This window comes from Neorhizobium sp. T7_12, from assembly GCF_002968535.1.
Taxonomy (GTDB): domain Bacteria; phylum Pseudomonadota; class Alphaproteobacteria; order Rhizobiales; family Rhizobiaceae; genus Neorhizobium; species Neorhizobium tomejilense.
The window spans coordinates 115344-171405 of the sequence record NZ_PVBK01000011.1; the positions used below are offsets into that span (position 1 = coordinate 115344).

Genomic DNA, 56062 nt, shown 5'->3' on the forward strand with positions numbered 1-56062 from the left:
GTTTCGCACCTCGCCCGTGTCATCTTCGACGACTACAGCCTTTATCCGAACCTGTTGTCCCACTGCCGCTCGTTGAAATCCCTCCACAACAACACGATCACCCTCGGCCACACCATCAGTGACAAGCCAGTTGTTCCCGACAGTGCGATCAACGCTCAGAATACGCTCCTCAATCTTCATCCCGTCGGTTACGAATCTGGCGGTTGCTTGTCCGCGGGGATTACGGGAGACAGCGCGTTGTGGCACGAGGAAACCGTTTTCGACAAAGCCCTCTTCAACCAGTGCACGCACATACATACCCGGCATCAGGATTCCTTCCGGATTGGGAAAGACGGCGCGCAGCGAAACCATGCCGGTTGATTGCGACACTGCTGATCCAGAAAACTGCAATTTGCCAGGATGCGGATATCGCGCGCCGTCCTCGAGCTTGAGCTCGACCGGTACAAATTCACCGTTTGATCTGATGTCATTTGATGATCGCGCTCTATTCAACGCGAGAAGGCTAGCACTCGACCTCACAAGATCGACGTTGATGATATCGTGTCGGCGAATAACAGTTAAAGGGGTCGCTTGGTCCTGTGTGACAAGCGCGCCTTGAGTAACGGTCGAAGCGTCCACGCGCCCATCAATCGGCGCTACGATCGTGGTATAGCCAAGCTCGATGCGGGCCGTTTCCAGCGCTGCTGTTGCCGCTGCAACGTCCGCCTCGGATTGGAGCAATTGAGTGCGCGCCTCGTCAAGCTCCTGCTGGCTGACCGCATCATTTACGCTCAGCCTCTGGTAGCGATCAAACCTGGCCCGAGCGCTCGGCACGGCGCTCTCAGCCCGTTGCAGGGCAGCCTGCGCGTTTCGATAGGCGGCCTCAAAGGGAGTTGGATCGAGTTGGTACAGGACATCTCCGGCATTGACGAAACCGCCTTCCTCGAAAACTCGCTCGCGGATCGTGCCTGTCACTCGAGGTCTGACCTCAGAGATCAGATGGGCATTTGTTCTTCCCGGTAATTCACGCTTGAGCGTGACCGCCCTCTGCTGCAGTTTCTGAACGCTTACTTCCGGAGCTTGACCCTTGGCCTGCTGCTGGGCCGCGACTTCGGCGTTGCAACCTTGAAGGCCGAAGGCCCCCCATAGAACAAGTATCAAAAGTGGGATTGTTCGGTAACGTCGGATCATTCGAGACACCATGTATTAGGGGCGGGAAGCCCGACGCGAGCGTTGCTCTCATGGGCAGTCAGGGAAGGGTAACGGGGAGATGTCGCGCTGATGTGCCGGAAATCCCCGTAAATGTATCAATGTGTGATCGAGCCATCACGAAGGAAGCCCGAACCGCATCGATAATGTTGCGATGCGGCAGTTTCCGACAATTTCCCTGTTTTGCGGCACACGCGTGCGACAAACGCCTTCTATGTTTGGGATGCGTCCAGGAGACGCTATCGAAACTGAAGGAGAAACTCATGACCAAGATCTTCCTATCCACCGCTATCGCTGCTCTGCTGGCTTCGGCCACGTTCGCCGTCCCGGCACTTGCCGAGGGTGACTATTATGAAGGCGCCTCCAAGAGCGGCGGCGCGTCGCCGCGTTCTGCCAATCCTCTGCGGGCCGACAGCACCAGGACCTTCGGCTATCCGAACCAGACCGGCCAGTCGGTGTTTGGCGAGACCACCCGCGATGATCGTCGCCCGTTCGACAGCGGCGACTATTATGAGGGCGCCAACCGTCCGAACTAACAGCTCGCAGTTCATTCAAGGCACCGTCCGCGGCAAGGTCGCAAATATTGCCGCGGCGGCCCCTCTCCGGCCTGAACAGAATTCAGGCGGATGAGCGGGAACCCAAGTTATCAGTTCCGCTGAATTACCGTCTCGGAAGTTCATGGGTAGGGCCGATCCCCGTCGCAGCCTGGGGCGGTTGAACAACTTCCTCAGCGCGATATGCCGGCCCTCGCCTAAATATGCGCTCGAAGGCCCGTCAAAGGGCATTGGCGTTGCACGACAGACACCGGAACAGCGATCATGCCCTGAGACTGAAGGCATCGAAGCCAGCAGATTACGTTGCTTCTGGAGGGAGGCGATTGCTGAAGTTGGATGGCGGCTTTCCGCATAGGTGGCTGACCCGGCCCCTTTCGACACGACCTAAAAGAAATATGACAGCTCCTGCCCGCTTCACGTTTGGTGCCGAGGCCACACTTTATCACAACCGCTATCGAATCGGAAACTGGGTCACAGAAGATGCTCGATCCGAACCGGCAATTCCCGCAGCCGCTTGCCGGTTGCATGAAAGATTGCATTCACGATAGCTGCCGATGCGCCGACCATTGCCACCTCGCCCAGTCCCTTAACACCTACGCTATTTGCTACGGGGTCGGGTTCATCGATGAAGTCGACGTCGATCTCCCCAATATCGGCGTTCACCGGCACCACGTAGTCGGCGAGATCATTGTTAAGGAAGCCGCCGAAGCGCGGATCGACTTCGGTTGCCTCACGAAGTGCTGCCCCGAAGGCCCACACGACGCCCCCACGCACCTGACTGACCGCCGTGCGCGGGCTGACCACACGTCCGCAATCGGCGACACTTACCACGCGCGGCATCCTGATGCGCCGGGTGATTGGCTCGACCTGGACCTCAACAAAATGGGCAATGTAGCTCATTGCGGTAAAATCGGGAAAAGTCGGGCCGGCAATGGCATATTGCCCCCTGCGCAACCGTTCCAATGCTGCGGCATCCTGACCGGGTCCGAGCAGCGAAACCTCGACAGTTAAAAACGGGCGGCGTATGGCGGCGAGCTGCTGATGAATGGTTCCGGAAACCTGCCTGCCTGCGAGCAGTTCGGATATCGCTGCGCGCATCCGCTCGACAGCGAGTGCTGCAGTCGGCACCACGCTGAATGTTCCCCAGGACCCGGCGGTGATCTGTTGGGGAGCCGCGGTTGTGTCGCCAAGGACAATGTCGAGCTTTGCCGCGTCAATCTCCAGACCGTCGAGCAGTACGCCGCCAATCGCCGTTTTGATACCCTGGCCAAATTCGTGGTGCGTTGTCGTGAAACGCGTCGTGCCGTCCGCACTGATGCGGAGCGTCGCCACGGTCGCGGTGACCAGGGCGGGATAGATGCCGCTCGCAACACCCCACCCGACCAGCGAGCCATCCGCGGCCCGCATGGATCCGGGCTTGGGCGTGCGTTTCGACCAGCCAAAGCGCTGGGCGCCGCGGCTGAGGCATTCATTGAGATGACGGGACGACAATGGCCGGCCGTTCTGGGGATCGACGCGGGTATCGTTGGCGATGCGGAAATCGACCGGGTCCGCGCCAAGGCTATACGCCAATTCGTCAACCGCGCATTCAAAGGCGAAGCAAGCCGGATGCTCGTGTGGTGCGCGCATATGCCCAGGAGGTTGGGTGTCGATCCTGTAGTCCAAGCCGCCACCATAATAGTTTCGAATGCCGTACAAGCGTGTGGGGCCAGCATGATAATCGGGCGGAAAGGTGCCTCGGCGGGACTGCTGCTGATCGGCTACATAATGTACGCCCGTCATTTTTCCCGCAGCATCGGCTCCAAGCTTGATGTGGTGCGTGCTGTTCGGCCGGAACTTGGCAAGGTGAAATATCTGGCCCCGCGGGGTGACTAGCTTGACCGGCCGTCCGAGCAACATAGCGGCCCGGGCGATGATGGCCGTTTGCTGCTGTACCCAGCCCTTTTGACCGAATGCACCGCCGACCGACGGGCTCTTGACGTCGACAATGCCCGGGTCGATCCGTAGGATCCGCGCAACAACCTCCTTGATCCCACTGGCGAACTGGGTCCCTTCATAGATGGTCAGCCGGCCATCCGCCCAGACAGCGGTCGTGGAAATCAGCTCGATCGGATTGTGATGCTGGGCTGGCGATTCATATTCGACATCCACCGTCATGGTAGCTTGCGCCAGAGCGGCTCCAGCATCGCCGAAAGCAGTTGGTCGCGCCTCCTCCCGGACTGCGAGCGCGCTGCGCTTGGTGGCCGCGAACGGCTGTGTCTCGAATGTCGCCGCGACGTGCTCAGCTCCCTCGGTCGCCGCCTCCAACGTCTCGGCGACGACCAGCGCGATCGGCTGGCCACGGAACGCGATGTCTCGATGAAGGGTCGGCGGGGCGTCGGCGTTGGGGAAGCGCACCGCCTCGGGTGGCGGCGGAAAATCGTCTGGCGTCAGTATACGCACCACGCCCGGCACGTTGATGGCATCTTCGACCTGGAGGGTCGCGATACGGCCCTTGGCCACCACCGATGGTACGAGCATTGCGTACAGCATTCCCGGCACGGGAATGTCGGCGGCATAGGCCGTTACGCCCCGAACCTTGTCAAAAGCGTCAATTCTCGGCCGGTCCTTGAATGGTGTGGTGGTCATGAGGTCCTCCTTAAAGCAGATGTTCGATGCGGATGGGCAACTCGCGTATCCGTCTGCCCGTCGCATGGAAGACGGCGTTGGCGACGGCCGCTGAAATGCCCACCATTGAGACCTGGCCCAGTCCCTTGACCCCGGCAGGATTTGCGAGGGGGTCCGGCTGATCGATCAGGCCGATCTCGATCTCGCCGATGTCGGCATTCACGGGCACCACATAATCGGCCAGGTCTTCATTGAGGTAGCCGCCGTAGCGCGGGTCGATCTCAGTCGCTTCGCGCAGGGCATGGCTCAGGCCCCAGATTACCCCACCGTACACCTGGCTATGAGCAGTACGCGGGCTTATCACGCAGCCGCAGTCGGCGATGCTCACCACCCGCGGCACCCGAATGCGCCGGGTGCGCGGCTCGATGCGCACCTCCAGAAAATGGGCGCTGTAGCTGAAGGTCGAGAATTCCGGATACACGGCCTCGGCAACGGCGAAGCCGCCTTGACGCAAAGTCTCCAGCGCGGCCTGATCCTGTCCCGGCCCCACGGTCGTCACCTCAACCTGCAGAAAGGGACGGCGGATGCTTGCGAGCTTCCGGTGAAGGTTTCCCGAGAGCTGCCGGCCGTCCAGCAGGTCCGCAACGGCAGCCCGCATCCGCTGCGCCGCCTGCATGGCCGCCGGCACGACGCTATTGGTGCCCCAGGATCCGGCGGTCATGTGCTGCGGTGCTGCCCTTGTGTCACCGAGAGCGATTTCCAGCCTTTCGGGGTCAATATCCAGGTCCTGAAGCAGCACCGACGCGATGGCCGTCCGCATGCCCTGGCCCATTTCGTGACCGGAGATGGCAAAGCGGGTATGGCCGCGCGCGTCGATCCTGAGCGTCGCGATCGCCGGTGTCGTCGCCGACTGGTAGATACCGCAGGCCATGCCCCATCCGACCAGGCTGCCGTCAGGGGCGGTCATCGACCCCGGCACCGGCGAGCGCCGCGACCACCCGAAGCGCCGCGCACCTTCCCTCAGGCATTCGTTTAAGAACCTCGAGGACAGGGGATGGCCATTCTGCGGATCAGTGCTTGTGTCATTCGCCAACCGAAATTCGACCGGATCGCGGTTCGTCTTATGGGCAAGTTCGTCGATTGCACTTTCGAACGCGAAGAATGCAGGCTGGGGATGCGTGCCGCGCATGTAGCCTGAATCCTGGCGATCAAGCCGGATATCGGCGCCGGTCCCAAGATAATTTCGAATGCCATACATCCGGATTACGTCCCGGTGATATTCGGTGACAGCGAAATATCCTTTTGGCGACTGCTCCTGTTCGACGTGATGCTGCACACCGACGATCGTTCCGTCCGCGTCCGCCCCTATGCGGATCTGATGCCGTGTACGAGCCCGGTAGGTGGCGGTATGAAAAATCTGGGCTCGCGGCTGCACGAGTTTGACCGGCCGGCCGGTCAGAATCGCGGCACGGGCAACAAGCGCTGTCTGGCGCTGCACGGCCTTTTGCCCAAAACTACCGCCCATCGTTGCCCCGCGTACATGAACGCGGGCTGGATCCAGCCGCAATGCCCCGGCGACGGCGCCTTTGACGAGTGAACTGGCCTGGGTCGATTCATGGATCAACAACGCGCCATCTTCCCAGACTGCGACCGTGGCGATGAGCTCAAGAGGGTTGTGATGCTGCGTGGGAGAATCGTAGGTCGACTCTACCGTCGCCGCCGCACCGGAAAGGGCTGCTGGAGCGTCTCCGAATGCGACTTCGTCGGCTGGCTGGCGCTGCGCGCCGGCGCTTTCCATCACGCAGGCAAACACCTCCGCGACGTAGGTCGGACGGATTGCCTCGGCGCCTTCAATCGCAGCTTCCAGCGTTTCAGCGATGACCAATGCGACCGGCTGGCCGCGGTAGGCGATGGTTGCTTCCAGAGTCGGCGGCGGCGGCGGGGGGCCATCTTCGCTGTACGGCGGAGGTGCGGGAAAATCTCCAGGGGTTAGGACACGGACGACGCCCGGCACGCGGAGCGCCGCTTCAACGGGCAGCGAGGATAAGCTGCCTTTGGCGATGGTGGCCGGGACAGTCATCGCGTAAAGCGTTCGGGGAAGCACCAAATCGGCCGCAAATCTTGCCTCTCCCCGCACTTTGGCAAGAGCATCGACGCGGGCACGATTGGGAAAAGCGGTGGTATTCACGTGCGACCTCTTCCGGCGGCTATGATAAGGGCATCAGCGATGGTGCGGGCGCCGAGATCTGTCTTGAAGCTGTTATGCCGCCCGGGTCGCGCATCGCGGAAGGCGGCTTGGCCGGCAGCGAGCGCGAGTTCCGGTGTGAGGAGATTGCCGACCAGAACCTCTTCGGCCTCGGATGCGCGCCACGGCCGCGTGGCCACGCCGCCAAGCGCGATCCGCGCCCCCTCCACCCGATCACCGCTCATCTCCAGCGCTACCGCAGCAGAAGTGAGCGCGAAGGCGTAGGATTCCCGATCCCTGATCTTATGGTAGGTCGACAGGCGGCCTGCCGCCGTCTTCGGCACCGTGATTGCAGTGATCATCTCGCCGGGTCCGAGGCTAAATTCAAGATGCGGCGTGTCGCCCGGCAATCGATAGAGATCGCCGACAGGCAGGGAACGTGAACCAGTCGGTCCGAAAACCTCGATGGAGGCGTTCATCGCGACAAGCGCCACCGGCCAGTCCCCCGGCGATACGGCGGTGCAGGCCTCGCTGGTTCCGAGAACCGCCTGACCGCGATCGAGCCCGCCGATAGCTGCACAGCCACTGCCCGGTTCGCGCTTGTTGCAGGGATAAATCCCACCCCCACCGTTTCGGAAGTACATGCAGCGCGTCCGCTGGAGGAGATTGCCGCCGATGGTCGCCATGTTGCGAAGCTGCTGGGAGGCCGCCTTCCACAGAGCCTCCGACAGCACCGGATAGTCGCGCCCGACTGTTGGGTCGCCTGCGACGGCACTCATCGCCGCGTTCGCCCCAAAGCGAAGCCTATCGCCGTCCGTTTCGATCCGATCCAAGCCCCGGACAGCGGTCACGTCAATCAGATGGGCCGGCCGCTCGATCGTAAGCTTCATGAGATCATAAAGCGTGGTGCCGCCAGCAATGAAGCGTGCGCCTTCGCCGGCTTCCGCGAAAGCACCGACTGCTTCTTGAGGTGTGGCCGGACGGATGTAAGTGAATGGGCGCATTTTCAACCCCTCCCCATCTTGGCAGCAGCATCTTCAATGGCCGCGACGATGCCGACATAGGCTCCGCAGCGACAAATGTTGCCGCTCATATATTCTCGGATTCGTTCGCGTGACGTAGCGTTGCCCTCGGCGACGCACGCCACTGCAGCCATGATCTGACCAGGCGTGCAGTAGCCGCATTGAAGCGCATCGTGATCGATGAACGCCTGCTGCATCGGGTGTAGCGTGTCGCCTTCGGCAAGGCCCTCGATTGTGAGCACTTCCCGGCCATCGACTTTGGCTGCCAGCGTCAAGCAGGAGGCGACACGGCGGCCGTTTATGTGAACAGTGCACGCGCCGCACTGCCCGTGGTCGCAGCCCTTCTTTGCCCCCGTCAGGGCAAGCCGTTCGCGCAGCAAGTCGAGAAGCGAGGTCCTCGCATCAACCGTAAGCTCCACCGCTTGACCGTTGATCGACGTGCGAATTATGAGCGCCTGATCCGCGGAGACCGGCAAAGCAGCTTGGCGAAGCCCGCTTTGAGCGCGGGCGGAGTCTGCGAAATGGCTGGCGGCGACAACCGCGACGCCTGCGATCATTGCATCCCGCCGTGATACGAGGAGTTGGTTGTCCGGGATCTCCGGGGCGACGTCAGGATCATTGCACATTGTTGCTCCTCTCGATTGGTAGTGTTGCGGCAGAACCTGCATTGCAGGGAGGGTTCTTTCCTCCGAGCAGGTGGCGTTGGGATAGGAAGCCTGTAGGACAACCGCCTGAATCCACCCGATGGCGCTATCTGATTTGCCACCACCGATCGGAGCGGGTTAACTTCCGCCAAAATAAATTCCTCCAGCGAGATCTTCCAAAAGCGTGGAGCCGCTTGGCGACCAGCCCAGATTGCGGCGCGTCTCGGCACCGGATGCACGGATGTCCATCGCGGCGAAGTGATTGAACCAGCCGAAATGGTTAAGCGCGGCATCTGCGTCGATCGGTGCGACCGGAAGGTCCAGACCGATGCCGATTGCAGTCGCGATGTTCCGCATGGGGATGCCTTCCTCGGCAACTGCGTGGTAGCGTGCATGGGTCGACGCCCTCTCGGCCGCCAATCGATAGAGCCGGGCCGCGTCGCGGCGATGGACGGCGGGCCACCGGTTCTCGCCGTTGCCGACATAGGCCGAAAAGCCCTTTGCCCGTGCGATATCGATCAGAGTTGGCACGAACGCACGATCCCCTTCGCCATGAACACTCGGTGGCAGACGGACAATCGAGACGCGCACCCCCAAAGCCGCCACGGCATCGGCGGCAATTTCCGAAGCAGCGCGCGGATTGGCGGCTGTGTCGGACAGAGGAACAGCGTCCGTGGCTTCGGTAACGAGCCCGTGCTTAGGTAAAACGCCGATTGCCGAAGTGACGACGAGTGGCCGATCCGAGCCGGCAAGTTCTCCGCCGAGGAATTCGATGACATCGCGATCGGCTTCGCAGTTCGCGCCGAACTGCGAAAAGTCGTGATTGAAGGCGGTATGTATCACGCCGTCAGCCCGAGCCAGCGCCGCCCGCAGGCTGTCTCGCTCGCGCAGATCGGCCGCATAGGCTTCCGCCCCGAGTGTCGCCAGCATTCCGGCCGCGGCGGCGGAGCGCACCAGCCCGATCACCCGATATCCGGCATCGACAAGATCCTTCACCACGGCCGAGCCGACAAAACCTGCTGCACCGGTCACCAACATACGCATAGCAATCTTCCTTTAACTGAAGGCAATCCAGCGGCCGGCGAAGACGGCGCTGACCCAAAGACACAGTGATACGGCACCAGAAAAGCGCGCCGCTGGCCTTGCAACCAGGATCGCAAAATTAACGCCCAGCCCCACCTGCCGCAGAAGCAGCGCGTTGCCGCCGGCTGCCGCAACGATCACCATTTTGATGAGAAAAAAGGGGTTTTCAGCGTAGTTCGCAATCCGCACCGATAGCAGCAACAGCCCGGTCGTCGCTGCCAAAGCGAAGCCACAGAGCGCCATCCTCACCAGCGCCGACAAGGCCTCATCGAACTGCGGTCCCAGAATCCGCAACAGCCGCAGGTCGACCGCGATGATCGAGCCGAGCAGGGTCCCGATGCCGATGATGTGCAAGGCCGAAACGACAGGATAGACCCACGGCACCGCAACGATCAGCCGAACAACGCCAAGATCCTCGATCTCTTGAAACATCAAGGCTAGCATCCGTCCACTCCCGGCGCCCAGTCTCTGGAGTAGGATAGCGTCTCCCCGTCCCTCAGCCGTATCCAGGTGCTGCGCAACTGATGCGGGGGCAGACAGTTGCGAAGCGCAACCAGTGTGACGCGATCACCGGGCTTTACCTTAGCTTCGAGGTCGTAGAACATGCGGACCGGAGAAAGTTCGACCTCACGGACCTCTCCGAGGTCCTCGGGACGAGCTGATACCGGTCCGAAATACTCGTCCGGACGGCCGAGCTGCCCGCCAGCAACGTTTGCTCGCTCGACACGGACGGAAAGAACGGGGTGGGGCGGCGAGAAGGTCGTTGCCGTGACGATGCCGGAAATGAGTATAGGCCTGGAGGCATCGTAGCGGCCGGTAACGCCGTGATGCGCAAGCGCACTGCCTGCCAGTCCGCAGGCAAGGATGACCGCTGCAGAATGCCGGAAATGAGTTATAGGAAACATGTTATGCTCCATCGGCAACAGATGTTTCTGTACCAGTCGATGCAAACGTAGAGGCTTGATGCAGCACGATCCATGCCCTACAGTCCGCAACATCGTCGCGATCGTCCGGAAATCCTATGGATCCACTTTCTGAAGTCTTGTCGCTGCTCAGAACCCGCAGCTATGTGTCGTCCGGTTTCAGGGCCGGCGGCGAGTGGTCGCTTCATTTTGCGCTCAAGGACGACGTCATCAAATGCTACGCCGTCGAGACGGGCGGATGTTGGCTGGCGTTAGATGGAATCGGTGAACCGGTCAGGCTCGAAGCTGGCGATTGCTTTGTCCTTCCAAGTGGACGTCCGTTCCGCCTTACCAGCGATTTGACGCTCTCGCCGATGGATTCGAAGGCCGTATTCCCTCCCGCCCTGCCGGGCGGCACAGTCACGCTGAATGATGGCGGTGACCTGCTCCTCGTGGGGAGCCGCTTTACGGTGGCGGGACGGCATGCAGGCATGCTTCTGAAGATGATGCCACCGATTGTGCATATTCGAAAGGATGTGGATCAGGCGACATTGCGCTGGTCAGTGGCGAGGATGCGTGAGGAACTTCGCGATGGTCAGCCTGGCGGCGCGTTGATTGCGCAGCAGCTGGCCCACATGATGCTGGTTCAAGCGCTGCGCCTGCATCTGCTGGAAGGTGTTCATGAGCCCGGCTGGTTTGCAGCACTGACTGACGCCCGTCTATGCGCGGCGATATCGGCAATGCATGCCAATCCTGCGATGCGCTGGACCTTGCAGGGACTTGCTGCAGAGGCCGGAATGTCGCGATCGGTCTTCGCGCAGCGGTTCAGGGAAGCGGCCGGTGAAACACCTTTGGAGTACCTGACCCGCTGGAGGATGCTTCTAGCCGGCGAGGAACTGGAGGTTGGACGATCGGTTTCAGTGATCGCCCCCGCGCTCGGCTATTCATCCGAGAGCGCCTTCACCAGCGCGTTCAAGCGCGTGATGGGCTGCACGCCAAGGGACTATCTGAACAAACGTAAGACGAGGCTTCCGCTTGAGGCTCCCCAGACCGGCCGCGATACCCACAGAAGGCTTCGCGGCTGAATCGAATTGTACTCCCGGGCCGGTCTCTCGTACTATGGCTGTTATCCCTGCTGCCGTTAGAAGCCATAACGCGTTCCGGGAGCCGTCGTAGCTTTCCTATTGCCTCTGGCTTCCCCGATCTGGCGGATACGGCTCCAATTCCGAGGTCTTCCGCTTCGTCGGCTGAGCTTCGGGGATGGGACTGGCGGGCTCGTAATTGGCGCCGGGATACCGGGTAATTGCTTCCTGCCATTTAGCACTGGCGCCCTCGTCCCAGCTCATCGTTGCCCAAACCGCGCTCGGCCAAGTCTCGTCGAGGAAGCCCTCCTTTGGTGGTTGGGGAGCGGACCACGTCACTGAAAGGGAGGGGGCAGAGCTAAGGCTTCTCCCTGTAAAAGATCATCCCGCCGTGATGCAACGTATCGCGGTCGACGAACTTGCCGTCGGCGGTGAAGCCGGTGTCATCCCAGTAGTCGATGTGATTGCCGGTCACGACGTAGCGGCCCTGGTAGGCGCTGCGGCGATTGCCGCGGGCCTCGTCGTAACGGCCGGTGTCGAGCAGTTCCTGGCGGATGCGGCCGTCGCCGGTGACCCACATGCCGAGATAGCGATGGTTCCGTGGCTGTGCCCGGTCGCTGGGTTGAGTGGGCATGGTGTCCTCTGCCTTGGCAATATGAGCCACCACGCCGGGGGACGCGGCGATGGCGATGATGATGGCAAGAATGATCCGGAGGGGATTGCTCATGGTTTCGCTTCCTTGCTTTCCGTGTTGCGCCGCTCCTCGAGGAGCTGCGACAGGACCTGGGAGGCAGCGATTGCCTTGGGAAAGCCTGCCGGCACGGTCACCATGTAGATGACCTCCTTAAGCTCTTCCTCCGACACGCCGATGTTGAGCGCATAGCCGGCATGAACCCTCATAACGGCCGTCTCGCCGATTGCGGCGAAGACGGCGACTGCAGCGAGCTGGCGCGTTCGATTGTCGAGACCAGAGCGCGACCACACCTCGCCCAGCGCATAGGCTTCGGTCGCTTCGGCAAGAAACCGAAATTCTCGCCGCATGCCTTCAAGTGTCGGCTGCGTCATGCCATTGTTCAGGCTGCGGATTACCGCCGCCCCGCGCTCCCGCCGCTCGTCGGCAGTCTGCGCGAAAGCTGCTTCCGGTGCGAAGCTAAGGGCGGCTGCGGCGCCCGCCGCTGCGACATGGGATCGGATCTGCTGGAGCATGGAAGCCTCCCTTTACTGGTTGTTTGCTGGCGTTGCGATCAAAACGCGGCCCTGGTCGGGCGCACGACAATCTCGTTGACGTCGACATCCTCCGGCTGCTCGATCGCGAAGCGGACGGCGCGACCGATAGCATCGGGCGTGAGCGCGATGGCGCGGTATGTCTTCATGCCCTCGATCGCGGCTGGATCGGTGATCGTGCTGGCAAGCTCGCTTTCGACAACCCCCGGATGGATGCAGGTGACGCGCAACTTGTCGTTTTCCTGGCGCAGGCCATCGGAAATCGCCCGGACGGCGTATTTGGTGGCGCAATAGACGGCTGCTGTCGGGGAGACGGTGAGCGCGCCGACGGAGGCGATGTTGATAATCTGGCCCGAACCTCGTTCGTTCATCTCGGGCAGGACGGCCGCGATGCCGTAGAGCACGCCCTTGATGTTGACGTCGACCATCGTGTCCCATTCGTCGATCTTTAGCGAGGCCATCGGCGAGAGCGGCATGACCCCGGCATTGTTGACGATGACGTCGACGCGGCCGAATTCTTTTCGCGCAGCCTGGGCGAAGGCGGCGATATCGGCGCGATCGGTGACGTCAAGCTTGCGGGTCATGACCTTGCCGCCGGCAGCGCGGATTTCCTCGGCGACGGCTTCCAACCGGTCGGTGCGGCGGGCACCGAGCACAACGGTCGCGCCGGCCTTTGCCAGTTCGTGGGCAATGCCGACACCGATGCCACTGGAAGCGCCCGTAATGAGAACAACCTTGTCCATAACTTATTCCTCTCGACTCCGCTTCATTGCGGTTGCCAGGAAGATAAGCCTCAGGCATTGTCGCGATAAGCCTCCCATTTATTCATGCGGCGGTAAGGACAGCTAACCAATGTTGACAGACTTCAACGCGCTTGCCGTCTTCGCTCTCGTTGCCGAGGAAAAGAGCTTTCGCGCCGCCGCCGACCGGATGGGCGTCACCCGCTCGGCGGTGAGCCAGACGATCCGCAGGCTGGAGGAGACGCTCGGTATCGCACTCGTGAGCCGCACCACCCGCAGCGTGGCGCTGACGGAAGCCGGGGAACGCCTTTATACCGACGCGGCGCCAGCGCTTGTCGAGATGCAGGGCGCTATCGAAGCGGCCTCGAACCTTCGCGGACGTCCGCGCGGAAGGCTGATGCTCGCGGTCTCGTCGATTGCCGACAGCTTCCTGTCCGGCCCGCTTCTGGCGTCCTTTCTGGAAGAAAACCCGGACGTGAAACTGCACGTCACCGTGACCGACGACGAATTCGATATTGTCGCGGAAGGATATGATGCGGGTGTCAGGCTGGGGGAAGTAATCGCCCAGGACATGATCGCCGTGGCGGTCTCCGGCGAGCAGCGCCAGCTGGCCGTGGCCTCGCCGGGCTATCTCGAACGGTTCGGCAGGCCGCTCAATCCGAGCGAACTTGCAGGCCGCCGCTGCATCGGCTGGCGTCGGGCGGCGAGCGTTGCGCCCTATCGCTGGGAATTCGCGGAGGATGGCCGAGAGTTCTCGGTGGCGGTGGCGGACACGACTACGACCACCGATATGGCGCTGATGATCAACCTTGCAATCGCGGGCGCCGGGATCAGCTTTGGCATGGAGGACAGTTTTCGGCCGGCGTTTGCGCGCGGGGAGTTGGTGCCGATCCTGGAAGAATTTTGCCCGCGTTTTCCGGGCTTCTATCTCTACTATCCGAGCCGCCGCAACATGGCGCCGAAACTGAGGGCGCTGGTGGCGCATGTGCGCGGTTTTCGCCCAGTGGCGGCTGAACGTGGTTTATAGCCATCAGGGGGCTTTCAACAGACAGATACCGCGAATTTTTCGGAAGCACCCCAGGTGCAGCCTCGACATCTCCCACCCATCATCAGCGAAACCCCCGACACTTAACGCTCTGTTTCAAGAGCGTTCACCTTGGCACGCTTCAACGCTCATCGCCGTTCGGACACGTACTCCGAAGGACGGCTCATATTCTTCCGCCTATGATAGCTCCGTGCGCGCCATTTGATTGGAGACATCATTCGGCGTCAACGTCCGGTCCTTGAAATGGCCGCCAAAAGTGACGTGACCCAACCGCTGAGCTAGCAGCAACCGGTATCGTTCCCACGCCATCCGCGTTACGATGCGTAGCTAAGAACGGACGCGGTCGCTGCGTCGTACCACCTACGTCAGGAGGGCAGTATGAAATCTCCAACAGTGAGAGTTATGGCCGCGGCCGAGGAAGATCTGGCGGTCGAAACGGTCATGCTGGCGTTTGCAGCGGATCCTATGGCGCGATGGACCTGGCCGCAGGCACACCAGTACCTTGCGGCCATGCCGCGAATGATCCGGGCGTTCGGGAGCAGCGCGTTCTCTAACGGAAGCGCCTTTTGCACCGACGTCTACGTCGGGACGGCGCTGTGGCTATCGCCCGGGGTCCATTCCGACGAGGAAGGGCTTGGTGCGGTGCTCGAGAGCACGGTTGCACGCTCTCTTGCCCCCGAAACCACGGCCATATTCGAACAGATGGCCGCGTACCACCCGACCGACCCACATTGGTACCTGCCCCTGATCGGCGTCGACCCGGCGCATCAAGGCGAAGGTCACGGCGACGCCTTGATGGCATACGCGCTCGCACGGTGCGATCAAGACCACGCGCCAGCCTATTTGGAATCCTCGAACCCGCGTAACATTCCATTCTACCGACGCCACGGCTTCGAACCGCTCGGCGCGATCCAGGTCGGTTCATCGCCGACCCTCGTCCCGATGCTGAGGCGGCCGCGTTGAGCTTCAGTTCGATCAGATAGTTTGTAAGGGCGCCGAGCGCGCGGCACAGCCGCGAAACGAAGATGGGACGAACCAGCGAGAACGTTCGCCGGCGGCGCCTAGTCGGGTTTTGGCCTATGTCTCCTTCTAGATTTCGGGCCATGTAGCTTCGACAATCGACAAAATGCGCCAAGCTACCCGTTTAGCGTTAACCGCAGTTTGGAATTAAGCACTGTGCGGACCGGCTTCTTCGCCTTGAAGGGACTCGAACCTAAACTCTCCTTGGGATTGAACATGGGAGGCGAAGCTGTTCCAACGAAGTTGATGTTGATCTTGCCGTCCTGGTGGCGCTTCGGCAACTAGCCTCGACGGGACAAAACCAGGGAATGCGGAAAGTGCCGGCCCAATGACATCCTCAGTGACCTCAAGCCGCGCCCGTCTCCACGATCGATCAGCCCGTTCGCTCGAAAATCAGGCGGACCAAAGTTCCATCGCTTGCAGCGGCATTGATTGTCGTCGCAATCAGCCGGAGCGGTCCCCGCGCGACGAGCGCTTTCGGCTGAGGGTGTTGTCCGGGACCGGCGTCGAAAAAGGCAGAGCATTGATGATCGGTGTCGAGCACGGCGATGAAGGATGTTGTGACGACAGTTTCGCCGCAAGCGGCGCATCGGAGAATGTACGATCCGAAACGGACAACGGATTCTGTGTCAGCCCGTCCGCACGACACGCAGGCCAAAATACCGTTCATTGCATCACTTGCACCTGGCGACGTTGCGTCTGTATGGCTCATGAGGCGGCGGCTAGAATGATCGCAATAACGAGCAGCAGCGGACCCATCCACTTGAAATGACGAACGACCGACGGCCGACGGGCCGGATTGCTTGATAGCGACAGATAACCAAATCCGACCCCCGTCATCCAAAGGCCAGCGCAAAACATGATGAATTCGTCAATGTACGCTGCTACCATGCTTCTCTGCCTCAGGGTTGTTGAATGTGGCCAAATTTTCGTCGTTGGCCATCGCCACCAGGTCTTGTAAATCATGACGGCGGAGCCGCTCGCTTTGCGGATTGTCGAGAGGTTCAAGTGGCTTCACCCGCGTGAGACCGGCCAAGACTACCTGAGCTAACGCCGTCAGAATGCTGTCTTAGGTCATGAATTACCACCGCCCTGGTCTATGTAAAAGCATAAACCCGTTTTCGCTTGGCGGAAACGAGCAACCTCCCAGCGTTCAGATGCCTTGGGTCTAAAAACTCGATACCCCTAACCGCGCGCTCTGGTGAGGGAGTAGCATTCCCCGCTATTCGGGACGCCGAGCCTTTTCCGAGGCAACATTCCGCTGAACGTCCCTAGCCGAGGCGGATGTTCAAGATTCGAGATGGAAATCGGGGAGTTCTTGCGGCTCTCTGGTATCTGGCCCTCGCCCCGTTTAGCCCCTGGAGGCGATGCCAGGCTCGACAGTGATGTTCGAAGAAGCGTGGCCTTGAAACGCCTACCTATTCGCTCTAATGAATGGCGAAGGTTGAGCATCGGCCATATTTCGGTGGTACAGGCAGTTCAGGAAATGACGGATTCGGTGCTCTCGGACGGCAATGATCCCCAGCGGTTCCTCGCGGGTGTCATCGAACGATGCTACGGAGAGCTCCGACGCTATGCGCGACGGAGGGTTGGCGACGATGCGGTGGCGGACGAACTTGTCCAAGAGGCTTGTCTACGGCTGGTGACGACTGGCAACGACCTGCCGTTCAATCCACGGGCCTATCTCTACCGCATACTCTCGAATCTCGTTACTGATCACCATCGCCATCGAGTGCGCCTCCAGAGAAGTTTCATCGACGCTGGCACCCTGGATGCTGCCGATGATCGGCCGGATGCGGAGCGGGAGGTCATCGGCCGGCAGCGACTGGCAGTTCTCGCACAGGCCGTTGCTGAACTTCCGCCGCGATGCCGCGAGTGCTTCGTTCTTCGGCGCTTCGAAGGGTTGTCCCACGCCGAAATCGCCAATCGGATGAGGATCAGCACCAGTGCTGTGGAGAAGCACCTGGCAGCGGCAACGGTCCACTGCGCTCGGCGCGTAAAGGCAAATGACTAAATTTGCACCCGACCTGGGGCTTGGCTCCTCCAGAACGTCTTCTGTTTTGGTTGGACTAACTCATTGTCTCATTGTCTCTGGACGTTACAAGGCTAACCGTTGTTCATGACGGATCTCAACGACAAGGATATGCTGGAACAGGCGGCCGAATGGTTCTTTCGGCGCGATGGCGGCCCTCTCTCGGTAGAGGATGAGGTGGCATTCCGTTCTTGGCTTGCGGCCTCAGATCAACACCGCGACGCTTATTCAGAAATTGCCGGCACTTGGCGGGACCTTGGAGCGGCTCAGCTAACCCCGGCCTTTCTAACGCCGCCTCCGCCTGCGCGTGACTTCCTGCGACCGATCGCGGCCGGCTTCACGTTTCTCTGTCTCCTTGGCCTTGGCATTTACGTCCTCGACGTTCCATCGACATTGTTTGCCGATGGCTATACGGCAATTGGCGAATTCCAGGTCCTGGCTTTGCCGGACGGCTCAACAGCCGAAATGAACAGCGGCACGGCTATTACAATTGCCTACTCTTCTGGTGAACGCAGAATCCACCTTAAGAAGGGTGAGGCTGTCTTCACCGTGATTTCCGATCCGCACCGACCTTTCATTGTGGAGTCCGAGGGAGGCGAGGCAACTGCGCTCGGCACCGTATATGGTGTTCGAAACGATGACCGCGGCGGTGTCGTGACGGTAATCGAAAGCCATGTTGCCGTTTCGGGCAAGCCTGCCGGAGCATCCGTCGAACTCGGCCCGGATGAACGTGTCCGTTACGAAGATGGCCATCTTGGCTCCATCGAGAAAGTGGATGCTGCATCCGAAACGGCATGGAGACGGAGAAAGCTGATCTTCGTCGACCGGCCGCTGGGCGAGGTTATCGACGAACTCAACCGCTATCATAAGGGAGTGATAAGGATTGTCGATGGGTCCATCAGAGCGCGACGGGTCAGCGGCGTGTTTGAGACAAGCGACATCGTCAAGATCATCGAGGCGCTGGAAAAATCCTTTGGATTCAATGACACACGGCTGGGAAGTCTCGTGATCTTGATCCATCGCTGAATTTTTTTGAAATATCTTGATTTCCTTACTCCGGTTTTTCTCTGGGCAAACGTCTTAGACCGCGAAATCATCTGATTGCCTGTTGTCAGCGGTCAGAGATGTGTCCAGGGGGTCTACATGAATTCTCACTTTGCGGCGTCTCACCGCTCCACGCGCAGGCTGGCGGTATTTCTTGCGACGACGGTATTTTTGCCGGTTGTCACGGTTCCTTTCGTCGGCATCGCCGCTGCTCAGGAGCGAGCCGTGACGGTGCGGTATGAAATCGCAGCCGGGCCCCTGCCCCAGGCATTAAACCGCTTTGCAGACGTGGCGGGTTTGCAACTTATCTACGATGCTGCGGCCACACGATCGTTGCGGACAGATGGCTTCCGGGGAGAAGGCGCAGCGCCGGAAGTGATCGCCAAGCTGTTGTCGGGGACTGGACTAACCTGGCGGTTCACCAGCAGAAACAGCGTGACGATTATCGGCCCATCGGAGACGGCAAGCGGCGCGTTTGGCTCTGACGACGCGACCGTCCTTCAGCCCATCATTCTAAGCGGCGGCCAGTCGAGTGAGGATTCCTACAATTTGGATTCCAGCACCACGGCCACCCGTATCTCCGCCGATATTCAGAAGACACCACGTTCGGTAAACGTCGTGACACAGCGACAGATGATCGACCGGGGGGTATCCGATCTCGAAGAAGCAATCGCCTATTCGCCAGGTGTCGCCACCGGACTCTACGGTAACGATGATCGCTACGACCAGTACGTGATCCGCGGTTTTGAAACCCAGAATGTCGGTACCTATCGAGATGGCATGCCGTTGCGCACATTCGGCTGGGCGGCATGGCGGACCGAACCTTTCGGGTTGGAGCGCCTCGATATTCTCCGGGGGCCGACCTCCGATCTTTATGGGTCCAACGAGCCGGGGGGCCTGGTCAATGCCGTGACCAAACGTCCGAGCTTCGAGCCAGGCAATACGGTCTTTGGCCGTCTTTCCAGCTATGGAGGAATGGAGGCCGGCATCGACAGCACTGGCCCGATCGGCGATGATTTCGCCTATCGCTTCGTCGGTGTGGCCAACCGATCAGGCACAAATTATGACGAAGTCGATCGGGGACGTTTCTACGTGGCGCCTTCGTTGACGTGGAAGCCGGAAGACACAACCAGCCTCACTCTTTTCGCAGAAATTCAAAAGGACCATGTCGGAGACAGCTGGTCGGTTGTGCCGGAATACGGATCGCGGCGCCACAACCCGCTTGGGCATTTCTCGCCGGATACCTACACCGGACTTGCAGACCACAACTCCGTCAAAACCAGGCAGACCACCGTCGGCTATGAGTTCGAGCATGAGTTCGAAACGGGCATCACCTTCCATAGCAAAGCGCGATATGCGCAAAACGACTGGCGGATGCGAACCGCGGTTCCGGCCGCTTTCGTCTCGCTGCCTGCACTGTTTGGTGTACCTGGAGCAGATCCGAGTTCGGTTGACACCGCGTTGCTCAGCAAGTTCGATCTAGACCAGAAGGCCTACCAGGCGAGTTTCGATAACAATTTATCTTACGAATTCGAGTCCGGAGACTTGAGCGGCACTATTGTGGCAGGCTTCGATCATTACCTTGCCCGTTCCGATGTGGATTATGCCCAGGGATATCTGGGAGAGCTGAATCTCTTCACGGGTGATCTGACAAACTTCCTGTCCGGGCTTCCCACCCATCTGCCTGCCGTTTTGAACAATGACATAGATCAGACGGGTGTGTATCTGACGAGCCGGAGTGAGTTCGACAACCTCGTTTTCAGTGGCGGCATCCGGCATGATTGGGTCACGAGCTCAACAGAAACGAGTGCCGGAAAGATCACATCCGAAGGTCAGGTGACGTCCGGCAGTTTCGGCATTGCCTGGAATTTCGATGATGCATGGACCGTCTATGGCAACGCTGCCTACTCCTTCAACGTTCCCCCCGCCGGCATCACGGCAAGTGGCGCGGCCCTCGACATGGAGACGTCACGTGCCTACGAAATCGGCCTGCGTTACAAGCTGCCGGAAGACCGCGGTCACTTTAACGTGGCCCTGTTCGACACAACAAAGCTGAACGCCACTTATAACGACCCGACCGACTTGACTGGAATAACAAAGATCCAGGCAGGCAAGGTTCGCTCAATGGGTGTCGACGTCGACGCGCTTCTTGAGCTTAGCCACGGCTTCACGGTTCTCGGCTCCTACACGTATGTGGATGCCGAGGTGACGAAGGATCCGACGCTCCAGGGCAAGAGGCCCGCGAGGGCGCCTGTCCATTCGGCCTCCGCCTGGGTCAAACATGATGTGCAGGCGCCTGCGCTTGAAGGTCTCAGTCTTGGGATCGGGATACGGCATGTCGGCTCATATTTTTCGGATGCCACCAACGCCTATCATATCAGCTCCGCTAACCTTCTCGATGCATCGATCAGCTATCAGCGGGACGGCTGGAGCCTCGTTCTGGCCGCGCGCAACCTCGCCGACAAGAAATACGAGGCCGAATGCAATGCCGCCACATTCGCTACGGCGGTAGGCCCACTGGCGGACTATGCCGGTAGCTGCACCTACAACGAGGGGCGACGGGTGACGTTCACCGCGTCGCGCAAATTCTGAACCAATGCATCCAGCGAAGCGAAGGCACCTCTGGGTGTCAGATTATTCGGGGCACCCGATGCAGGTTTTGAGAAGATTGATAGTCCTGTCGACGCTGTTATTGACCGCGAGCAGCGCGTGTGCGGAAGACTTCCCGCGCACGATCGAGCATCGCTACGGGTCTACGGTCGTGACGACAAAGCCGGTTCGAGTGGTCACACTCAGCTACATCGGGCACGACTTCGCGCTGGCATTGGGGATCAAACCGGCAGGCTTGCGCTACTGGTACGGAAACAACCCAAAGGGCGTCTGGCCTTGGGCAGAGAAAGCTCTCGGAGACGAAGTCCCGGTTGTCTTGAGTGGTCAGATCGATCTCGAACGAATCGCTGCGCTGCACCCTGACCTCATTGAGGGCATGTGGTCAGGCATGACCGAAGCCGAATACCGATTCCTGTCGAGAATAGCGCCCACCTTGCCACCGGCGGCCGACGGCGGGGATTACGACATGCGCTGGCAGGAGATGACCAGAGTTTTCGGTTACGCGACGGCTCGCGAAACGGCCGCAAAGGAGATTATTGATCGACTGGAGGGGAAGTTCGCGGCCGTTCGGGCGGCACACCCCGATTGGCATACGAAGACAGCGGTGATGGCGTCTATACGAGGGCCCGAAACCTTCACGTCGCGCGATGTCAGAAGTCGCTTCCTTGCCGCCCTTGGCTTCAGAACGCCAGACGCGGTCGATGCGCTGGCGGTGGGGCGGAGTTTCTATGTGCGCTTGTCTCCTGAAGATCTGACCCCGATCGACACTGACGTACTGATCTGGCTGAATTCCGGAAAAGGGCGCCCTGAGTTCGCAAGCCAGCCGCTTTATCCCTTTCTCCGTGCTGTCAGGACTGGGCGTGAGGTCCATGCTGACGTCCTGCTTTCTGCCGCGCTTTCACATTCCAGTCCGCTCAGCCTCGACTATGCGCTTTCGAGCCTCGTTCCGGAGCTTGAGAAGGTGCTGGCAAGTACTTCGCCCTCAAACGCTGCTAGCGCCGGGGGCCAAAACCCATGAAGAGCCGGCCGCTGTTACTCCTCGCGTTGCCCATTTTCCTGATATTGTTCGGTCTGACACTCTCACTCGGCCCTCGGCCTATTACGTTTAACGAGCTGTGGAATGCACTCGTTGCCAGAGATTTTAATCGGCCCGAAGATATTGTCGTGTGGTCGTTGCGAATACCGCGGCTGGTGGCAGCCTTATTGTGCGGCGCGGCCCTCGGAGCGGCTGGCTCCGTCATGCAGACAGTTACCCGAAACCCGTTGGCAGACCCTGGGCTGCTTGGAATCAATGCCGGAGCGGCTTTCGGTGTGGTGATCTTCATTGCCGTTGCCGGCGATGCAATAACATTGGCAAGATCGGTGGCCGCCATGGCGGGCGCAACCTCGGGTGCCTTGGCTGTTCTGGCGCTTGGAGTCTTTGCGGGCAGCAGGCCGCACCCCATACGTCTGCTTCTCGCGGGTGCTGCCGTCAGCGCGTTCTTCCTGGCGATTGTGCGTGGCTTCCTTTTGCTGAGCCAGCAAGCGCTCGACACCTATCGTTTCTGGGTCATGGGCGGGCTTGACGGGATATCCATGGCAGCCATCGGGACGTTGTCGCCACTGTTCGCCGTAGGCCTCGTCCTCGCGGTGGCTGCCGGATTGATGCTGAACGCCTATGTGCTCGGCGAGGATCACGCCAGGTCGCTTGGCGTCGATATTCAGCTCGCCTACCTGCTTGGACTTGCCGCCGCCGTTTGTCTCTGCTCGGCCGTTGTCACGCTGGCAGGCCCTATCGGCTTTGTCGGACTGATCGCGCCACATCTTGCCATGGGGCTGGTCGCCGGGGACGAGCGTATTCGGCTATTGGTGTCGGCTCTTCTGGGCGCCACCATCCTCCTGGCTGCCGATATCGCTGGACGTCTGCTGTTTGCCGGCACGGGCATGCAGGCGGGGGTGATGGTCGCCGTGATCGGCGCACCGGCTCTGATCCTTGCAATCCGGAGAGGACGGGTAGGCGTATGAGAAGGCCAACTGCTGTGACGTGGCGATGCTTTGCGTTTTCCGGGAGGGTTAACCCGCAGACGCTTGTCTTGACCGTGCTGACGCTTGCAATCCTCATGTCTGTCTCCGGGCTTGCTCTGTACTTTGGAAACTATCCGCTGACCACGGCGGAAATATCGACCATTCTCTTTCAGCAAGGGGATGAAACCCCCGATATCGTCATTTGGTATCATCGTCTGCCGCGCCTTCTCGTCGGGATCGGGGCTGGCGCAGCTTTTGGCGTCGCCGGCGCACTGATCCAGGACATGTTGCGCAATCCGTTGGCTTCTCCAGACATCGTCGGATTTAGTTCCGGCGCTGCCACCGGAGCGCTTTTCACCGTTATGCTGACCGGAAGCAGTTTTTGGGTCTTGCCAGGAGCCATGGTTGGCGGCGTGTTGTCCGCAGCGTTCGTTCTCGCGCTCGCCTGGAACAAGGGGCTGTCGTCAGCGCGTCTCGTGATTACAGGTTTGGCGCTGAGCCTCTTCCTCATGGCTCTCGTCGATATCATGATGGCGCGGCTAGATCCCTTGACCGCCGCAGACATCATGAAATGGCTCGTCGGCGCGTTTCCCAGTCCGGAATGGGGTGACGTAGTCCTGATCTTTGGCGCATTGATCATACTTGGGCCGTTCGCGCTATGGCAGGGATTTGCACTGAAGAGCCTGGCACTAGGCGATGACATTGCCACAGGTCTAGGGCTCAACGTCTCGACAACCCGATTGAAAATCCTCTTTCTGTCAGTTGGCCTCACCGCATGCGCCGTCGGTGTAGCCGGGCCCCTGCCGTTCGTCGCCTTCGCAGCCAATCCAATCGCCCGCAGGCTTTCAGCTGCATCCGGTGCGGGCAACGGCTCGCCGCTTTTGGGAGCCGCGGCGGTCGGGGCGTGCCTGACGGTCCTTGCCGATCTTGTCTGCCGTTCTCTCCCTATTGGGGCCGATCTTCCGACCGGGGTCTTCACTGCGATGATCGGAGCCCCGCTATTGATGTGGCAACTTACCCTCGAAATCCGCAAGGGAGTGATTTGATGAAAACCGCCACCTTTCCACTGTCAGCTGGAGGCCTGACACTGACGCGGCCGGTCGGCACTGTGCTCGACGACATCGGTCTTGCTGTGCCAAGAGGAAAGATCAGTGTCGTCATCGGTCCCAACGCCTGCGGGAAGTCAACATTGCTGCGTTGCCTCGCCCGGCTTTTGCGGCCGGATGAGGGGGAGGTGTTGCTTGAAGGAGACCCCATCGATCGCCAGAAGTCGAAACAGGTTGCAAGGCAGCTGGCGATCCTGCCGCAAAATTCGACCGTCCCGGAATATCTACGCGTATTCGATCTGGTCGCGCGGGGCAGAACTCCATGGCAGTCACCTTTGTCACAATGGTCCCGCGGAGATGCTCTGGCGGTCGAGCGAGCCCTGGCGCTGGCCGGTGTAGAGGCGTATTCACTTCGGCCCCTGTCGGAACTGTCCGGCGGACAGCGCCAACGAGCCTTCATCGCAATGATATTGGCGCAGGACGCACCAATCCTCTTGCTCGACGAGCCGACAACGTTTCTGGATCTGCCCCACCAGATCGAGCTTCTGGATCTGGTGCGAAAGCTGAATCGGGAGAGTGCCAAAACGGTCGTCATGGTTCTCCACGACATCAATCTGGCCGCACGTTTCGCCGATCATGTATTTGCACTCAAGGATGGGAAAATACATCGCGAGGGCGCGCCGGGCGATGTGATCACGGAGGCGACGATGCGGCAGATTTTTGGGTTGGATTGTCTCGTCATACCCGATCCGCTGCATGGTTGTCCGCACGTGATTCCTCGGTGAAAGGGCAAATGATGTCGGTCATGGAGCGGAATCCACATCCTTTCATCGCGCATGCGGTATTTCCGGGCATCGGGTTCGAGATCGTAAAGTCGATCATTCTACGTGAGGCACAACAGCAAGGTCTGCCCATTGTTGAGGAAAATGGCTGTGTTGGTTGCCGCACGGACCTTGGCGAAATCCTCGTATGCGCAGCATCCGATGGTCTCGAAATGACGGTAACGGCTGCACAGAGCGATACCCTCCAGCTGCTGCGCGACGAGATCGGGGAGCATCTGCTAGAGGTCGCGCCGGAAATAGCCCGTGTTCTGTGCTGGAAAACAGTAGACGGTGCCGGTGTATCGCCGCCGGGTTTCCGTCTCTGCAAGGTCGTCTCGGTCAACCCTATTGGGTCGGCTTTCCTGCGTGTGCGGCTGTCGGGTCGCGACCTCCAGCCCTTCACTGGGGATGGCATCCACTTTCGGCTTATACAGCCACCATGCAGCGGGCCGCCGGCCTGGCCCTATATTGGCAATAACGGCCGGACCGTATGGCCGACAGGAGACGGCGCGCTGCATCGCCCCGTCTACACAGTCCGGAACGCAGATCCGGACGCGAGCTGGATCGAGTTTGATGTGTTTAGGCACCTCGGCGGCCGCACCGGCAAGTGGGCTGAGACCGCTCCCGCGGATGATGTCGTTGGTATCATGGGGCTTGGCCGAGGAAAGCTGATCCAACGCCCCCAATGGCTGATCGTAGGTGACGAGGCAGCATTTCCCGCAATCGCAAGGTTATTGGAAGCACAGGCAGTGGACATAACGGGCTCTGTTTTTCTTCTCGAAACCGTGCCCGGATCCGCCGAATATCCCATTCCAACTCCGGCGGGCGTCAGCCTGACGAGGCTTTGCGTGGATGCGATCGGCGATTGGTCTGCCGTAATGGCAGCCCTCCCGCGGTTGCCCCACGATCTGCCAAATGTCTGTGTTTGGTTCGCTGCTGGGAAAGATATGGCCGACGACTTCAGGAACCTCTCCATCATCCAATCTCGCCGCCCGCCTGATCTCCACATTGCGGCCTACTGGTCATAACCTGCATTGGCAGGACGGCATTCCAAGCACTCCCACTGCAAGCAAGGTGCGGCGGTTCAAATGCGCGCCCCGCCTTGTGCCAATAATACGCTCAAAGTTCATCAACGCTGGCATCATATGATCCGGCTTTGCAGGTAAAGGCCGCGATAGAACACCTCCATGTTCGACCATCATCTGATCCGTTTTTTCATTTCCTGTTACCCCACCAAATCCGACGTAGGGAATTGTGTCCAACTATCTTTATTCGCCCTGAGTGGATCACGGCGAAGTGGAAAAACCGATCAAATCGTGCTGAAAATCAACACACGGTCAAGGTGCGTGTCAAACAGCACTGACGTTGATGGAAAGGTACTACCACATGGTTTTCAACATGACGTTTGGCATTCGATTCATCCGCATCCTGACAAACCTGTTGCGTCGATCGGCGTTCATGGCCGCTATCTGCATCTCTCTCCCAGCACACGGAATGGAAGATCCCGTCAGCGGACTGAAGATCAATCTCGGCAGTGGATTCGTCATCAAGCGCGACTCTGCAAAGGACCCGGTATATGATGTCCTTTTCGGGATCGACCCCGCTTCCGGGCAACCGCCGCCAGTCGGAACATCAAGCTATCTCTGCGGGGTTACGTTTCGCTCCGATCCCCAGAACGTCGGTTTCACTCAGCCTCAGATCAACGCGATGATCCTTGATGAGAAATGGAGCGAACAGGCCCGCAGATCGCTCTCGGCTAGCATCGAGCTGGAGACCGCCAGCGCTTTCGAGATCGATGGCATTTCCGGAGTCGAGTTCATCGGCGTTCCTAAAACCGGTCCTGACCACGCGAACGTTCGGCTGATGATGTCCATGCTCGAAACCCCCAAAGGACGCACAACCGTTACCTGCGCTACCACCAAGGCGAGTTTCAATGATGTCATGCCAATGTTCCATAGGATCCGAGATGCCATCAGCCCTCCGCGCTAGGAGCGCCTCCTGAGCTCTCACAATTTGGTCGAAGCCTTCATGAAAGCAGCAAGCCGCAGGCAGATTATGACCTGGTGACCTGCGGTCGGAGGGGCCGGGTCGGTGAAGTTCGCGCTGACCTCTCCAGGATAGGTTTCACGAGCCCGCGAATTGGCATGGAGCAGGAACGCGCTCACTGCAGTTCTGAATCCGCAACCTTCATGGCGGCGGAATCCTACGGCACGATACATATCGGGAGCGAGAACTTCGGACCAGATAATCAGGCGGCCCAAGGTCTTGAGGGATCCGAACTCACGGCACCTACATGCACACGTAGTTATCTGGACCAGGGATTAATAACTTTCAGCCCAGCAGCCTCGAAAGGGCTGGTATCACGAGTGGCGATCGCGAGGCCGTTTGCTGCCGCTGTGGCTGCAATGTAGCCATCAGCCGTGCCAATCGCTCTCCCAGATACCCGAGCGCGTGCCATCAGTCCGGAATAAGACTGAGAAGCAGCCAGGTCGAAGGACAGGATGCGCTTGGAAAAGTGGGGCAGCACTTCGCCCTCAAGGCGGTCGCGAAGGATAGTTTGCCGTTTCCCCGAAGGCATAGCAGCGATCCCGAAGCGAAGTTCAGCAATCGTTATCGCGGATAGGAAAAGCGTTTCGATAGCTTGGGCGTCCAACCAGGCGGTTACTGCCTCATCAGGTACCGGTTTCCAAGGCTCGGATATAACGTTGGTGTCCAGCAGGATCATTCGAAGGTCATCGGTTGAGCAGGTGTCTTGTCGCGAGTTTTCTCTATGGCTTCAACGTCGCCGTCGGAAAGCCCGGCGTCGCGACCAATGGCAGACAGCAAGGAACCGAGCTTTATACGTTCGGGAGGACGGACAGCGGCTTCAAGAATGTCGCGGATCTCGGCCTCGGTGCTCCGGCCATGATGAGCGGCTCGAACGCGCAGAGCACGATGTGTTTCGTCAGAAAGGTTTCGAATGGTGACTGCCGGCATTGATATCACCTCCGTAAAAATGATGGCCTTGATATCAAATATACAGAAATGACCCAACTTTTCAAGACGTTCATTAACGAGGACGAACATCCCGTCAGTTTAGATATCCCGCCTTGAACGGATACGACCAATGACGTCGTTGTTAAGTAGAACCCCGTCCCAAATTCCCAGCAGCGGACATCAGCGCGGCGGGACGTAAAGGGCGGATTTGGGGCAGCAAGCGGACCGGCACCTTACCGGGGTTTGGCCGGCGATAGCGGACCATGCAGTCGAGAGCTAAGGTCTCGGTTTGGCCCACACCGGCCCCTTCGCATGCAAAGATTAGGTTGGGACCAAGCCACGTACCACGCGGAACATCATGGGAAATGACCGGGGTCCGTCGGGCAAGCCAACCAGATATCCGGCACGAACATGCTGCTCGATCGAGCCGCGGGCGTCATCCGAAAGTGCTTCAACATGCCTGTGACGCTGCCCGGGCCGTCGGTGAACGTAGCCCAATAATCCGCGAAAGACTGATACTCGCAATCCACGACAACGGGAACCTCTGTCACGTCGCCAAGGCCGAGCTTCCGCCACAATGCCGCCGACGCGGGCGGCGCCGGCCAACGCCAATTGCTTCATCATTCATTCCAGGGACGTTGGGCGATGTTTCTTCCCACAAGCCAGCGGCACTGTCGAGGCCGCCGCGCTGTCACCACCCTCAGGAGCCATTGAATATCTGCTTTGAGACCATTCGTTGGCCTGACCTCAATCATCAGAAAATGTGCCACAATCTTGCGAAACGAGGGCCTTGCTACTGGTTTGCGGTTCGAATCTCCTCAAGACCCTGAAAAGCTGGCCCGCTGACGAGGATATTGCGGGCGTTTGCGATAAATGCGTTCAACGACCGCTTCGGAAAGCACCGCATCGGAAGGCAACAGACTGATCCCGAGACCGGAAGCGACCGCTCCTGCACACCCATCAGACCCTGGCTAGTATAGGCAATCCGCCAACGGCGACCACTGCGTTCGATCGCACGGATGGCACGATTCCGGTAGATGCAGCCGACGGGAAACACCGCGAGTGGCACCGGATCGGTCACGGCAGAGCGGATGGCGCTCTCGACCCAGATCAGCTCTTCTTTCCAGCTCGCGAGACAGCCGCGAACATGATGCGACCACCACGCCTTGCACCGATACGAACCTTCGACCTGCTCGTGCGACGACGGCCTGCGGACGCTCAACGAAGAATGCCCGCGTCGCTCGCGGCCACTCTGAAAGCTGATGCAGCCGCGGACGGATCACCTCGACCTTCGGCAGCTTCCATGCAGGCGCGCTTGGCTAAAGCAAAGGAGTCTCCTCCCTCCTGGGGCCAGCAAGTCATCAAGTATGCCAAGGCGTCTCTGCTGCCGCGAATGCTCTTGAAGTGGTCGCCCGGGCCAACAACGATCTCAATCGGCTCATCCCAGAGATCATGGTCCATAACGTGCTCCATGGGTTCTGCTTTTTTGATGAACGCAAGCGGTCAGGGCTCGTTCCTGGGTTAGGGCTTTGGTCCCAGGCGCGGCCTGGATCACACAGCGCTACCGGCCGTTCCTCGGTTGACCTCGAGCTGATGATGCGGATGCTGATGATCGGTCACTCCCTGTGCATATAGCGGCCGGGAGGTGGTATTGCTCAGATCGCATTCGGACCTGCGCAAATCCGCACAAGATCGGCAAGGATCGTCCGGAGCTCCGGCCACGGCGCTTCCTTTAGGGCAGAGCGTGGATCCTCCATTTCCAGGAGGGAATGCAGCTTCACCGCGACGCCGGCGACAGATCGAGGCGCCGCGCTCCACAATTCCCTTGCCAACGCCTCCTCGACATCTGCGATTTCCTCTTCGGCTTTTTTCGCCCTGGTATATCCGATCCGCTTGTCCGCCTTCTTCCATTCGTTCCGGCGGGCCGCCAACGCGGCCCTTGCTTGCCGCCGCATTTCATCCTGATCCGCGTTCGGCAAAAGACGGTCGATCTCCCGACCGCAATAGGCCCAGATGAAACCACAGTCTTCGGAGAGCGGGACTTTGGCGCGGGGGAAATTACCGAATTCTCGAAGCAACTCCGTCTCGAGCTTTTGCTGCCGACGGCAGGCTTCCCCGCAGAGCCTGTGGGCGGCTAGCCAATCTCTCCAAAGTGATACTACCGGATCGTCTTGCTCCGAACTCTCCGTCCGCACCATTGCACCTGCCGGGGCGGGCGCGGCTGCGATCGAAGCCGCAGCACGTGAAAGGAAGTTTCTGCGCGTGGTCTCGGGGGAGGCACTCCTATTCGCGGAAGAGGCCATTGGGACCGCCTCCGATCAAAACGAGCTCCCTCAGGATCGCCCGCAGTTCTGCCCACGGTAATTTTCGGCGGGTGATTGCAGACAAAGTTCTGCTATTCTCAGAATCAGCCATGATCCAAGCTCGATAAAGCGGGATTGCGGTTCGCACTGATTAGGTTTCCCGAGGCCAATCAGGGAGGCTATGAGAATGAGAGCATGACAACAAAATGATAGAAGTCAAACAATTTGTTTGCACCGGAGGTCATCTTGCTGACCGTTGAACAGTGCCGAGGTGCCCGCGCTATGCTTGGGTGGAGCCAAACCGAACTCGCCGAGGCCGCAAACGTTTCGCGTCAAACCATTGCTGATTTCGAAAGAGGCGCGCACATGCCGATCCCGAACAATTTAGCGAGCATAGCCACCGCGTTCACGGAGGCCGGAATTGAACTTATCCCGGAGAATGGCGGCGGCGCAGGCGTGCGTTTCGCGCGGGCGACGGAGCGCGAGAAGTAGCGCTACTGCAACGCGACGCTCGAGCCTTGGCGTATTTGCCCCGACGACAGAGCAACGTCCGAGCCTGCACACATTTCGGCGGCCGGCCACACCGCCAGGGTTGTTTGGCAGCACGAAGCTCTCAGAACGTCGGCGGCGTCATGGCGAGGGTCCCGTATCGGGTTCGGTTTGCCCGGGGCCTTCCTCTAGGTAGAAACGGGCTCCTTACCCGTCGTGCGGTCACGATCGTTGCTCAAGGCGCTTTTGCTTAAAGGTGCGGGAGCGCAGGCTGTCGCCAAAATGGATCGGTGACCGAAGGGTCCACACTCCCGGCTCTCGGCTCGTCAACGCTTTTCGCGGGGATCGAGTAGCGCGAAATTGCGGAATGCTACTACTCTTCAATGCGGACGAAGGTTCGGTCGCCTTGATGGGAACTGAGCCCGACACGTTATTCTCTCTTGTCGCGAGACCTGCCCACGCCAACGCTGTACGCCAAGATGAACGCGCTTTGGCTTCAAGGGGTTTGAGCACCTCTGCGGTTCAACGTAATCGAGTATACGCTGGCCGTAGCAGTCATGAAGAGTTGATGCTTCGCGTGGCCGCCAAAGCAGAGGTTGGAGACTAGTTCAGGAACAAGTACCTTTCCTATCAGGTGCCCATCCGGGGAAATGCAATGCACGCCATCTGCCGCCGAGGACCACATATTGCCATCGCTATCCATTCGGAAACCGTCTGCGCATCCTGGGCTGATGGTGTGAAACACCTCGCCGCCGGAAAGCGCGCCGCTGGAGGCAACATCGAAAACCCTGATATGTTGGGGGTCTGAGCCGAACATGCGTCCGGTATCGGCGACATAGAGGCGGGTTTCATCGGGGCTGAAGGCGAGGCCGTTCGGGCAGTTGAAGTCCGTTAACGCGACTTCAATTTCTCCAGAAGGATCGACACGGTAAACGTGGCACGGCAGTTCCTGCTCGGCCACAAAGCCTTCGTAGTCCGTCATGATCCCGTAGTGCGGATCGGAGAACCAGATGGAGCCGTCTGATTTTACAACCACATCATTGGGAGAATTCAGGCGCCTGCCCCGGTAGCGGTCAGCCACAACAGTGACGGAACCGTCAAGTTCCGTGCGCGTCACACGGCGCGTGCCATGTTCGCACGTTACCAGCCTTCCCTGCCTGTCGCGCGTATTGCCGTTGGCCAAGTTCGAGGGCTGTCGGAACGTGGAGACCCCAGCGCCTGGAGACCAGCGGAGGATGCGATTGTTCGGAATGTCGGAAAAGAGGAGGCATCCTGCATCACCGAACCAGACCGGCCCCTCGACCCAGTCAAAGCCCGTCGCAATCTGTTTCACCGGCGCATTGCCAAGGACGTATCGGCTAAACAGCGGATCGACCACTTCAAAGTACGACATGCCGGCCTTCCCTTTCTGGAAGCTGTGAGAACGCTATCGATATCACCGATACCCTTGATATGAACAGGCAAGGGTGACGAGATGTCTGAAGGCCCCGCCTGCGGCACCTCAATGGCCGCCGGGACGGCAGCGCCCTGGTCTGCCGGTCTCGCAGAAAACAAAGGCGGCGCTGATCCGGATCGCCCCCTTTCTGTTTCCGTCAAAAACCTCTCAGCAATTCAGATGAAGGCGATCTGCGCCTTCATCGCCTGGCTGCGGTCACTCGCAAGTTCGAAGGCTGTGACGACCTCCCGCAAGGGGAGCGTGTGGGTGATCAGCGGCTTCACGTCGATGAGACCCTTCTGCATGAGCCCGACTCCGATGGCGAATTCTTCATGGAAGCGAAAGGATCCGCGCAGATCCAGCTCCTTGGCCGTGATAGCCATCATCGGGACTGCCATATCTCCGCCAAGCCCCAGCTGAACGATCACCGCCCGCGGCCGCAAAACAGCGATGGCCGCTGCGAGCGCCGCCGCGGCGCCGGAGCACTCGTAGAGGACATCGAACGTTCCTTTCCCTGCCCCATAAGAGGCCAGCGCGTCGGGTTCTCTCGCCATGTTGATCGTCCGGTCGGCGCCGGCTTTGCGGGCGAGCGACAGGGTGAATTCGGAGAGGTCCGTCGCGACGATTTCAGCGGCCCCAGCACGGCGAGCCGCCAGAATGGCCAGAACGCCGATTGGCCCGCAACCCGTCACCAGAACCCGTTTGCCCAACATTTCTCCAGCCCGGCGGGTCGCGTGGAGCGTCACGGCCAGCGGTTCGGCCATTGCCGCCTCGCCCGCCGTCAGGCCATCGGCCGAAACGCATTGGATCGCGTCCGCAACGAGAACCTCACGAAAGGCGCCTTGGACATGCGGAAACGGCATGGCGCTTCCGTAGAACCGCATGTTGAGGCACTGGTTTTGGTGCCCCTCCTGGCAGTAGCGGCAGGTTCGGCACGGACGGGACGGCGAAACGGCAACGAGCTGTCCCAACTCCAATCCTTCTACACCCGGTCCAAGGGAATCGACATGTGCGGAAACTTCGTGTCCGAGAATCATCGGTTCGCGTAGCCGGACGGTGCCGAAGCCACCGTGATTGTAATAGTGGAGATCGCTGCCGCAGATTCCACCAGCGGCAAGGCGAAGGCGCACCTCTCCTGGGCCTGGTGCTTCAACCGGACGCTCCTCGATGCGCAAATCCTTTGCGCCGTGAACAACGATAGTTTTCATCGCGGCCTCCTCAAAGGACTGGCGTCAACAGTGGCTGACCGGAAAAATGCGCCGTGAGATTATCGCGGACCAGTTTCCCCATAGCCTTGCGCGTCTCAATGGTTCCCGAAGCGTGATGGGGCTGCAGGAGGACATTGTCCAACGCGAGAAAACGCGGGTCGAGTTTTGGCTCACCCTCGAACACATCAAGAGCGGCCGAGCCGAGTGCACCGCTTTCCAGCGCGGTGAGCAATGCCTCCTCGTCGACATTGGAGGCGCGAGAGATATTGATCAACATCCCCTCCCCGCCCAGTGCCGCAATCACCTCGCGACCCACGATGTGGCGGGTGACCGGGGAAGCAGCCAGGGTGACAAAGAGGAAATCAGACCGCGAGGCGAGCGCCACGGGATCAGCAATATACTCCCAATCCGAAGCGAAATCCTTCGGCGCGACATCGGAATAGGCGATCCGCATGTCGAAGCCCTGGAGGCGCTTTGCAACCTCATAGCCGATGCGGCCAAGGCCGAGCACGCCTGCGCTTCGCCCCCATACGCGGCGCTTGAGCGGATAGAGGCCCTTTTCGACCCAGCTTCCATCTCTCACCCAACCTTCCGCACCGATCAGGCCACGCGACTGACATAGCATCATCGCTATCCCGAGGTCTGCCACATCGCTCGTCAACACATCAGGCGTGTTCGTGACGCGGATGCCGCGTTCGCTGCAAGCCGCGAGATCGACAGCGTCGAAGCCGACCCCGTAGACGGAGACCAGCTCGAGCGCGGGGCAAGCCTCGATCATCGCCCGGCTGGCGCCAAGTTCGCCCCTTGTTGCGATCGCTTTGACGTCCGGACCGACAGACGCGAGGAAACCGGCCTTGTCGGCGGCCTCGAAATACCGATGGACCTCGAAGCTGGCAGTGAGTGGCGCCTCGTCCCATTCCGGATAGGGTCCGACCTGGAGGATCTGCGGCTTGTTCATTTGGCTTCTCCGTCTCTTGACAATCAATGTTATCGATAACATAAGAGACAATATTGTGGATGTCGAGAGAAAACGGAGAGATCAATGGGGCGAAGCTTGTTTGACTTGACCGGTTGCCGGGCCTTGATCACCGGCTCGTCGCAGGGCATCGGCCTTGCCCTTGCTCGTGGTTTGGCTGACGCCGGCGCAGAAATCGTGCTCAATGGACGCGATGCGGTCAAGCTGGCGGAAGCCACGACAAGCTTCGGTGCCGGCGCACATCAGTTGGTCTTCGACGTGACCGATCATGAGGCCACGCGGCGCGCCATTGACGATTTCGAACTAAATACGGGCGCCATCGATATTCTTGTGAACAATGCGGGCATGCAGCATCGCACTCCGCTGGAGGATTTTCCGGCGGATGCGTTCGAACGGCTGATGCGCACCAATGTTTCCAGTGTCTTCAACGTCGGACAGGCGGTTGGCCGGCATATGATCAAACGCGGCGCCGGTAAGATCATCAATATCGCCAGCGTACAGACTGCCCTCGCCCGCCCCGGCATCGCGCCATATACGGCCACCAAAGGCGCAGTTGGCAATCTGACCAAGGGCATGGCAACTGACTGGGCAAGATACGGGCTGCAATGCAATGCGATAGCGCCCGGTTATTTTGACACGCCGCTGAACGCCGCTCTGGTCGGCGACGCCGATTTTTCCGCGTGGCTGGAAAAACGCACACCGGCCGGCCGCTGGGGCAAGGTCGAAGAGCTGGTCGGCGCCTGCGTGTTCCTTGCTTCGAGCGCCTCCTCTTTTGTGAACGGACATGTACTCTATGTCGACGGCGGCATCACGGCCTCTCTCTGAGGCCAGGCAACGATTGATATTGATGGGTGTTGCCGGAAGCGGCAAGTCCTCTGTCGGAGCGGCGCTCGCCGTCGGGTTGGGCGCAGCCTACCTGGACGGGGATGATCTGCACCCATTGGCAAACATTGCGAAAATGAGCCAGGGAATCGCTTTGGACGACGACGACCGCTGGCCGTGGCTGACGCGAGTAGGACGGGCACTCGCCGCCTCCGAGAACCCGTTGATCATTGGCTGCTCAGCGCTCAAACGTGCGTACCGTGCCCATATCGCGCAGGAAGCGGGAGCGCCTGTGATTTTCATCCATCTTTCGGGCACGCCCGAGGTTATCGCAGCGCGGATGAAAGCCAGATCGGGGCACTTCATGCCACAGGGGTTGCTGGCAAGCCAGTTTTCGACGCTCGAACCGCCGGGGTCGGAGGAGAATGCGATCACTGTGGATATCGACGAGCCGCTCGACGCGGTCGTCGACAAGATTATTGCACAATTGGGAGGAATGCGAGGATGACGAACAGAGTTGCATTGATAGGCGCCGGAGCGATGGGCGGAGCTATCGGCGCACGTCTCTTGGAGACCGGCAACAACTTGACGGTCTTTGACCTGGACAAGGCCAGGGTGCAAGAGCTGGTGGGCAAGGGTGCAAAAACCGCCGCGAGTGCGGCAGAGGCAGCGTCCGTTTCGGACTACGTGATCCTCAGCCTCAATTCTCCAAAGATCGTGAGGCTGGCTGTTTTTGGCACCGGTGGTGTCGCCGAAGGTGCCGCGCCCGGAACGCTCGTCATCGACATGTCCTCCATCGATCCGGAAGCAACGAAGGCGCTGGCATCGGACGCTGCGGAGGTGGGTTTGCGCTGGGTCGACAGTCCCCTCTCGGGCGGCGCACCAAAGGCATTGGTCGGACAGCTCACGCTGATGGCAGGTGGCAAAGAACAGGATGTCGCAGACGCGCATCGGGTGCTGCAACATGTCGCCTCGAACTACACCCACATGGGGCCTTCAGGTGCTGGCCAGACGACGAAATTGATCAACCAGGTTCTCTGCGGTCTGAATTTTCTGGCGGTGGCCGAAGCCACGCAGTTGGCGCTCGACGCTGGCGTGGATGCCGCCAAAATCCCTCAGGCGCTGAAGGGTGGCCGCGCCGACAGCGCCATCCTGCAGGAATACATGCCGCGATTCGTTGCCAAGGACTACCGGCGCACCGGCCGGATTGACAACATGGTCAAGGATCTGAACGGCGCGCAGGATCTTGCACGCCTGACCAACACGGCCATGCCACTCACAGCTACCTGCGCCGAAGTGCATCGGATGCTGACGGCCGCCGGCCTCGGGGGTGAGGATCAGGCCGCTCTGATGGAATTTTTCAAGGGTCCCAACAAGGATATCGCACAATGATCACACGCTATGCTCTCTTCGAAGGAACGGTGAAGGAAGGTCAGACCGAAGCGTTTCGGACCGCCGTCCTGGAGAATATCCTGCCAAAATGGAAAGCCTTCCCAGGTGCGCTCGAAGTAAGAGTGACCTTTGCGGATGCCCGGGACGAAGGGGCGCCGGAAATCCCGATGATCCTTGCGATCAATTATCCCGATCTTGCGACGGTTGAGACGGCGTTGGCGAGTCCAGCCCGCACTGCTGCCAAGGCGGCCACGGAAGAAGTCCTAGCCCGGTTCTTCGACGGACGCATTCACCACCATGTGACACAGGCAAACGAATTCCCACTGTAGCCCGCAAGATGCCCCAAGAAGCGAGGCCCTTCAAGGCTTCGCTTTTCTTTGTTTCCGCCGCATCAAGCTTTGCGACCCCGTCCTTTGCGAGCGGTGTGATAACGGGCTTGCAATCGTGCGACAAACTCGCTGTAGTGCCGGTGATAACGATAACATGGGCTAAAATGCATAATATTAGGAAGCCAATTACGATGGCGGACATTGCACGCAGCACCGGCGTGTCGCCGATGACGGTGTCGCGCGCCTTCAAGCAGGACGCCTCCGTCAGCCAGGAAACGCGCGAAGCGGTGCTGCGTGCTGCGGAGGAACTCGGTTATGTCTTCGACAGCACCGCCGCAAATTTGCGTTCGCAACGCACTGACTTCGTGGCGGTCACCATTCCTTCAATCAACAACGCCAATTTCGCCGATACGGTACGTTCGCTGAGCGATGGCCTCGCGGAGAGGGGTCTGCAAATCCTTCTCGGCTACACCAACTATGACACGAAGGAAGAAGAACGGCTCATCGAGCAGCTCTTGCGGCGCAAGCCAGAAGCGATCGTGGTAACGGGGGGCAAACACACCCCACGCGCCCGCAAGCTCCTGTCGAACGCGGGAATCCCGGTCATCGAGACCTGGGATCTTCCTGAAGAGCCGATCGGTCACGTCGTCGGCTTCTCCAATGCACTCGCGGTGCGCGAGATGGTCAATCACTTCGTCTCTTCCGGCTATCGAAAGATCGCCTTCATTGGCGGTGACGCCGACCGCGACACGCGTGGTACCGACCGCCGGGCCGGCTTCATCGCCGCGATAAAGGATCACGGTCTGGACGCGGAACGCCTGATTGCTGCCGGCCCTCCGCCGATTTCGATGCGGGAGGGCGCGAACGCGATGGGACGGCTGCTGGAACAATTTCCTGACACCGAGGCGGTGATTTGCGTCTCCGACCTTTCCGCCTTTGGCGCGCTCACGGAATGTCAACGTCGCGGCCTTGCGGTGCCCGGACAAATCGCGATCGGTGGCTTTGGCGACTACGAGATCGGCGCAATCTGCGTCCCCAGCCTGACCACAATCAATGCGTTCGCGGCTGAGATCGGAACAAAGGCGGCGAAGCTCATTATCGACGTCCTGGACGGACGGCTGGCGAACGGATTGGGACGCGTGACGATCCGGCCGGACTTGATCCTGCGAGAGACCAGTCGCTGACGACCCCGGCCCTTGCTGTTGCGATACCAAGCGAACATTCGACAGGTGCGGCGTCCACCAACCAACCCGATCTGCTCCTGCCGCCTGAGGGGCTTGCCCTGCGGCGGCAGGATGTTTGATGCTTTAACCCGGTTACTTAACGTCGGACTTCACGAACTGCCGCAACTCCTGTGTTTGCGGATTGGCAAAGAGCTCCTTGGACGGCCCCTCTTCCCAGATCGTACCTTTGTGCATGAAGATGGTTTTCGTCGCCACCCTTCGGGCGAACGCCATTTCATGCGTCACAAGGATCATGGTCATCCCGTCACGAGCGAGCGTCTCCATTACCGTAAGCACCTCTTCGGTCAATTCCGGGTCGAGGGCCGAGGTCACCTCGTCGAACAGCATCACCTTTGGCCGCATGGCAAGCGAACGGGCGATCGCCACCCGCTGCTGCTGGCCGCCGGAAAGCTGATCCGGGTAGGAATCGAACTTTTCCAGGAGGCCCACGAGCTGCAGCACCTCCCGGGCGATTTTCTGCGTCTCGGCCTTTGCTATGCCCTTCACGATGCGTGGCGCAAGCATGATGTTCTCACCGACAGTCAGATGCGGAAACAGGTTGTAGCTCTGGAAGACGATGCCGACATCGGTGCGCAGGCTGCGCAGTGCTTTGGCATCTCGCCCAAGCGTGTGGCCGGCAATTTCTACGTGGCCGGAATTGATCTTTTCCAGACCGTTCATGCAGCGCAGCAGCGTGCTCTTACCTGAGCCTGACCGACCGATCAGCGCGAAGACCTCTCCGCGCCCGACACTGAGCGAGACGCCTTTGAGAACTTCGAGCGCACCGAAGCTCTTGTGAACCTTTTCAACGATTACTTCCGGCATGGAGCCTCCTTTCCAGCCAACGTGACAGCTGGGACAATGGGTAGCAGACGACGAAATAGAGAACTGCGACCGCGATGAAGACGCGGAAGGGCTGGAACGTCGCATTGTTAATGAGTTGCCCCGCGCGAGCGAGTTCAACGAAACCGATGATTGAGGTAATTGAAGTGTTCTTGACCACCTGCACCGCGAAACCGACGGTGGGAGGCAGCGATATGCGGACAGCCTGCGGCAGGATGACGTAGCGATATTGTTGCAGCCGGGTCATGGCGAGGGACTCCGACGCCTCCCATTGCTGCTTCGGCACTGCCTGAATGCAGCCACGCCAGATTTCCGCAAGGTAACCCGATGCGTAGATCGTCATCGATGCACCCGCGGCAATCAGCGGCGGCAACTCCAATCCGGCAAGGCTCAGGCCATAATAGGATAAGAACAGGATCATCAGCACAGGAATGCCCTGGATGACCTGGATGTAAGTGCCCGCAGCAATACGCACCGCCTTGGTGCGCGAGGTGCGGGCAAGTGCCACGGCAAAGCCGAGAAGACCGCCCCCGATCAGTGCAATGACCGTCAGGGCGATGGTCCATTGCAGCGCTTGCAGCAGGAAACCGAATTCATTGAAACCGAATGTTCTAAGCGTCATGCCTGTACCTCCGGCAGGGACGTCATGGTACGGCGGGCGACACGGCGGCCGAACAGCCACATGCCGACGAGCGCCAGACAAGCACGCAACGCAAGCGCAAGCGCCAGATAGATCAGCGTGACGACGATATAGACCTCGAACGACCGGTAGGTCTGCGATTCAACAAAGGCGGCCGAAGCTGCCAGTTCATGCGTCGAAATCGCCGAACAGATACTCGAGGCCAGCATCATCAGCACGAACTGGCTGCACAGCGCCGGATAGACCTTGGCGATCGCCGGCACGATGATGACGTGGCGATAGATTTGAAAGCGGGTGAAGCCGAGCGCCTCGCCTGCTTCGATCTGTGACTTATGCACCGCCTCAATTCCGGCGCGGATGATTTCCGTCGAATAGGCGGCAAGATTGATCGTCATACCGATCAGCGCAGCTGTATCGGCGCCGACGCGCAGGCCGAGGCCGGGTAGACCGAAATAGACGATGAAAAGCTGGACCAGGAATGGGGTGTTGCGAATGATCTCGACATAGGCATCGACAAGAAATCGCGCGGCGCCGCCTTTCACCGAGCGGATAGAGGCAAGGACGACGCCCGCCGCCGAGCCAAGAAGGATCGAAAGGACTGAAAGTTTGATCGTCAGCCAGATGCCGTTCAGAATTTCATCCTGATACTGTGCAAGCACGCCGAATTGAAACGTATAGGACATAAGCGAGCTCCGTCGATGTTTCGCGGCCCGCCGACGGTTCCGCCGGCAGGCTCTCACGCAAACCCACTTAGAAGGACGGAAGCGTCGGCATTGGACGGCCTGTCCATTTGGTTGCAACCTTGTCGAGGTCACCGGAGATCTTCATCAGGTAGATCGCCGTGTTCAGCCATTGGCGCAGTTCGAAATCCTGCATCTTGGTCGCCATCGAGTTGCCTTGCTGGAAAAAGGTGAAGCCAACCTGCAGTCCGGCGTCCGGACGCTGTTTGATGATCGCTTCACCCACTGTCGAAGGCAGCGCGACTGCATCGGCCTGTCCGGCGATGAGGGCCTGCGCGCTGGTGGAGTCGTCCTCAAATACGACGATTTGCATGCCGGGTACCGTGGCCTTTCGTAGCGCAGTCTCTTGCGACGAACCGCGATTGACCGCCACGCGCTTACCCTTGAGATCGGCAAGGCTCGCGAACTTTTGGTCGGGGCCGGAGATGATGTCCATGTTGAAGGCGCTGTACGGTTGCGTGAACATGACGGTCTTCGCCCGTTCGCCGGTCGGCGCAAGTGTGGCGACGAGGAAATCGACCTTGCCTGTCTGAAGTGCGGGAATGCGGGCGGGCGGGGTGAGCGGCACAAGTTCGACGGGTAATGACAGATACCCGCCGATCAGATTGGCGACGTCGACGTCATAACCTGTCGGGTTGCCCTTCTCGTCCACCATCCCCATAGGCGGGGCACCGGTCAGGACACCTATCCGGACTGAGCCGCGCGACACGATGTCGTTCAGCGTCGTCGCGCTAGCCTCGGCAGTCGCGGCCAGGCTTGCTATTCCTATTGCGATCGCAGTCAGCGTCGTCCGTACATAGTTTAAGATTTTCATCGTTCTTCCTCCACGTGTCATAATGATTGCTGCAAGGCATCTCGCCACGGAGCATGCGTTCACAGTCGCGAGCTCGTAGCTCCGCTCCTACGGATCGCCGCTCTCCTCCCAAACCGCTTGCCCGGACTTAAAACCGTCGCATCTGGCGTTATGGGGTTATCGCTAACCTAAATTCATGTTATCGATAACAATCGGGAGCGTCAAGTCTGTTTGTGCATCCCTGCAAAGAGGAGAAATATGTGAGGCAGAAACGCGCGAACACCGTCACTCTTGTTGAAGTGGCTGCCAGGGCGGGCGTCAGCAGAATGACCGTCTCAAAGGTAATCCGGGGCGTCGGAAGCATCTCAGAGGAGACGCGAGCGAGAGTCAGGCGAGCGGCGGACGAATTGGGATACCTTCCCAACAGCCTCGCAGGATCGCTGAGTTCGCGCAGAAGCCGTATGGTGGCGGTCATCATCCCTTCGATCAGCGATATCGTCTTCTCCGAAGTGCTCAGCGGGGTAAACGCGGTGCTCAGACCGAATGGGTATCAAACGTTCATCGGCGAGTCGCATTTCGACCCGGTCGTGGAAGCCGATCTTATTCGTGAAATGCTCTCGTTCCAGCCGGCCGGACTTTTGCTGAATGGCGGTATGGAGCGGAGCGCCGCTTCCATGAGGTTGCTTGAAAACCGCAGCTGCCCAGCCATTCAGCTTTGGGATTGCGATAACTCCGGCCTCGATTTCGGGGCAGGCCCATCCCATGCGGAGGCAGGCCGCCTCGTTGCAATGCATTTTCTCGCGCGTGGCTTGCAGAGGATCGCCTACGTTGGTGCCGAGCTGGAGAAGGATCTTTGTGCCCGCCGCCGCTATCTCTCACTGCAGTCTTCGCTTGCCGCCGCCGACATCGGCCTGGTGAGCGTAACGTGCGAGCGGAAACCGAGACAGGCCGCGACCGGGCGCCTTTTGACGGAGCAACTCATGCGGACGCATCCCGACGTACAGGCCATCCACTTCCTGAATGACGCAATGGCGCTGGGCGGCCTATCGTATCTTCACGAAGCGGGTATTGCTGTCCCGGGCCAGGTCTCGGTAGTGGGGTTCAACGGTACGTCCATTCCCAATACGGTGCGCACCCGGCTCACCACGATCGATACGCCGCGAGAGGCGATCGGGGAGACGGCCGCTCGCGCGCTACTGGACATGCTTCGGAACGCCAACGTTAACCCCAGCAGGTCATGGCAAGCAGCGCTGCATTTGGTCCAGGGCAACACCACCGAAAAATTCTAGTTGCAGGTTTCCAGCTGACCGTCAGGGAGTTTTATTGGGTGTTTTTTAGAAACTGAAAAAATGGGCACCATTCGCGGTGCCGAGTTTGCTTGGGAGACGGTTGTTACATCTTGCGCCAGAGTTTCTTGTATTCGTCACGATAGCCGTTATCCGGGTCGAAGCTGTTCTTCGGTCCACCGTCGAACTCGACATTGCCCGACGTGACGACGTGCAGGGGCGATAGGTAGCCGGACCAAGTTTCGCCGGCGAATGCGCGGTTCAGCTCATCGACGAGCTGCCATCCCTGCAGGTTCAAAGGTTCGGCGACCGTCACCTTCTGGAACTGACCGGCACGGATGCGCTGATAGGCTGATTCCGAACCATCGCCGGCTGCCACATTGATCGGTGCATCGGTGCCGCCCTTGCCCGCGGCTGCAAGCGATGGACCCATGAAGTCGAAATAGAGATCGTTGATGGCCAGCGAGTGGGTCCATTTGTCGCCGTATTTCTGCAGCAGCGACGTGGTCAGCTGCGGCATGCGCTGCGACGTTTCGGCGATGGGCGTGTCGACATACGCGAGAACCGTGCCGCCGAGAACCTCGATCTCAGCCTTCATCTTGTCAGCCTTTGCGATGGCGATGGCATAGGTGCTGTCGGTGAAGATGATCACGCCCGGCTTGCCCTTGGCATCGACATAGGCGTAGTCGGCCGCCGCCTTGGAGACTTCCATGGCATCGGTGCTGACATTGGCGAAGAGACCTGTCTTTTTATCGGGGCCGATGACTGGTCCCGCATGCCAGGCGACGAGCGGAATCCCCGCAGCCTTCACCTGCTCCAGGGCCGGGGCCTGCTCGACGGCATCGAAGCCGTTGATGATGATGCCGGCTGGCTTCAGGGCCAGTGCCTGGCCGAACGCTGCCGTGCGGCCGCCGATCGAGCCGGCGCCATCCAGCACCTTGACCTCCCAGCCAATTGCCTTCGCGGCCTCCTCGACGCCGGTGGTCACGCCCAGGATGCCGCCATTCTTGAGATCGCCGGCCAGCACGACGATGGTCTTGCCTTCCTGCGCCTTGGGGCTGGTCTTCGGGCCGTCCCAAGCGGTGACGCGGGTGGCGTATTTGTCCACCACGGTCTTGGCATTGGCCATGGCATCGGCCAGCGCCGGGCCCGCCAGCATCAGTGCCAGCATGGCGACCGAGTTCTGGATCAGTGTTCTGCGTTGCATATTCTTTCCTCCCTTTGAAGATGGTGCGGTTCGTGGAAACCTTTTTCGTCAGCTTGTCTGCGTTTTTGCGGGCAACGGGCCGGGCACCGCCGCCTTGCCGGCTGCGCCCCTTTTGCGCTGCGCATAACCGGCGATGCCGATAGCCACGAGCAGGGTGAGACCGTTGAAGAGCGGCTCGACAAAGAATGAACCGCCGATCTGCTGAATGCCGGAGATGCCGACCGCCAGAATGACGACACCGATCATCGTGCCCCAGACATTGACGCGGCCGGGCTTGATCGTGGTGGAGCCGAGAAAAGCACCGACGAGCGCCGGCAGCAGGTATTCCAGCCCCACGCTTGCCTGGCCGATGCGCAGTTTCGAGGCGAGCAGGACGCCAGCAAGCGCTGCAAGCGTCCCCGAAGTGACGAAGGCGCCGATGACGAAGCGGCGGACCGGGATACCGTTCAGCGCAGCCGCCTTCGGATTGGCACCGATGGCATAGACATAGCGGCCGATCGGCAGATATTCCATGATGATCCAGAGCGTGACGGCAATGGCCATAACATAGAACCCGGTGATGGGCAGACCAAACACCATGGTGCCGTTGAGCGCATAGAAGCCATTGGGCAGAACACCCACCACCTGCCGACCGCCGGTATGCCACAGCGCCAGCGCATAGAGTATGGTGCCGGTGCCAAGCGTGGCGATGAAACTGTCGATCCGCGCCACCTCGACCAGAAGGCCATTGAGGAAACCGGTGAAGGCGCCGAGCGCCAGCACAATGGCAACAGCGATCGGCCACGGAACACCGAACATGGTCTGGAGACTGATCGCCAGAATATGCCAGAGCACGATGCCGTAGCCTACCGTGAGATCGATGCGACCGGAAGCCATCGGGATCATCGCCGCCAATGACAGAAGTGCGATGATCGCCTTGTCCGAAACGATCGAGCGCAGATTCAGCAGGGTCGGGAAGGTTGCGGGCAGCAGGACCGAAAACAGGAGGATCAGGAAGATCGTCAGAATGACGAGACCATAGACTGGGACAAAGCGGGCGATCTTCTGACCAATGGTCAGCCCGGCCAGTTCGCCGCGCGTCGGCTCAAGCGCCGTGGATTCGATCGATTGCATGGTTCGTGGCTCCCGTGGTCTACAAGGTTTTTGGTCTAGGCCGCTTCCGATGCCGAAGCGGCGGAAATGACGGCGGATGTGGTCAGGGCCTCACCCTGGAGTTCGGCAACGATGCGGCCGCGAGAAAAAACCAGCGCACGATGGCAGATGTGGGCGATTTCTTCGAAATCGGTGGACACGACAACGACGGCTAGACCGGCTTCCAATGCGCGGGCGATCAGTTTGTAAATCTCAGCCTTGGCTCCGACATCGACGCCGGCGGTCGGGTCTTCGGCGATTAGCAGTTTGCGAGCCGTGACCAACCAGCGGCCGACGACGACTTTCTGCTGGTTGCCGCCCGAAAGGGCTTCGATTGGCAGTCTCTGGTCGTTCGGGCGCAACCCCACCGCTTCACCGATCTTGCGGGACCGCTTGGCCTCCTCGGCCGGCGACAGGAAAGAGAACATGCCACGGCCGGATGCACCGGGGTTGATGAAAGTGTTTTCCCGGAGCGACAGCGACATCGCAACGGATTCCTCCGTCCGGTCACGGGCGATCAACCCGATGCCGGATCTCATCGCTGCGACGGCGCTCGAAAGGTCCGGGGTTTTGTCGTCGAGGTGAATGGTGCCGCCAAATGCCTCGCAGCCAAACAGGGCGCGGCCTATGATTTCCTGACCGGCGCCGCGCAGTCCGACAAGGCCCAGAAGCTCGTTTCGGCGGATATCGAAGGATACGGGTCCTGTGCCGGCGCAGGTCAGATCTTTCGCTGCAAGGACGGTCCTGCCAGGTGTGCAGGCGGCCTTGACGAAAAGCTGGTTGGCCGGGCGGCCGACGATCATCTCGATCAGGTCGTCCGGCCGCGTCTCGCTGACTGGCCGCTGGCCCACCAGCTTGCCGTCGCGCAAGACTGCGACGCGGTCGGCGATGCGAAAAATCTCGTCCAGCCGGTGCGACACGTAGATCATGCCAACGCCCCGTTCCTTCAACGGGCGAAGGGCGTCGAACAAGCGCCCCACTTCGTCGGCTGGAAGGCTTGCGGTCGGTTCGTCGAGAACCAGAACGTCAGCCTCGACGGCAAGTGCGCGGGCGATTGCAACAAGCGATTTTTCCGTGCGGGTGAGGTCCTGGACGCGGGTGCTGGGGTCGAAGTCGCAGCCGACCAGTGCCAGCGCTTCGCGGGCACGATCTTCCGTTCCGCGCCAGTCGATCAGCCGCGAGCGCATGGAAAAGCCCTGCGCCAAACCGACATTCTCGCCGACCGTCATCCATTCGATCAGACCGAGATCCTGATGGATGAAGGCAACGGGTTGACGCGTATTGGGCTTCGGCGGGCGGTGACTGTAAGGCTCGCCGCGAAAGAGGATTTGGCCGCCATCCGGCTTGTAGATGCCGGCAAGCGTCTTGATCAGCGTCGACTTTCCGGCGCCGTTCTCGCCGAGGAGCGCCAGGATCTCGCCAGCGAGCAAATCGATGGAGACGTTTTCGAGGGCGCGAGTGCCACCAAATACCTTGGTGATGTTCTGGAACTCGATGAGTCTGCGATTGTCCACCCTGCTCCTCCCAAAGCTTGCTGCCACCATCATACAGTATGTTATCGATAACATCGACGTCAAGAGCATTTCCGCTCCCCGTCAAGAATAGTCCCAACGCCTCTCTAGAATGAGGTTCCGAAATCGCAGACGGTGACGACCGATGTCCTGCCCAAGGCCAGCTGGTCAGTCGAGAAGGCGCCGGTTCCGCTCTCCGATGCCGACGCCGGAAAGTCGAAGGGGGTCTGTCGGGTCAGACGTTGCCGTTGAGACGGCTGAAGCGGCTGACACCCGGCCGGGCTTCGACATTTCCACGATGCCTCTGGCGTCTACTCGGCCGGCATCTGTCCAGACGATGTTATCGGCCGGCGGATGATCCATATCGACCGGTACTCTGGGCAAGCGCTCGTCGATCTGTCCTACCAAGGCTTGCACGCCTTGATGGGAACCGAACCCGCGGCACCCACATTACGGCTCAACCGGCTGAAGCATCTTTTGCGGCGTAACGTGTTATTATGGAACAACCGAGCGGCTATTTGTGCAGTGTGACTTCGCTTTAACTGCGGCATCCTTGATATGTGGCCACTTTTCCGGCCAACTGGCGTGCGAACCGTACCTGGCTCTCTTGAACGCGAAGCCGCCGTGAGGGCTCAACTGGCATTTGATTTAAATGGGACGGGTACCGGATCGCAATCGATTTCAGGTCGAACGAGGTGAAGATCATCACCCGTGGTGGAAATGACTGGACCGAACGCGACAGCGACGGCGCGATCCGCGTCTCGCAAGAGATCGTAGCGGATGGTGCGACACTACTGGCGGCAGCCTGCGAACATGGGGCTGGAAGGTGGATCCCAGTTTCATTGATCTCTCGTTCTGCTCGCATGCACGAAGCGAGCGCGAACCGGTCAGCGGCCGTGACCTCGCCGACATGACATCGCGGCTAGGCGCGCATGCCTTCTCCTCTCAACCCGAGATGGAGTCGCTTTCGCAGACCCGCATTTTTGGCCCGACGCTTTTCGAAAAACGGCTTGCGCAGGCCCCGGTTTTCTTCTTCGAGTTGCAGACGCTCCGCAATGCGATTCTCCGTTGCATTTGCGCTTTTCCGCCATGGGAGGCAGTACTTGAAAACGACCCGTGAGTGATATAGGTTACAGATCACATTGATAACTAGAATATCCGGGGCATCAATATGGTTTCTACCAACGGCCTTCGCGTCTACGATGGCGCCGAATTCGCTCACGCGCTGCAGGTCGAGATGGATTCGTCTCCCAGCAAGAAGAGATCGGGTGCGCAGTTAGAGAAGCGTAAGCCGGCGGCGGAGCCGCGTGTGTCACCCACTGGCGCGAAACTGCGCAGAGCGATGGCGAGCGCCATGCACTCCACGCCTGAAACTGATGTCGATGACATGATGGTCTTGCTGGTCGACAACCCCAATCGGGCAGTACGGGAAACGATACGCGATATCGTCGAGCATGTTCCGTCAATTGTGGAAGCCCGTCAGAGCAAACTGACCGATGACGCCATAGACGCACTGGTGTCGGTGTATATGCGCACGCCTCCCAATGCCGAGGTTGAGAGATTGCTCTACGACAGCAATGCCAAGGCAAGAGCAAGGTTTTTCGGGGAATGGCCGAGCTTTACGAGCAAGGATCTGGCGGACGTTGCCGGACATGGGTCCAAAAACAAGAGCATGACGGCGTCGCGATGGAAAATGAAGGGAAAGGTATTTTCGATCAAGCACGGCGGCGTCGAGTATTTTCCAGCCTTTCAGTTCGAGGAGGGGCAGCCCATTGAAAGCATCGCCAGGGTGCTTGCCCTACTTGGCGAGAAAAAGTCCGGCTGGCAATTGGCATTCTGGTTCACCTCTCCCAACGGATGGCTTGCTGGCAAGCGCCCTGTCGACGTGTTGAAAGACGGCGATGCCGCGGTTTCCGCCGCATCCCGCGAGGTTGAATATATCGCCGGATGATCGATGCCCCTCCGTCCCCGTTCCCGGCCTCGAACTCGCGTGAGATCAAGGCTCGGACGAGGTTCCACAGAGTCCATGAACAGCGTTTCGCAAGCTGCTCTTTCAATCCCGGCAAAGGCCGCCCCAGCCGTTTTGCCCCGCTGTTCCTGGGCAGCGGCGCTGTCCCCACGCAGTATCTGGCAACCGACTACGAATGCGCCGTTCACGAGACAATCTTTCACGATGTGCCGATTGACGAGCCGAACAAAACCGTTGGCGTCGACAATATCAAGCCCCTTGCCCATTCTGTCATTGAGTTGAAGCGTGATCTTGTTCTCGTTCCTCTTTTCGCCCCTGATCTTGCGAAGTGGGGCGTCGGCAGAGGAGACCTCATCGATACGACAGCCGCTGACTATCACATCACTGCGCAGTGGGCCTTGGCCATCCACAAAAGCCGGCCGGACGCGCATGGCCTGATCTGGACATCGAAACGCTGTGATCCACAGCAGGCGGTTCTCCTGTTTGGAGATCGCGTCGCCGAGACCGATTTGAGGGAAATCAGCAAAGTCGGAATCTACTCGAACGTCGGGGAAATGCGGCAGGTTGCTACGTTCGCCGCGCGCGTTGATATCACCCTCGTGCTGTAATCGCTTTGGTGTAGTCTTCCGACCCTACCAGCGGCTGTAGGAGGAAAAGGCGAACGACAACGCAGCCGCGTCCCAAACCCAGTCAAATACGAGCACATCGGTTGTGGTCGTTGCCTATTTTAAGGTGCCCACCCGAGAGGCCAGCGGCGTGTCAGGCGGCGTGACTAGTTGTTGCCTATGCCAATTCGCGTCAACCATCCCGCGGGAAGCCGCTGCCTACGCTTATTTGCCCCTGCTCATCGCGATCGAGACGGTTCACGTCAATGACGCTCATACCCGCCCGTCGACCGGCCTCAAGACCCTGTTCGCTATCTTCGAACACGACGCACCGAGCCGGTTTCATTCCCAGCAAAGCGGCCGCGTGCAGAAACAGATCCGGCGCCGGCTTTGGATTTGCCACGTCATCAATCGTAACCACGTGGTCGAAATACTCCCGAAGCCCGGTCGCTTGTAGCGTCGCTGCCACAACTTCGAGCGAACCGCCAGAGGCAACAGCCATGGGAACCAAAGTGGCCAGCCGACGAACGGTTGCCGCAACTGGACGAACTTCGCGCACAGTATGTACATTCTGAAGGAAGCGCGACCGCATGGTGTCGATGACGGCTTTGCGATCGAGCACGACGCGGAATTCTTGCTCAAAGGCGTCCATCAGCACCCCCTCGGACATTCCGGCCCGCACAAAATACCATGCACGGTCCATCAGTTTGCCGGACAGTGAAAAGGCGGCTCCCCATGCGTCCGCATAGATAGGCGGAGTGTCAACAAGTGTACCGTCACAATCAAAAATCACGGCCTCGAAATTATGTTCAAGCGTTCGAATATCAATCATGGTTGTTCCCTCGTCCGATCGGGACGTTGACGTGACGCAACGGCTCGATACAACTGGCTCACTGCTTTACCCCCGAAGCGCTCATGTGCGGATAAGTGCGATACCGCGACTTCGGAAACAGAGCGTAGCGTCGGACGCGGCCGGTAGTATGCGATCGACCACAGGGTCGACGACGAAGAGGGTGCCAAAGTCGGTTTCGACCTCATACTCGACATGATCTCCGAGGTATGCTGAATGCAGAATGCGACCGGCAAAACCGTTCCCAGGTTCCGCGGAGAGTGCGATCGCGCCAGGACGAACGGCAAGGATCGCCGCACCCGGCGTTGCCTTGCCCGCCGGTACGCGATGCTGAAAGCCACCAATGCGGATTTCAGCATTTTGCCCATGGATGCCGATCACCTCGCATGGGATGACATTCGCCTCCCCCATGAAATCGGCGATGAATGCAGAAGCCGGCGCCTCGTAAAGATCGCGCGGGGTCCCAGACTGAGCGACTTCGCCATCCTTCATGATGATGATGCGGTCGGACACAGCAAGCGCCTCGTCCTGATCGTGCGTGACATACACGGCCGTGAAGCCGAGGCGCTGCTGGAGTTCGCGGATGTCCGTGCGCACCTTGCGGCGCAGGCGGGCATCAAGGTTGGATAGTGGCTCATCGAGCAGCAGCACCTGCGGCTCCAGCACCAGTGCGCGGGCGACTGCAACGCGCTGCTGCTGGCCGCCGGATAGTTCGGCGGGAAGGCGATGGCCCATGCCCGCAAGGCCAACAAGGGCCAACCCCTCCTCCGCCTTCTCGCGCGCTTGCTTACGACCGAGACCGGACGATTCCAGCCCGTAGGCGACGTTGTCGCGCGCATTCATGTGCGGAAAGAGCGCATAGGACTGGAAGACCATCGAGACGTCGCGCTCATTGGCCGGTAGCATAGTGACATCCTTGCCGCCGATGAGGATTTTTCCGGCCGACGGATGTTCGAGGCCGGCAAGCATGCGCAGCGTCGTTGTCTTGCCGCAGCCGGAGGGGCCAAGCAGGGTGACGAGCGTGCCGCGCTCGATGGTGAGCGAGAGGCCCGGAATGGCAGTGAAGGCGCCAAACGTCTTACGCACGTTCTGGAAGACGACGGAACCGGCTTTATGGTTGATCATGCGATTTTCTCCTGGCGAGGGGTAGCGAATGTGGCGAGGCCGGCGACGCGGTTTTCACGGCGCAGGCGCCGTTCGCCCACGATGAACTGGAAGCCGGCGATGACGGTGATCATCACGACGATCAGCATGGAGGAATAGGCGATGGCCACGCCGTACTCGCCATTCTCGACAAGACCGACAATGTAGGAGGTCGCCATATTGTACTCGGCGCTAACGAGGAAGATGACTGCGCTGATGGAAGTGATTGCGCGCACAAAGGAATAGACGAGCGCCGCGGTAATGGCCGGGCGCAAGAGCGGCAGGATGACCTTGCGGACCGTGCGGAAGCTGTTGGCCCGAAGCGTCAGGGAGGCCTCATCCAGGCTCTTGTCGAGCTGGCTCATCGCAGCGATCCCGCCGCGCACACCGACGGGCATGTTGCGGAAGACGAAGCAGGCGATCAAGATCAGTGCCGAGCCGGTCATCTCCAAGGGCGGAAGATTAAAGGCCATGATGTAGCTGACGCCGATGACCGTGCCGGGAATGGCAAAGCTCATCATCAAGGCGAATTCGAAGGCATTCTTGCCGGCGAATTTCTGGCGGACGATGATATAGGCTGTCAGAAGACCGACGGCGGCGGTCAGCGGGGCGGAGACCAACGCGATCTCCATCGTTGTCCAGAACGAGTTCCAAGCGACGCCCGTCCAGACAATCCCGTTTTCGAAGCTGATAGAGAAAGCTTTGGCGTAGTGGTCGAGCGTCAGCGAATTGTCGAGACCCCAGGTCTTCACGAAGCCGCCGATCAGGATCATTCCGTAGATGACGAGCGTGAAGAGGATCCACGGAATAACCATGGCATGAACACCGATCGACAGCCCGCGCGGCAGCGCGATATGCGACCCGCTATCGCCCTTGCCAGTGACGGTGGCGTAGTTCTTGCCCGATAGCCAGACGCGCTGGGCGAGGAAGGCCGAGAGCGTAAAGAACAACAGCACCATGGCGAGGACAGCCGCGCGCGACGGATCGTTCTGCGAACCGACCACGGCGAAGAAGATTTCCGTCGAGAGCACGCCGTGGCTGCCGCCGAGTACCAGCGGGTTGCCGAAGTCGGCCATGCTTTCGATGAAGCCGATGAGGAAGGCGTTGGCGAGACCGGGCTTCATCAGCGGAAGCGACACCCGCCGGAACGTGCGCCAGCGGTCGGCTCGCAGCGTCGTGGAGGCCTCCTCCATTGACGGGCTGACGCCCTCGACGACTCCGATGAGCACCAGGAAGGCGATCGGCGTGAAGGACAGGACCTGCGCGATCCAGATGCCGGTGAGGCCGTAGAGCCAGCGGCCGGGCTCGATGCCGAAAAGGTCCGACAGGACCTGCGTTACGACGCCGGCGCGGCCGAAGAGCAGCGTAAGCGCCAGGCCGATGACGAAGGGTGGTGTGATGATCGGCAAGATCGTCAGCAGCCGCAGGCCTTTCTTGAAGGGAAAACGCGTGCGGGTGGCGACGAGCGCGAAGGCGAGGCCCAGAAGTGTCGAACCGAGGCCGGTCATGACGGCGAGCCAGAACGTGCGCCAGGCTACGCCACAGCGACCGGCACCGATCAGGCAGTTCAGGCTCCAGATGCTCGGATCCTGCATGTTGCGGATGAAGTTCTCCGCATGGTACGAGCCGTCGAGATCCTGCATCGAACCGACGAACATGCTGCCGATCGGGTAGAAGACGAAGACGGCAACAAGAAAGACGAGCAGCGTGATCGCGCTCACGACGAAGGCATCCCCCTTCATAGCACCGCGTTCGGCAAGGCCGAAGGCGAAGAGCAGCGCGAACGTGATGGCAGAGAGGACCGCACCCGCTCCCATGGAAGGTTGGCCATTCGAGAGCGTGCCGAAGAGCGTTTCACTTACTGTCCAGATCCAGCCGGAAAAGCCGATGGCGAGGCCTTGGAGCGAGAGGAAGAGAACGCCCATCGCACCGATCCAGGCGAGAAGGGCGCCCCGGCGCATCGGATCTGCCATGGTTCGAGCTATGACCGCCAGGAGAAGGAGCACGAGTGCACCGGAAAGCCACAGCCGGCCATGAGCAACCATCTGCACGACGGCAGGGGCAGCCTCCGGAGAAAGGGGGAAACCGGCAAGCCAGCCGAGCCCCAGGAAGCCGTTCTCGATTCGATACCAAGGTAATAGCGTCAATGCTACCACGCCCAGGACCAGGACCATGTCCAGCCTGCGATTGCCATGTCTCATGGCTGACCTCGCTCTTTGAGTGTGAGGAGGAGGCGCCTGGTGAGGCAGGCGCTTCCGATCAGGGTATCAGTTGGCGGCGGCGCCGATTTCGCGATCCCAGCGTTCCAGTAGGGCCTTGCGCTTTGCCGGATCGCCATAAGTCTTGAAGTCGTAGTCGATCAGCTTCATATCCTCGAAGCGCGGCGCCTCCTTCGGGATGATGGCGCTCTTGTTGGAAGGCAGCTGGAAGGATTTGGCATCCTTCATTCGCGACTGGACTTCCGCCGTCAGCGCCCAGTCGTACCAGACCTTCGCACTGTCGAGGTTGCGGGCGCCCTTGATGATCGACATAGACCCGATCTCATAGCCGGTGCCTTCGCAAGGCGTGATCGATTTGACCGCGAAGCCTTCCGCGGTCTGCGCCACCGCATCGTGCACGAAGACAATTCCAACCGCCGTCTCGCCGCGTGCTGCCGCCTTGACCGGTGCCGAGCCCGACTTGGTATATTGCGAGATGTTGCCATTCAGCGTCTTCAGGTAGGCGAAGGCCCGCTCCTCGCCCATGATCTGCACGAGAGAGGCGAGCGCCGTATATGCGGTGCCGGAAGAATTGGGGTTCGCGATCTGGATTTCGCCCTTCAGTTCCGGTGCCAGAAGGTCGGCCCAGCAGACCGGCTCTTTGTAGCCCTTAGACTTGAAGATTTCTGTGTTGAAACCCCAGCCGAGCGCGCCGGCATAGACGCCGACCGTCTTGTACCCGGAGCTTTCGGCCTGCTTCTTCGCCCAGTCATTGAGTTCATCGAGCTTCGGCGATTTGTATTCAAGCGTCAAATTCTCCGACGCCGCCTGGAGATGAGGGTCGCCCGTGCCACCCCACCAGACGTCGGTCTTCGGGTTACGAGCCTCGGCGCGTACCTTGGCATAGGTCTCGCCGGACGACAGGCGGACCATATTCACCTTCACGTCGTTATGCGCCTTCTCGAAATCGCCCTTCATCTGCTCGCAGATCACGACGTCTGCCGAGCAGATAAGGTTGAGCTCGCCATTCGCCTGCACCGGTGACGCGCCGATCGCCGTGCCGGCGAAGAGCATGAGGGAAAGGGTCTTCATTTTCATGGGCATCCTCCTGTTGCCTTGGTCTGATTTCCGCGCGAACAAGACACAGCAGGGCCATCGGCCCACTTGCGGCGGCTTGTACATGTTTTCGGATTTGTGCTTTGCCTAAAGGGCTAGTTCAGTTTGTCGCAGCGATTTCCGCGTCAAACCTGCGCAGCAGCCGACTTCGTTCATCCGGCGAGCCGAAGGTGGCGAAATCATAGTCCACCATCTTGATCATCGAGATATCCGGGGCTGCAACCGGGAGGCTAGATTTCGCGTTGGACGGCACTTGGTTCTGCCCAGACGCCGCGCCCGTACTCTGCCCTTCCGGACTGAGCGCAAATTCGACGAAGCGTTTTGCTTCCTCGATATTCCTTGTACCTTTGATGATGCTGACGGCGCCGATCTCGTAGCCAGTGCCTTCGCAGGGTGCGACGATGACGAGGGGGAAACCCACTTGTCTCTGCGTGACGGCGTCATGCATGAACGAAATGCCGATGAGCGTTTCTCCGCGCGCAGCCGCCCTGATGGGGGCTGCCCCCGAAGGCGTGTAACGTTCGATATTGCGGTTGAGCGCGGCGAGATACCGAAAGGCCTCGTCCTCGCCGAAAAGCTGCACCAACGTCGCAAGCATCGTGAACGCGGTGCCCGACGAATTCGGATTACCGCTCTGGATGCGGCCACGATAAGCGATGTCCGTGAGGTCCTTCCAGCAGGTCGGCGCGGGCAGCTTTAGCTCCCGCAGCAGAGCGGCATTGTAAGCGAAGCCGAGCGCCCCCGCATAAATGCCGGCCGAGCGGCCGCCGGACATGACGAAGAGGTTCTGCGCCCAGGGCAACATGTCGCGCTCATGGGCCGGCTGGTAGGCTTCGAGAAGATTTTCAGATCCGGCTTGCAGATGGGCATCGCCCGTGCCGCCCCACCAGACATCGCCGGCAGGCGCTGTCTTCTCCGCGCGGATCTGTTTGAGAATTTCGCCGGTGCTTTTGCGGGTAACGGAAATTTCGAGACCGGTCTTCGCCTCATAGGCCGTCTTCATCGCGGCACACCACATCTCGTCCGCACCGCACAGAACGGTGAGCGACACGGCTGCCATGCCGGCACTGGCGGTCGCCAGCCACAAAGCTGCTACCGCGCTGAAAGCGGTGATACCTCTCACAATTTCCTCCCATTGGACTTGCGTCCCAATCTCGGCAGTCAGGATGTCACATCTGCTGTCTTGCGCAATCGAAGAACGATTACGGTTCTTACAGCGGAAGCGGTATCGCCGCGGAAAAGATGACAACCGTTACAAATGTGACAGACCGCGCAACATTCGCCCACTTTGAAGATCGTGACGGCTCTGCGTATAATACATACGGGAGGACGTGCATGTGTTGAACGAGAGGATAACAATCCTGATCGTCGAGGACGATCCGGACATGGCTGAACTTATCTCCGACCTCGTTGAGGCGGAAGGGTGGACACCTCTCACCGCGCGGTCGGCTGAAGAGGCCGCGACCGTGCTTTCGCGCAGAACCGTCCATCTTGTCCTTGTAGACCACAATCTGCCCGGCACGTCCGGCCGCACTTTTGCGCAGCGCCTGCGCGCACAGACCAATATCGGTATTGTCATGGTAACGGCCGCCGGCAGCGCCCTGGACCGCGTGCTCGGCCTCGAAACTGCGGCAGACGACTATGTGGTCAAGCCCTTCGAGCCCATTGAACTGACTGCCCGTATCAAGGCGGTCCTGCGCCGAACGATCCCCTGGCTGAAACCGGAGCGGGAAAGCGAGCGAGAGCACGAAGCCACATCCCTGAAGCTCGGTGATTGGTCGGTAGACCTCGAGCGCCGTCGCGCGATATGCCACATCGACCCCGGCAAGTCGCTTACAAGCGCCGAATTTGCGCTGCTCCAAATTCTCGCCGAGACACCCAACATTCCCGTCAGCCGGGCGCATATTCTTGACCGATTGGGCGGTGCGGAAAGCGAGCGCTATGTCGACCGCAATGTCGACGTGCTCGTGCTGCGTCTGCGTCGCAAGATCGAGCGCAATCCGGACCTGCCGCGCCATATCAAG

General features: G+C 59.9%; 55 protein-coding genes and 1 pseudogene (2 of these 56 only partly in view). 23 read left to right on the forward strand and 33 right to left on the reverse strand.

Annotation, left to right across the window (positions count from 1 at the left end; genetic code table 11):
* A protein-coding gene (locus tag C5J26_RS21835; protein WP_105403757.1) for an efflux RND transporter periplasmic adaptor subunit crosses the window boundary here: on the reverse strand, positions 1–1170 show its 5' portion. 84 nt of this gene lie to the left of the window's left edge; only the first 1170 of its 1254 coding nucleotides appear in the window; it begins with the start codon at positions 1168–1170; its stop codon lies beyond the left edge, outside the window.
* A 281-nt stretch (positions 1171–1451) separates the two neighbouring features.
* Between C5J26_RS21835 and C5J26_RS21840 the strand changes: the two genes are divergently transcribed.
* Positions 1452–1724: a hypothetical protein gene (locus C5J26_RS21840; RefSeq protein ID WP_105403685.1), complete on the forward strand. Its 273-nt coding sequence runs from the start codon at positions 1452–1454 to the stop codon at positions 1722–1724.
* Positions 1725–2213: 489 nt separating this feature from the next.
* Here the strand turns inward: C5J26_RS21840 and C5J26_RS21845 are convergent, their stop codons facing one another.
* From C5J26_RS21845 to C5J26_RS32840, 7 genes are all read right to left on the reverse strand, one after another.
* Positions 2214–4370, reverse strand: a complete 2157-nt coding sequence (locus tag C5J26_RS21845; RefSeq protein WP_105403686.1) for a xanthine dehydrogenase family protein molybdopterin-binding subunit — start codon at positions 4368–4370, stop codon at positions 2214–2216.
* 10 nt (positions 4371–4380) lie between these two features.
* The gene (locus C5J26_RS21850; RefSeq protein WP_105403687.1) at positions 4381–6537 is read right to left on the reverse strand and encodes a xanthine dehydrogenase family protein molybdopterin-binding subunit; all 2157 of its coding nucleotides are present in this window, start codon (positions 6535–6537) and stop codon (positions 4381–4383) included.
* Positions 6534–7538 (reverse strand): xanthine dehydrogenase family protein subunit M, encoded by a 1005-nt coding sequence (locus C5J26_RS21855; RefSeq protein ID WP_105403688.1) that lies wholly within the window; start codon positions 7536–7538, stop codon positions 6534–6536. The genes C5J26_RS21850 and C5J26_RS21855 overlap by 4 nt, the downstream gene beginning before the upstream one ends.
* 2 nt (positions 7539–7540) lie before the next feature.
* Positions 7541–8182: a (2Fe-2S)-binding protein gene (locus C5J26_RS21860; RefSeq protein ID WP_245437535.1), complete on the reverse strand. Its 642-nt coding sequence runs from the start codon at positions 8180–8182 to the stop codon at positions 7541–7543.
* Between the two features lie 156 nt (positions 8183–8338).
* The gene (locus C5J26_RS21865) at positions 8339–9244 is read right to left on the reverse strand and encodes an SDR family oxidoreductase (protein WP_105403689.1); all 906 of its coding nucleotides are present in this window, start codon (positions 9242–9244) and stop codon (positions 8339–8341) included.
* Positions 9245–9256: 12 nt separating this feature from the next.
* A complete protein-coding gene (locus tag C5J26_RS21870; RefSeq protein WP_105403690.1) occupies positions 9257–9727 on the reverse strand; it encodes a hypothetical protein in 471 nt (156 codons plus the stop codon).
* Positions 9721–10188: a DUF6152 family protein gene (locus C5J26_RS32840; RefSeq protein ID WP_172724463.1), complete on the reverse strand. Its 468-nt coding sequence runs from the start codon at positions 10186–10188 to the stop codon at positions 9721–9723. Before C5J26_RS32840 ends, C5J26_RS21870 begins: the two co-directional genes overlap by 7 nt.
* A 116-nt stretch (positions 10189–10304) precedes the next feature.
* On the opposite strand from C5J26_RS32840, the gene C5J26_RS21875 reads away from it, so the two are divergent.
* Positions 10305–11270, forward strand: coding sequence for an AraC family transcriptional regulator (locus C5J26_RS21875; RefSeq protein WP_105403691.1), 966 nt, complete (start codon positions 10305–10307; stop codon positions 11268–11270).
* Between the two features lie 355 nt (positions 11271–11625).
* On the opposite strand, the gene C5J26_RS21880 is transcribed toward C5J26_RS21875, so the two are convergent.
* Genes C5J26_RS21880 through C5J26_RS21890 form a run of 3 tightly spaced genes read right to left on the reverse strand, consistent with a single transcriptional unit; the run spans position 11626 to position 13234 of the window.
* Complete coding sequence (locus tag C5J26_RS21880; protein WP_105403692.1) at positions 11626–11994, reverse strand: Atu4866 domain-containing protein; 369 nt, start codon at positions 11992–11994, stop codon at positions 11626–11628.
* Positions 11991–12473: a carboxymuconolactone decarboxylase family protein gene (locus tag C5J26_RS21885; protein ID WP_105403693.1), complete on the reverse strand. Its 483-nt coding sequence runs from the start codon at positions 12471–12473 to the stop codon at positions 11991–11993. The genes C5J26_RS21880 and C5J26_RS21885 overlap by 4 nt, the downstream gene beginning before the upstream one ends.
* A 38-nt stretch (positions 12474–12511) precedes the next feature.
* Positions 12512–13234, reverse strand: a complete 723-nt coding sequence (locus C5J26_RS21890) for an SDR family oxidoreductase (RefSeq protein ID WP_105403694.1) — start codon at positions 13232–13234, stop codon at positions 12512–12514.
* A gap of 109 nt (positions 13235–13343) precedes the next feature.
* On the opposite strand from C5J26_RS21890, the gene C5J26_RS21895 reads away from it, so the two are divergent.
* Both C5J26_RS21895 and C5J26_RS21900 read left to right on the forward strand, forming a co-directional pair.
* On the forward strand, positions 13344–14258 hold the full coding sequence (locus tag C5J26_RS21895; protein WP_105403695.1) for a LysR family transcriptional regulator: 915 nt from the start codon (positions 13344–13346) through the stop codon (positions 14256–14258).
* Positions 14259–14654: 396 nt separating this feature from the next.
* Positions 14655–15239 carry an N-acetyltransferase gene (locus C5J26_RS21900; RefSeq protein WP_105403696.1) on the forward strand — a complete coding sequence of 195 codons (585 nt, stop codon included), beginning with the start codon at positions 14655–14657 and terminating at the stop codon, positions 15237–15239.
* Positions 15240–15669: 430 nt separating this feature from the next.
* Here C5J26_RS21900 and C5J26_RS33320 read toward each other — a convergent pair whose 3' ends face one another.
* Positions 15670–15966: a hypothetical protein gene (locus C5J26_RS33320; protein WP_105403697.1), complete on the reverse strand. Its 297-nt coding sequence runs from the start codon at positions 15964–15966 to the stop codon at positions 15670–15672.
* A 38-nt stretch (positions 15967–16004) separates the two neighbouring features.
* Complete coding sequence (locus C5J26_RS33325) at positions 16005–16187, reverse strand: hypothetical protein (RefSeq protein WP_105403698.1); 183 nt, start codon at positions 16185–16187, stop codon at positions 16005–16007.
* A gap of 553 nt (positions 16188–16740) precedes the next feature.
* Between C5J26_RS33325 and C5J26_RS21915 the strand changes: the two genes are divergently transcribed.
* From C5J26_RS21915 to C5J26_RS21955, 9 genes are all read left to right on the forward strand, one after another.
* Entirely contained in the window at positions 16741–17310 is a 570-nt protein-coding gene (locus C5J26_RS21915) for an RNA polymerase sigma factor (RefSeq protein ID WP_172723932.1), read from the forward strand.
* 105 nt (positions 17311–17415) lie between these two features.
* Positions 17416–18354 (forward strand): FecR family protein, encoded by a 939-nt coding sequence (locus tag C5J26_RS21920; protein ID WP_105403700.1) that lies wholly within the window; start codon positions 17416–17418, stop codon positions 18352–18354.
* A 117-nt stretch (positions 18355–18471) separates the two neighbouring features.
* Positions 18472–20964, forward strand: a complete 2493-nt coding sequence (locus C5J26_RS21925; protein WP_105403701.1) for a TonB-dependent siderophore receptor — start codon at positions 18472–18474, stop codon at positions 20962–20964.
* Positions 20965–21022: 58 nt separating this feature from the next.
* The gene (locus C5J26_RS21930) at positions 21023–22000 is read left to right on the forward strand and encodes an iron-siderophore ABC transporter substrate-binding protein (protein ID WP_172723933.1); all 978 of its coding nucleotides are present in this window, start codon (positions 21023–21025) and stop codon (positions 21998–22000) included.
* On the forward strand, positions 21997–22986 hold the full coding sequence (locus C5J26_RS21935; RefSeq protein ID WP_105403703.1) for an iron ABC transporter permease: 990 nt from the start codon (positions 21997–21999) through the stop codon (positions 22984–22986). Before C5J26_RS21930 ends, C5J26_RS21935 begins: the two co-directional genes overlap by 4 nt.
* 74 nt (positions 22987–23060) lie before the next feature.
* Positions 23061–24032 carry an iron chelate uptake ABC transporter family permease subunit gene (locus C5J26_RS21940; protein ID WP_245437550.1) on the forward strand — a complete coding sequence of 324 codons (972 nt, stop codon included), beginning with the start codon at positions 23061–23063 and terminating at the stop codon, positions 24030–24032.
* Positions 24032–24817 carry an ABC transporter ATP-binding protein gene (locus C5J26_RS21945; RefSeq protein ID WP_105403705.1) on the forward strand — a complete coding sequence of 262 codons (786 nt, stop codon included), beginning with the start codon at positions 24032–24034 and terminating at the stop codon, positions 24815–24817. The genes C5J26_RS21940 and C5J26_RS21945 overlap by 1 nt, the downstream gene beginning before the upstream one ends.
* 8 nt (positions 24818–24825) lie before the next feature.
* Positions 24826–25881, forward strand: coding sequence for a siderophore-interacting protein (locus tag C5J26_RS21950; protein ID WP_105403706.1), 1056 nt, complete (start codon positions 24826–24828; stop codon positions 25879–25881).
* Positions 25882–26239: 358 nt separating this feature from the next.
* Positions 26240–26842, forward strand: coding sequence for a hypothetical protein (locus tag C5J26_RS21955; protein ID WP_105403707.1), 603 nt, complete (start codon positions 26240–26242; stop codon positions 26840–26842).
* Positions 26843–27158: 316 nt separating this feature from the next.
* Here the strand turns inward: C5J26_RS21955 and C5J26_RS21960 are convergent, their stop codons facing one another.
* The 5 genes and pseudogenes from C5J26_RS21960 to C5J26_RS21985 form a co-directional block, all read right to left on the reverse strand.
* Entirely contained in the window at positions 27159–27578 is a 420-nt protein-coding gene (locus tag C5J26_RS21960) for a type II toxin-antitoxin system VapC family toxin (RefSeq protein ID WP_105403708.1), read from the reverse strand.
* Positions 27575–27829, reverse strand: coding sequence for a plasmid stabilization protein (locus tag C5J26_RS21965; RefSeq protein ID WP_105403759.1), 255 nt, complete (start codon positions 27827–27829; stop codon positions 27575–27577). Before C5J26_RS21965 ends, C5J26_RS21960 begins: the two co-directional genes overlap by 4 nt.
* A gap of 890 nt (positions 27830–28719) precedes the next feature.
* Positions 28720–28967, reverse strand: a pseudogene (locus C5J26_RS33330) (LysR substrate-binding domain-containing protein); the annotation flags it as partial.
* 80 nt (positions 28968–29047) lie between these two features.
* Positions 29048–29290: a DUF982 domain-containing protein gene (locus C5J26_RS21980; protein ID WP_105403760.1), complete on the reverse strand. Its 243-nt coding sequence runs from the start codon at positions 29288–29290 to the stop codon at positions 29048–29050.
* A 194-nt stretch (positions 29291–29484) separates the two neighbouring features.
* On the reverse strand, positions 29485–29907 hold the full coding sequence (locus tag C5J26_RS21985) for a hypothetical protein (RefSeq protein WP_172746013.1): 423 nt from the start codon (positions 29905–29907) through the stop codon (positions 29485–29487).
* 474 nt (positions 29908–30381) lie between these two features.
* Between C5J26_RS21985 and C5J26_RS21990 the strand changes: the two genes are divergently transcribed.
* Complete coding sequence (locus C5J26_RS21990; RefSeq protein ID WP_256386086.1) at positions 30382–30624, forward strand: helix-turn-helix transcriptional regulator; 243 nt, start codon at positions 30382–30384, stop codon at positions 30622–30624.
* 493 nt (positions 30625–31117) lie between these two features.
* On the opposite strand, the gene C5J26_RS21995 is transcribed toward C5J26_RS21990, so the two are convergent.
* The 3 genes from C5J26_RS21995 to C5J26_RS22005 form a co-directional block, all read right to left on the reverse strand.
* Positions 31118–32014: an SMP-30/gluconolactonase/LRE family protein gene (locus C5J26_RS21995; protein WP_105403710.1), complete on the reverse strand. Its 897-nt coding sequence runs from the start codon at positions 32012–32014 to the stop codon at positions 31118–31120.
* Positions 32015–32232: 218 nt separating this feature from the next.
* On the reverse strand, positions 32233–33264 hold the full coding sequence (locus C5J26_RS22000; RefSeq protein ID WP_105403711.1) for an L-idonate 5-dehydrogenase: 1032 nt from the start codon (positions 33262–33264) through the stop codon (positions 32233–32235).
* A 10-nt stretch (positions 33265–33274) separates the two neighbouring features.
* Positions 33275–34222, reverse strand: a complete 948-nt coding sequence (locus C5J26_RS22005; protein WP_105403712.1) for a 2-hydroxyacid dehydrogenase — start codon at positions 34220–34222, stop codon at positions 33275–33277.
* An 84-nt stretch (positions 34223–34306) separates the two neighbouring features.
* Here C5J26_RS22005 and C5J26_RS22010 point away from each other — a divergent pair, with 84 nt between their 5' ends.
* The 5 genes from C5J26_RS22010 to C5J26_RS22030 all read left to right on the forward strand — a co-directional run bounded on the left by C5J26_RS22010 (position 34307) and on the right by C5J26_RS22030 (position 37967).
* On the forward strand, positions 34307–35065 hold the full coding sequence (locus tag C5J26_RS22010; RefSeq protein WP_105403713.1) for an SDR family oxidoreductase: 759 nt from the start codon (positions 34307–34309) through the stop codon (positions 35063–35065).
* A gap of 22 nt (positions 35066–35087) precedes the next feature.
* Positions 35088–35570: a gluconokinase gene (locus C5J26_RS22015; RefSeq protein ID WP_245441237.1), complete on the forward strand. Its 483-nt coding sequence runs from the start codon at positions 35088–35090 to the stop codon at positions 35568–35570.
* A complete protein-coding gene (locus C5J26_RS22020; protein ID WP_105403715.1) occupies positions 35567–36454 on the forward strand; it encodes an NAD(P)-dependent oxidoreductase in 888 nt (295 codons plus the stop codon). Before C5J26_RS22015 ends, C5J26_RS22020 begins: the two co-directional genes overlap by 4 nt.
* Entirely contained in the window at positions 36451–36783 is a 333-nt protein-coding gene (locus C5J26_RS22025) for a hypothetical protein (protein ID WP_105403716.1), read from the forward strand. Before C5J26_RS22020 ends, C5J26_RS22025 begins: the two co-directional genes overlap by 4 nt.
* Positions 36784–36974: 191 nt before the next feature.
* Positions 36975–37967, forward strand: a complete 993-nt coding sequence (locus C5J26_RS22030; RefSeq protein WP_245441238.1) for a LacI family DNA-binding transcriptional regulator — start codon at positions 36975–36977, stop codon at positions 37965–37967.
* A gap of 132 nt (positions 37968–38099) precedes the next feature.
* On the opposite strand, the gene C5J26_RS22035 is transcribed toward C5J26_RS22030, so the two are convergent.
* The 4 genes from C5J26_RS22035 to C5J26_RS22050 all read right to left on the reverse strand — a co-directional run bounded on the left by C5J26_RS22035 (position 38100) and on the right by C5J26_RS22050 (position 41043).
* Positions 38100–38831: an amino acid ABC transporter ATP-binding protein gene (locus C5J26_RS22035; protein ID WP_105403718.1), complete on the reverse strand. Its 732-nt coding sequence runs from the start codon at positions 38829–38831 to the stop codon at positions 38100–38102.
* The gene (locus tag C5J26_RS22040; protein WP_105403719.1) at positions 38812–39471 is read right to left on the reverse strand and encodes an amino acid ABC transporter permease; all 660 of its coding nucleotides are present in this window, start codon (positions 39469–39471) and stop codon (positions 38812–38814) included. Before C5J26_RS22040 ends, C5J26_RS22035 begins: the two co-directional genes overlap by 20 nt.
* Entirely contained in the window at positions 39468–40172 is a 705-nt protein-coding gene (locus C5J26_RS22045; protein WP_105403720.1) for an amino acid ABC transporter permease, read from the reverse strand. The genes C5J26_RS22040 and C5J26_RS22045 overlap by 4 nt, the downstream gene beginning before the upstream one ends.
* Before the next feature lie 67 nt (positions 40173–40239).
* A complete protein-coding gene (locus tag C5J26_RS22050; RefSeq protein WP_105403721.1) occupies positions 40240–41043 on the reverse strand; it encodes a transporter substrate-binding domain-containing protein in 804 nt (267 codons plus the stop codon).
* 278 nt (positions 41044–41321) lie between these two features.
* Here C5J26_RS22050 and C5J26_RS22055 point away from each other — a divergent pair, with 278 nt between their 5' ends.
* The gene (locus C5J26_RS22055; protein ID WP_245441241.1) at positions 41322–42311 is read left to right on the forward strand and encodes a LacI family DNA-binding transcriptional regulator; all 990 of its coding nucleotides are present in this window, start codon (positions 41322–41324) and stop codon (positions 42309–42311) included.
* Positions 42312–42414: 103 nt separating this feature from the next.
* Here the strand turns inward: C5J26_RS22055 and C5J26_RS22060 are convergent, their stop codons facing one another.
* The 3 genes from C5J26_RS22060 to C5J26_RS22070 are packed head-to-tail and all read right to left on the reverse strand — an operon-like array spanning position 42415 to position 46160.
* A complete protein-coding gene (locus C5J26_RS22060; RefSeq protein WP_105403723.1) occupies positions 42415–43515 on the reverse strand; it encodes a substrate-binding domain-containing protein in 1101 nt (366 codons plus the stop codon).
* A 48-nt stretch (positions 43516–43563) separates the two neighbouring features.
* Positions 43564–44628 (reverse strand): ABC transporter permease, encoded by a 1065-nt coding sequence (locus C5J26_RS22065; protein ID WP_105403724.1) that lies wholly within the window; start codon positions 44626–44628, stop codon positions 43564–43566.
* A 35-nt stretch (positions 44629–44663) separates the two neighbouring features.
* Entirely contained in the window at positions 44664–46160 is a 1497-nt protein-coding gene (locus C5J26_RS22070; protein WP_105403725.1) for a sugar ABC transporter ATP-binding protein, read from the reverse strand.
* Positions 46161–47328: 1168 nt separating this feature from the next.
* Here C5J26_RS22070 and C5J26_RS22080 point away from each other — a divergent pair.
* The gene (locus tag C5J26_RS22080) at positions 47329–48108 is read left to right on the forward strand and encodes a hypothetical protein (protein WP_172746015.1); all 780 of its coding nucleotides are present in this window, start codon (positions 47329–47331) and stop codon (positions 48106–48108) included.
* Complete coding sequence (locus tag C5J26_RS22085) at positions 48105–48734, forward strand: RES family NAD+ phosphorylase (RefSeq protein WP_105403728.1); 630 nt, start codon at positions 48105–48107, stop codon at positions 48732–48734. The genes C5J26_RS22080 and C5J26_RS22085 overlap by 4 nt, the downstream gene beginning before the upstream one ends.
* A 190-nt stretch (positions 48735–48924) precedes the next feature.
* Here C5J26_RS22085 and C5J26_RS22090 read toward each other — a convergent pair whose 3' ends face one another.
* From C5J26_RS22090 to C5J26_RS22110, 5 genes are all read right to left on the reverse strand, one after another.
* Entirely contained in the window at positions 48925–49563 is a 639-nt protein-coding gene (locus tag C5J26_RS22090) for an HAD family phosphatase (protein WP_105403729.1), read from the reverse strand.
* An 81-nt stretch (positions 49564–49644) separates the two neighbouring features.
* Positions 49645–50706 (reverse strand): ABC transporter ATP-binding protein, encoded by a 1062-nt coding sequence (locus C5J26_RS22095; protein WP_105403730.1) that lies wholly within the window; start codon positions 50704–50706, stop codon positions 49645–49647.
* Positions 50703–52925, reverse strand: coding sequence for an iron ABC transporter permease (locus tag C5J26_RS22100; RefSeq protein WP_105403731.1), 2223 nt, complete (start codon positions 52923–52925; stop codon positions 50703–50705). The genes C5J26_RS22095 and C5J26_RS22100 overlap by 4 nt, the downstream gene beginning before the upstream one ends.
* A 66-nt stretch (positions 52926–52991) precedes the next feature.
* Positions 52992–54014: an ABC transporter substrate-binding protein gene (locus C5J26_RS22105; protein ID WP_371412639.1), complete on the reverse strand. Its 1023-nt coding sequence runs from the start codon at positions 54012–54014 to the stop codon at positions 52992–52994.
* A 124-nt stretch (positions 54015–54138) separates the two neighbouring features.
* Complete coding sequence (locus tag C5J26_RS22110) at positions 54139–55161, reverse strand: ABC transporter substrate-binding protein (protein WP_105403733.1); 1023 nt, start codon at positions 55159–55161, stop codon at positions 54139–54141.
* Positions 55162–55375: 214 nt separating this feature from the next.
* Between C5J26_RS22110 and C5J26_RS22115 the strand changes: the two genes are divergently transcribed.
* Positions 55376–56062: the 5' portion of a response regulator gene (locus C5J26_RS22115; protein ID WP_105403734.1), read on the forward strand. Its footprint extends 57 nt past the window's final position; 687 of the gene's 744 nt are visible here — the first part of the coding sequence; it begins with the start codon at positions 55376–55378; the stop codon falls past the right edge of the window.

Excerpts from the sequence above, each read along its gene's own strand:
- C5J26_RS22100 (WP_105403731.1), bottom strand. The coding sequence starts at position 52,925 with ATGAGACATGGCAATCGCAGGCTGGACATGGTCCTGGTCCTGGGCGTG.
- C5J26_RS21945 (WP_105403705.1), top strand. The coding sequence starts at position 24,032 with ATGAAAACCGCCACCTTTCCACTGTCAGCTGGAGGCCTGACACTGACG.
- C5J26_RS21965 (WP_105403759.1), bottom strand. The coding sequence starts at position 27,829 with ATGCCGGCAGTCACCATTCGAAACCTTTCTGACGAAACACATCGTGCT.
- C5J26_RS21885 (WP_105403693.1), bottom strand. The coding sequence starts at position 12,473 with ATGCTCCAGCAGATCCGATCCCATGTCGCAGCGGCGGGCGCCGCAGCC.
- C5J26_RS21895 (WP_105403695.1), top strand. The coding sequence starts at position 13,344 with ATGTTGACAGACTTCAACGCGCTTGCCGTCTTCGCTCTCGTTGCCGAG.
- C5J26_RS21840 (WP_105403685.1), top strand. The coding sequence starts at position 1,452 with ATGACCAAGATCTTCCTATCCACCGCTATCGCTGCTCTGCTGGCTTCG.
- C5J26_RS21890 (WP_105403694.1), bottom strand. The coding sequence starts at position 13,234 with ATGGACAAGGTTGTTCTCATTACGGGCGCTTCCAGTGGCATCGGTGTC.
- C5J26_RS32840 (WP_172724463.1), bottom strand. The coding sequence starts at position 10,188 with ATGTTTCCTATAACTCATTTCCGGCATTCTGCAGCGGTCATCCTTGCC.
- C5J26_RS21955 (WP_105403707.1), top strand. The coding sequence starts at position 26,240 with ATGGTTTTCAACATGACGTTTGGCATTCGATTCATCCGCATCCTGACA.
- C5J26_RS21870 (WP_105403690.1), bottom strand. The coding sequence starts at position 9,727 with ATGCTAGCCTTGATGTTTCAAGAGATCGAGGATCTTGGCGTTGTTCGG.
- C5J26_RS21860 (WP_245437535.1), bottom strand. The coding sequence starts at position 8,182 with ATGTGCAATGATCCTGACGTCGCCCCGGAGATCCCGGACAACCAACTC.
- C5J26_RS22035 (WP_105403718.1), bottom strand. The coding sequence starts at position 38,831 with ATGCCGGAAGTAATCGTTGAAAAGGTTCACAAGAGCTTCGGTGCGCTC.
- C5J26_RS22105 (WP_371412639.1), bottom strand. The coding sequence starts at position 54,014 with ATGAAGACCCTTTCCCTCATGCTCTTCGCCGGCACGGCGATCGGCGCG.
- C5J26_RS22020 (WP_105403715.1), top strand. The coding sequence starts at position 35,567 with ATGACGAACAGAGTTGCATTGATAGGCGCCGGAGCGATGGGCGGAGCT.
- C5J26_RS21900 (WP_105403696.1), top strand. The coding sequence starts at position 14,655 with ATGAAATCTCCAACAGTGAGAGTTATGGCCGCGGCCGAGGAAGATCTG.
- C5J26_RS22005 (WP_105403712.1), bottom strand. The coding sequence starts at position 34,222 with ATGAACAAGCCGCAGATCCTCCAGGTCGGACCCTATCCGGAATGGGAC.
- C5J26_RS22090 (WP_105403729.1), bottom strand. The coding sequence starts at position 49,563 with ATGATTGATATTCGAACGCTTGAACATAATTTCGAGGCCGTGATTTTT.
- C5J26_RS21935 (WP_105403703.1), top strand. The coding sequence starts at position 21,997 with ATGAAGAGCCGGCCGCTGTTACTCCTCGCGTTGCCCATTTTCCTGATA.
- C5J26_RS22095 (WP_105403730.1), bottom strand. The coding sequence starts at position 50,706 with ATGATCAACCATAAAGCCGGTTCCGTCGTCTTCCAGAACGTGCGTAAG.
- C5J26_RS22065 (WP_105403724.1), bottom strand. The coding sequence starts at position 44,628 with ATGCAATCGATCGAATCCACGGCGCTTGAGCCGACGCGCGGCGAACTG.
- C5J26_RS21845 (WP_105403686.1), bottom strand. The coding sequence starts at position 4,370 with ATGACCACCACACCATTCAAGGACCGGCCGAGAATTGACGCTTTTGAC.
- C5J26_RS22085 (WP_105403728.1), top strand. The coding sequence starts at position 48,105 with ATGATCGATGCCCCTCCGTCCCCGTTCCCGGCCTCGAACTCGCGTGAG.
- C5J26_RS21920 (WP_105403700.1), top strand. The coding sequence starts at position 17,416 with ATGACGGATCTCAACGACAAGGATATGCTGGAACAGGCGGCCGAATGG.
- C5J26_RS22060 (WP_105403723.1), bottom strand. The coding sequence starts at position 43,515 with ATGCAACGCAGAACACTGATCCAGAACTCGGTCGCCATGCTGGCACTG.
- C5J26_RS22000 (WP_105403711.1), bottom strand. The coding sequence starts at position 33,264 with ATGAAAACTATCGTTGTTCACGGCGCAAAGGATTTGCGCATCGAGGAG.
- C5J26_RS21925 (WP_105403701.1), top strand. The coding sequence starts at position 18,472 with ATGAATTCTCACTTTGCGGCGTCTCACCGCTCCACGCGCAGGCTGGCG.
- C5J26_RS22040 (WP_105403719.1), bottom strand. The coding sequence starts at position 39,471 with ATGACGCTTAGAACATTCGGTTTCAATGAATTCGGTTTCCTGCTGCAA.
- C5J26_RS33320 (WP_105403697.1), bottom strand. The coding sequence starts at position 15,966 with ATGAACGGTATTTTGGCCTGCGTGTCGTGCGGACGGGCTGACACAGAA.
- C5J26_RS21875 (WP_105403691.1), top strand. The coding sequence starts at position 10,305 with ATGGATCCACTTTCTGAAGTCTTGTCGCTGCTCAGAACCCGCAGCTAT.
- C5J26_RS22010 (WP_105403713.1), top strand. The coding sequence starts at position 34,307 with ATGGGGCGAAGCTTGTTTGACTTGACCGGTTGCCGGGCCTTGATCACC.
- C5J26_RS21880 (WP_105403692.1), bottom strand. The coding sequence starts at position 11,994 with ATGAGCAATCCCCTCCGGATCATTCTTGCCATCATCATCGCCATCGCC.
- C5J26_RS21950 (WP_105403706.1), top strand. The coding sequence starts at position 24,826 with ATGATGTCGGTCATGGAGCGGAATCCACATCCTTTCATCGCGCATGCG.
- C5J26_RS22045 (WP_105403720.1), bottom strand. The coding sequence starts at position 40,172 with ATGTCCTATACGTTTCAATTCGGCGTGCTTGCACAGTATCAGGATGAA.
- C5J26_RS21980 (WP_105403760.1), bottom strand. The coding sequence starts at position 29,290 with ATGGACCATGATCTCTGGGATGAGCCGATTGAGATCGTTGTTGGCCCG.
- C5J26_RS21960 (WP_105403708.1), bottom strand. The coding sequence starts at position 27,578 with ATGATCCTGCTGGACACCAACGTTATATCCGAGCCTTGGAAACCGGTA.
- C5J26_RS33325 (WP_105403698.1), bottom strand. The coding sequence starts at position 16,187 with ATGGTAGCAGCGTACATTGACGAATTCATCATGTTTTGCGCTGGCCTT.
- C5J26_RS21865 (WP_105403689.1), bottom strand. The coding sequence starts at position 9,244 with ATGCGTATGTTGGTGACCGGTGCAGCAGGTTTTGTCGGCTCGGCCGTG.
- C5J26_RS22015 (WP_245441237.1), top strand. The coding sequence starts at position 35,088 with ATGGGTGTTGCCGGAAGCGGCAAGTCCTCTGTCGGAGCGGCGCTCGCC.
- C5J26_RS22025 (WP_105403716.1), top strand. The coding sequence starts at position 36,451 with ATGATCACACGCTATGCTCTCTTCGAAGGAACGGTGAAGGAAGGTCAG.
- C5J26_RS22050 (WP_105403721.1), bottom strand. The coding sequence starts at position 41,043 with ATGAAAATCTTAAACTATGTACGGACGACGCTGACTGCGATCGCAATA.
- C5J26_RS21995 (WP_105403710.1), bottom strand. The coding sequence starts at position 32,014 with ATGTCGTACTTTGAAGTGGTCGATCCGCTGTTTAGCCGATACGTCCTT.
- C5J26_RS22030 (WP_245441238.1), top strand. The coding sequence starts at position 36,975 with ATGGCGGACATTGCACGCAGCACCGGCGTGTCGCCGATGACGGTGTCG.
- C5J26_RS21855 (WP_105403688.1), bottom strand. The coding sequence starts at position 7,538 with ATGCGCCCATTCACTTACATCCGTCCGGCCACACCTCAAGAAGCAGTC.
- C5J26_RS21930 (WP_172723933.1), top strand. The coding sequence starts at position 21,023 with ATGCAGGTTTTGAGAAGATTGATAGTCCTGTCGACGCTGTTATTGACC.
- C5J26_RS22080 (WP_172746015.1), top strand. The coding sequence starts at position 47,329 with ATGGTTTCTACCAACGGCCTTCGCGTCTACGATGGCGCCGAATTCGCT.